56 protein-coding genes and 1 tRNA gene (2 of these 57 cut by a window edge) are annotated in these 57,671 nt (G+C 51.4%); 39 read left to right on the top strand and 18 right to left on the bottom strand.

Annotated elements, in window-relative coordinates:
• From JUF22_RS03325 to JUF22_RS03315, 3 genes are all read left to right on the top strand, one after another.
• Window positions 1-1,249, top strand: partial view of an SbcC/MukB-like Walker B domain-containing protein gene (locus JUF22_RS03325; protein WP_203643268.1) — the 3' end only. It extends 1,901 nt beyond the left edge of the window; only the last 1,249 of its 3,150 coding nucleotides appear in the window; the start codon falls outside the window, past its left edge; its stop codon occupies window positions 1,247-1,249.
• 503 nt (window positions 1,250-1,752) lie between these two features.
• Window positions 1,753-2,736 carry a choloylglycine hydrolase family protein gene (locus JUF22_RS03320; RefSeq protein ID WP_203643267.1) on the top strand — a complete coding sequence of 328 codons (984 nt, stop codon included), beginning with the start codon at window positions 1,753-1,755 and terminating at the stop codon, window positions 2,734-2,736.
• Between the two features lie 11 nt (window positions 2,737-2,747).
• Window positions 2,748-3,194, top strand: a complete 447-nt coding sequence (locus JUF22_RS03315; protein WP_203643264.1) for a GNAT family N-acetyltransferase — start codon at window positions 2,748-2,750, stop codon at window positions 3,192-3,194.
• 85 nt (window positions 3,195-3,279) lie between these two features.
• Here JUF22_RS03315 and JUF22_RS03310 read toward each other — a convergent pair whose 3' ends face one another.
• Complete coding sequence (locus JUF22_RS03310; RefSeq protein ID WP_203643262.1) at window positions 3,280-5,529, bottom strand: glycoside hydrolase family 3 C-terminal domain-containing protein; 2,250 nt, start codon at window positions 5,527-5,529, stop codon at window positions 3,280-3,282.
• A 444-nt stretch (window positions 5,530-5,973) separates the two neighbouring features.
• Here JUF22_RS03310 and JUF22_RS03305 point away from each other — a divergent pair, with 444 nt between their 5' ends.
• From JUF22_RS03305 to JUF22_RS03275, 7 genes are all read left to right on the top strand, one after another.
• Window positions 5,974-7,614: a peptide ABC transporter substrate-binding protein gene (locus tag JUF22_RS03305; RefSeq protein WP_203643260.1), complete on the top strand. Its 1,641-nt coding sequence runs from the start codon at window positions 5,974-5,976 to the stop codon at window positions 7,612-7,614.
• 867 nt (window positions 7,615-8,481) lie between these two features.
• Window positions 8,482-9,030 carry a DNA-3-methyladenine glycosylase I gene (locus JUF22_RS03300; RefSeq protein ID WP_203643257.1) on the top strand — a complete coding sequence of 183 codons (549 nt, stop codon included), beginning with the start codon at window positions 8,482-8,484 and terminating at the stop codon, window positions 9,028-9,030.
• 520 nt (window positions 9,031-9,550) lie between these two features.
• Window positions 9,551-10,360, top strand: coding sequence for a MetQ/NlpA family ABC transporter substrate-binding protein (locus JUF22_RS03295; protein ID WP_203637862.1), 810 nt, complete (start codon window positions 9,551-9,553; stop codon window positions 10,358-10,360).
• Window positions 10,361-10,801: 441 nt separating this feature from the next.
• Window positions 10,802-11,866, top strand: a complete 1,065-nt coding sequence (locus tag JUF22_RS03290; RefSeq protein WP_203643255.1) for a methionine ABC transporter ATP-binding protein — start codon at window positions 10,802-10,804, stop codon at window positions 11,864-11,866.
• On the top strand, window positions 11,867-12,550 hold the full coding sequence (locus tag JUF22_RS03285; protein ID WP_203643254.1) for a methionine ABC transporter permease: 684 nt from the start codon (window positions 11,867-11,869) through the stop codon (window positions 12,548-12,550). It abuts the gene before it with no gap.
• Between the two features lie 920 nt (window positions 12,551-13,470).
• Window positions 13,471-14,382: a DMT family transporter gene (locus JUF22_RS03280; RefSeq protein ID WP_125763868.1), complete on the top strand. Its 912-nt coding sequence runs from the start codon at window positions 13,471-13,473 to the stop codon at window positions 14,380-14,382.
• A gap of 11 nt (window positions 14,383-14,393) precedes the next feature.
• The gene (locus tag JUF22_RS03275; protein WP_203643251.1) at window positions 14,394-15,017 is read left to right on the top strand and encodes a histidine phosphatase family protein; all 624 of its coding nucleotides are present in this window, start codon (window positions 14,394-14,396) and stop codon (window positions 15,015-15,017) included.
• 136 nt (window positions 15,018-15,153) lie between these two features.
• On the opposite strand, the gene JUF22_RS03270 is transcribed toward JUF22_RS03275, so the two are convergent.
• On the bottom strand, window positions 15,154-15,369 hold the full coding sequence (locus JUF22_RS03270; protein WP_125763483.1) for a P8 family protein: 216 nt from the start codon (window positions 15,367-15,369) through the stop codon (window positions 15,154-15,156).
• 168 nt (window positions 15,370-15,537) lie between these two features.
• Here JUF22_RS03270 and JUF22_RS03265 point away from each other — a divergent pair, with 168 nt between their 5' ends.
• Complete coding sequence (locus tag JUF22_RS03265) at window positions 15,538-16,560, top strand: aldo/keto reductase (protein WP_373306103.1); 1,023 nt, start codon at window positions 15,538-15,540, stop codon at window positions 16,558-16,560.
• A gap of 43 nt (window positions 16,561-16,603) precedes the next feature.
• Here JUF22_RS03265 and JUF22_RS03260 read toward each other — a convergent pair whose 3' ends face one another.
• The gene (locus tag JUF22_RS03260) at window positions 16,604-17,134 is read right to left on the bottom strand and encodes a helix-turn-helix domain-containing protein (RefSeq protein WP_203643248.1); all 531 of its coding nucleotides are present in this window, start codon (window positions 17,132-17,134) and stop codon (window positions 16,604-16,606) included.
• Between the two features lie 152 nt (window positions 17,135-17,286).
• The gene (locus JUF22_RS03255) at window positions 17,287-17,670 is read right to left on the bottom strand and encodes a glycine cleavage system H family protein (protein WP_125763477.1); all 384 of its coding nucleotides are present in this window, start codon (window positions 17,668-17,670) and stop codon (window positions 17,287-17,289) included.
• Window positions 17,671-18,435: 765 nt separating this feature from the next.
• On the opposite strand from JUF22_RS03255, the gene JUF22_RS03250 reads away from it, so the two are divergent.
• The 3 genes from JUF22_RS03250 (at window position 18,436) to JUF22_RS03240 (ending at window position 20,794) form a co-directional block, all read left to right on the top strand.
• A complete protein-coding gene (locus JUF22_RS03250) occupies window positions 18,436-19,476 on the top strand; it encodes a lipoate--protein ligase family protein (RefSeq protein ID WP_203643245.1) in 1,041 nt (346 codons plus the stop codon).
• Window positions 19,473-19,787, top strand: coding sequence for a DUF7671 family protein (locus JUF22_RS03245; RefSeq protein ID WP_203643242.1), 315 nt, complete (start codon window positions 19,473-19,475; stop codon window positions 19,785-19,787). The genes JUF22_RS03250 and JUF22_RS03245 overlap by 4 nt, the downstream gene beginning before the upstream one ends.
• A gap of 164 nt (window positions 19,788-19,951) precedes the next feature.
• Window positions 19,952-20,794, top strand: a complete 843-nt coding sequence (locus tag JUF22_RS03240; protein ID WP_203643238.1) for a Fic family protein — start codon at window positions 19,952-19,954, stop codon at window positions 20,792-20,794.
• 104 nt (window positions 20,795-20,898) lie between these two features.
• On the opposite strand, the gene JUF22_RS03235 is transcribed toward JUF22_RS03240, so the two are convergent.
• Window positions 20,899-22,551, bottom strand: a complete 1,653-nt coding sequence (locus JUF22_RS03235) for a peptide ABC transporter substrate-binding protein (RefSeq protein ID WP_236000697.1) — start codon at window positions 22,549-22,551, stop codon at window positions 20,899-20,901.
• A gap of 806 nt (window positions 22,552-23,357) precedes the next feature.
• Here JUF22_RS03235 and mutY point away from each other — a divergent pair.
• The 5 genes from mutY to JUF22_RS03210 all read left to right on the top strand — a co-directional run bounded on the left by mutY (window position 23,358) and on the right by JUF22_RS03210 (window position 26,335).
• A complete protein-coding gene (mutY, locus tag JUF22_RS03230) occupies window positions 23,358-24,497 on the top strand; it encodes an A/G-specific adenine glycosylase (protein ID WP_203643236.1) in 1,140 nt (379 codons plus the stop codon).
• Window positions 24,498-24,585: 88 nt separating this feature from the next.
• A complete protein-coding gene (locus JUF22_RS03225) occupies window positions 24,586-24,906 on the top strand; it encodes a hypothetical protein (RefSeq protein WP_203643233.1) in 321 nt (106 codons plus the stop codon).
• A gap of 11 nt (window positions 24,907-24,917) precedes the next feature.
• Entirely contained in the window at window positions 24,918-25,532 is a 615-nt protein-coding gene (locus JUF22_RS03220) for an alpha/beta hydrolase (RefSeq protein ID WP_203643231.1), read from the top strand.
• Between the two features lie 187 nt (window positions 25,533-25,719).
• Window positions 25,720-25,923 carry a cold-shock protein gene (locus JUF22_RS03215; RefSeq protein WP_024746588.1) on the top strand — a complete coding sequence of 68 codons (204 nt, stop codon included), beginning with the start codon at window positions 25,720-25,722 and terminating at the stop codon, window positions 25,921-25,923.
• 169 nt (window positions 25,924-26,092) lie between these two features.
• Complete coding sequence (locus JUF22_RS03210) at window positions 26,093-26,335, top strand: cytochrome b5 domain-containing protein (protein WP_125763463.1); 243 nt, start codon at window positions 26,093-26,095, stop codon at window positions 26,333-26,335.
• Between the two features lie 80 nt (window positions 26,336-26,415).
• Here JUF22_RS03210 and JUF22_RS03205 read toward each other — a convergent pair.
• Window positions 26,416-26,489: transfer RNA gene (locus JUF22_RS03205), tRNA-Arg, on the bottom strand.
• A gap of 127 nt (window positions 26,490-26,616) precedes the next feature.
• On the opposite strand from JUF22_RS03205, the gene JUF22_RS03200 reads away from it, so the two are divergent.
• Window positions 26,617-26,934, top strand: coding sequence for a hypothetical protein (locus JUF22_RS03200; RefSeq protein ID WP_203637852.1), 318 nt, complete (start codon window positions 26,617-26,619; stop codon window positions 26,932-26,934).
• A gap of 108 nt (window positions 26,935-27,042) precedes the next feature.
• Window positions 27,043-27,192, top strand: a complete 150-nt coding sequence (locus tag JUF22_RS03195; RefSeq protein WP_164511283.1) for a hypothetical protein — start codon at window positions 27,043-27,045, stop codon at window positions 27,190-27,192.
• A 583-nt stretch (window positions 27,193-27,775) separates the two neighbouring features.
• Here the strand turns inward: JUF22_RS03195 and JUF22_RS03190 are convergent.
• On the bottom strand, window positions 27,776-28,537 hold the full coding sequence (locus tag JUF22_RS03190; RefSeq protein WP_203643228.1) for an SDR family NAD(P)-dependent oxidoreductase: 762 nt from the start codon (window positions 28,535-28,537) through the stop codon (window positions 27,776-27,778).
• Between the two features lie 176 nt (window positions 28,538-28,713).
• Here JUF22_RS03190 and JUF22_RS03185 point away from each other — a divergent pair, with 176 nt between their 5' ends.
• Window positions 28,714-29,409 carry an NAD(P)H-dependent oxidoreductase gene (locus JUF22_RS03185; protein ID WP_203643225.1) on the top strand — a complete coding sequence of 232 codons (696 nt, stop codon included), beginning with the start codon at window positions 28,714-28,716 and terminating at the stop codon, window positions 29,407-29,409.
• Window positions 29,402-29,581, top strand: coding sequence for a hypothetical protein (locus JUF22_RS03180; protein ID WP_203643222.1), 180 nt, complete (start codon window positions 29,402-29,404; stop codon window positions 29,579-29,581). The genes JUF22_RS03185 and JUF22_RS03180 overlap by 8 nt, the downstream gene beginning before the upstream one ends.
• An 882-nt stretch (window positions 29,582-30,463) precedes the next feature.
• Here JUF22_RS03180 and thiD read toward each other — a convergent pair.
• Complete coding sequence (thiD, locus tag JUF22_RS03175; protein ID WP_203643219.1) at window positions 30,464-31,279, bottom strand: bifunctional hydroxymethylpyrimidine kinase/phosphomethylpyrimidine kinase; 816 nt, start codon at window positions 31,277-31,279, stop codon at window positions 30,464-30,466.
• 118 nt (window positions 31,280-31,397) lie between these two features.
• On the opposite strand from thiD, the gene JUF22_RS03170 reads away from it, so the two are divergent.
• Both JUF22_RS03170 and codA read left to right on the top strand, forming a co-directional pair.
• A complete protein-coding gene (locus tag JUF22_RS03170) occupies window positions 31,398-31,694 on the top strand; it encodes a hypothetical protein (protein ID WP_203643217.1) in 297 nt (98 codons plus the stop codon).
• A gap of 28 nt (window positions 31,695-31,722) precedes the next feature.
• Complete coding sequence (gene codA, locus JUF22_RS03165; protein WP_203643215.1) at window positions 31,723-32,958, top strand: cytosine deaminase; 1,236 nt, start codon at window positions 31,723-31,725, stop codon at window positions 32,956-32,958.
• Window positions 32,959-33,379: 421 nt separating this feature from the next.
• Here codA and JUF22_RS03160 read toward each other — a convergent pair whose 3' ends face one another.
• Window positions 33,380-33,850 carry a hypothetical protein gene (locus tag JUF22_RS03160; RefSeq protein ID WP_203637844.1) on the bottom strand — a complete coding sequence of 157 codons (471 nt, stop codon included), beginning with the start codon at window positions 33,848-33,850 and terminating at the stop codon, window positions 33,380-33,382.
• A 275-nt stretch (window positions 33,851-34,125) separates the two neighbouring features.
• Between JUF22_RS03160 and JUF22_RS03155 the strand changes: the two genes are divergently transcribed.
• The 7 genes from JUF22_RS03155 to JUF22_RS03125 all read left to right on the top strand — a co-directional run bounded on the left by JUF22_RS03155 (window position 34,126) and on the right by JUF22_RS03125 (window position 41,320).
• Complete coding sequence (locus JUF22_RS03155; RefSeq protein WP_203643213.1) at window positions 34,126-35,046, top strand: ribonuclease H family protein; 921 nt, start codon at window positions 34,126-34,128, stop codon at window positions 35,044-35,046.
• A gap of 117 nt (window positions 35,047-35,163) precedes the next feature.
• Window positions 35,164-35,634 (top strand): VOC family protein, encoded by a 471-nt coding sequence (locus JUF22_RS03150; RefSeq protein ID WP_203643212.1) that lies wholly within the window; start codon window positions 35,164-35,166, stop codon window positions 35,632-35,634.
• Between the two features lie 963 nt (window positions 35,635-36,597).
• Entirely contained in the window at window positions 36,598-37,209 is a 612-nt protein-coding gene (locus tag JUF22_RS03145; RefSeq protein WP_236000709.1) for a sugar O-acetyltransferase, read from the top strand.
• A gap of 309 nt (window positions 37,210-37,518) precedes the next feature.
• Window positions 37,519-39,132: a BCCT family transporter gene (locus tag JUF22_RS03140; protein WP_373300830.1), complete on the top strand. Its 1,614-nt coding sequence runs from the start codon at window positions 37,519-37,521 to the stop codon at window positions 39,130-39,132.
• 524 nt (window positions 39,133-39,656) lie between these two features.
• Entirely contained in the window at window positions 39,657-40,115 is a 459-nt protein-coding gene (locus JUF22_RS03135; RefSeq protein ID WP_203643208.1) for a universal stress protein, read from the top strand.
• A gap of 156 nt (window positions 40,116-40,271) precedes the next feature.
• The gene (locus JUF22_RS03130; protein WP_203643692.1) at window positions 40,272-40,448 is read left to right on the top strand and encodes a hypothetical protein; all 177 of its coding nucleotides are present in this window, start codon (window positions 40,272-40,274) and stop codon (window positions 40,446-40,448) included.
• 200 nt (window positions 40,449-40,648) lie between these two features.
• Window positions 40,649-41,320 (top strand): HAD-IA family hydrolase, encoded by a 672-nt coding sequence (locus JUF22_RS03125; protein ID WP_203643206.1) that lies wholly within the window; start codon window positions 40,649-40,651, stop codon window positions 41,318-41,320.
• Here the strand turns inward: JUF22_RS03125 and JUF22_RS03120 are convergent.
• Window positions 41,274-41,666, bottom strand: coding sequence for a DUF488 domain-containing protein (locus JUF22_RS03120; protein ID WP_203643203.1), 393 nt, complete (start codon window positions 41,664-41,666; stop codon window positions 41,274-41,276). The two genes, JUF22_RS03125 and JUF22_RS03120, sit on opposite strands and share 47 nt — an antisense overlap.
• 56 nt (window positions 41,667-41,722) lie before the next feature.
• Between JUF22_RS03120 and JUF22_RS03115 the strand changes: the two genes are divergently transcribed.
• Window positions 41,723-42,352: a DNA-3-methyladenine glycosylase gene (locus JUF22_RS03115; protein ID WP_203643201.1), complete on the top strand. Its 630-nt coding sequence runs from the start codon at window positions 41,723-41,725 to the stop codon at window positions 42,350-42,352.
• 59 nt (window positions 42,353-42,411) lie between these two features.
• Window positions 42,412-43,260: a helix-turn-helix domain-containing protein gene (locus tag JUF22_RS03110; RefSeq protein WP_203637835.1), complete on the top strand. Its 849-nt coding sequence runs from the start codon at window positions 42,412-42,414 to the stop codon at window positions 43,258-43,260.
• Between the two features lie 92 nt (window positions 43,261-43,352).
• Here the strand turns inward: JUF22_RS03110 and JUF22_RS03105 are convergent, their stop codons facing one another.
• The 3 genes from JUF22_RS03105 to JUF22_RS03095 form a co-directional block, all read right to left on the bottom strand.
• Window positions 43,353-44,072, bottom strand: a complete 720-nt coding sequence (locus JUF22_RS03105) for a demethylmenaquinone methyltransferase (protein ID WP_203643199.1) — start codon at window positions 44,070-44,072, stop codon at window positions 43,353-43,355.
• A 665-nt stretch (window positions 44,073-44,737) separates the two neighbouring features.
• Entirely contained in the window at window positions 44,738-45,532 is a 795-nt protein-coding gene (map, locus tag JUF22_RS03100; RefSeq protein WP_125763427.1) for a type I methionyl aminopeptidase, read from the bottom strand.
• A 1,005-nt stretch (window positions 45,533-46,537) separates the two neighbouring features.
• Window positions 46,538-46,711, bottom strand: a complete 174-nt coding sequence (locus tag JUF22_RS03095) for a hypothetical protein (protein ID WP_164511281.1) — start codon at window positions 46,709-46,711, stop codon at window positions 46,538-46,540.
• Window positions 46,712-46,899: 188 nt separating this feature from the next.
• Between JUF22_RS03095 and JUF22_RS03090 the strand changes: the two genes are divergently transcribed.
• Window positions 46,900-48,318 carry an MFS transporter gene (locus tag JUF22_RS03090; RefSeq protein WP_203643197.1) on the top strand — a complete coding sequence of 473 codons (1,419 nt, stop codon included), beginning with the start codon at window positions 46,900-46,902 and terminating at the stop codon, window positions 48,316-48,318.
• 63 nt (window positions 48,319-48,381) lie between these two features.
• Here the strand turns inward: JUF22_RS03090 and JUF22_RS03085 are convergent, their stop codons facing one another.
• Window positions 48,382-48,825: an ASCH domain-containing protein gene (locus tag JUF22_RS03085; RefSeq protein WP_203643195.1), complete on the bottom strand. Its 444-nt coding sequence runs from the start codon at window positions 48,823-48,825 to the stop codon at window positions 48,382-48,384.
• Window positions 48,826-49,107: 282 nt separating this feature from the next.
• Between JUF22_RS03085 and JUF22_RS03080 the strand changes: the two genes are divergently transcribed.
• A complete protein-coding gene (locus tag JUF22_RS03080) occupies window positions 49,108-49,416 on the top strand; it encodes a DMT family transporter (RefSeq protein WP_020089766.1) in 309 nt (102 codons plus the stop codon).
• A gap of 15 nt (window positions 49,417-49,431) precedes the next feature.
• Window positions 49,432-49,815 carry a DMT family transporter gene (locus JUF22_RS03075; protein ID WP_203643193.1) on the top strand — a complete coding sequence of 128 codons (384 nt, stop codon included), beginning with the start codon at window positions 49,432-49,434 and terminating at the stop codon, window positions 49,813-49,815.
• A 77-nt stretch (window positions 49,816-49,892) separates the two neighbouring features.
• Here the strand turns inward: JUF22_RS03075 and JUF22_RS03070 are convergent, their stop codons facing one another.
• The 3 genes from JUF22_RS03070 to JUF22_RS03060 form a co-directional block, all read right to left on the bottom strand.
• A complete protein-coding gene (locus JUF22_RS03070; protein ID WP_203643191.1) occupies window positions 49,893-50,711 on the bottom strand; it encodes an SDR family NAD(P)-dependent oxidoreductase in 819 nt (272 codons plus the stop codon).
• Between the two features lie 14 nt (window positions 50,712-50,725).
• Entirely contained in the window at window positions 50,726-51,577 is an 852-nt protein-coding gene (locus tag JUF22_RS03065) for a quinate/shikimate dehydrogenase (RefSeq protein ID WP_203643189.1), read from the bottom strand.
• A 706-nt stretch (window positions 51,578-52,283) separates the two neighbouring features.
• On the bottom strand, window positions 52,284-53,516 hold the full coding sequence (locus JUF22_RS03060) for an MFS transporter (protein WP_203637824.1): 1,233 nt from the start codon (window positions 53,514-53,516) through the stop codon (window positions 52,284-52,286).
• Window positions 53,517-53,975: 459 nt separating this feature from the next.
• Here JUF22_RS03060 and JUF22_RS03055 point away from each other — a divergent pair, with 459 nt between their 5' ends.
• Together JUF22_RS03055 and JUF22_RS03050 are read left to right on the top strand one after the other, a co-directional pair.
• Window positions 53,976-54,860, top strand: a complete 885-nt coding sequence (locus JUF22_RS03055; protein WP_203643180.1) for a LysR family transcriptional regulator — start codon at window positions 53,976-53,978, stop codon at window positions 54,858-54,860.
• 703 nt (window positions 54,861-55,563) lie between these two features.
• Window positions 55,564-57,282, top strand: coding sequence for a phosphoenolpyruvate carboxykinase (locus JUF22_RS03050; RefSeq protein ID WP_203643177.1), 1,719 nt, complete (start codon window positions 55,564-55,566; stop codon window positions 57,280-57,282).
• 336 nt (window positions 57,283-57,618) lie between these two features.
• Here the strand turns inward: JUF22_RS03050 and JUF22_RS03045 are convergent, their stop codons facing one another.
• Window positions 57,619-57,671, bottom strand: the end of a protein-coding gene (locus JUF22_RS03045; RefSeq protein ID WP_203643174.1) for an ATP-binding cassette domain-containing protein. 559 nt of this gene lie beyond the right edge of the window; 53 of the gene's 612 nt are visible here — the last part of the coding sequence; its start codon lies off the right edge, out of view — the gene reads right to left on this strand; it ends in the stop codon at window positions 57,619-57,621.

The following is a 57,671-nucleotide window of genomic DNA, read 5'->3' as shown; positions in this document are numbered from 1 at the left end:
TCAACAACAGATGAAGACGTTGACCACAGCGGCAACCACCCTGCAGAGTCAGGTACAGACGGCTGAGCAAGCTGTGCATGACCAACAAACGCAGGCGGCTAAGCTGAGTGCTGAACTGGCAACAGAGAAGAAGCGGTTACCGGATCAAGCAACAACACTAGCCGAATTTATGCAACAGCTCACTGATTTACGGGCCCGATTGAAGGCCGACCAGCAGACCTTAGACGCGGTAAACTCAGCCGTCCAACAGGCAGAAAATCAAGTGGCTGTCGCACAGTCCCGCTTGACGCAGGCTGAAGAAGAAGTCCAGACCAGTCAGGCAAGACTGACCCAGGCCCAGACGGTCGTAACCAAACTTTTGATGGCACATTTCGGCGCAACTGATGCGACCGTGGTCGAACAGGTCCAGACAGCCCTAGCAGAAGTCGGGTCGTTGGCGACTAAGCGGCGGACGCTGGCCGATTTTGACAAGCGTCAGGACAGCCTAGCCGCGACTATTGCCGACCTGGTTGCCCGCACGAAGGACCAGCCAACACCAGACCGGGAGAAGACTCAAGCAACTTTGACTCAGGCCAAGGCCCAGATGACGGACCTTCAGGAACAGCAACGACAACTACAAAATCTCTTTGAATTTAACACCACACACACCCAGCAATTACAGACACAGGTGGATAAGCAGGCAGCTGCCATGCAAACGACGCAGGAGCTGACCGAACTCAGTGGCGTGGTCAATGGGGATGGTCCCAACAGTAAGTTAGGCCTGGAACGGTATGTGCTTCAAACCTATTTACGCCAAATCCTACGAGTCGGTAATCATCGCTTAAAGCAATTAACGAATGGTCGGTATCAATTCGTGATTGATGAATCCCAGGCGAACTCCAAGAAGCGGTCCGGCCTGGAAATCAACGTTTATGACGATCACGTGGGTGAGCAACGGAGCGTGCATACGCTCTCGGGTGGTGAAAGCTTCATTGCCTCGTTAGCGTTAGCTCTGGCCCTGGGTGAAGTTATCCAACAGACCACGGGGAGTGTCGACGTCGATGCCCTGTTCATTGATGAAGGTTTTGGGTCATTGGACGAAGATGCTTTAATGACGGCACTGGAATCGTTGGAAACGATTGAGGGTAAGCACCGGATGATTGGCATCATTAGTCACGTGAGTGAACTCCGTGATCAGGTTGAAAACCAATTACAAGTGATTGCCAACGGCAACGGAGAGAGTACGATTCGGTATCACGCCGCGGAATAACAGTTTTTTCCAGACCAAAAAGGTCTTGGACTGCTTGTATATCCAAGACCTTTTTTCTGTCGAGTCACAGGAGAACAGTTAAAGAGGTGACGCAACGTGCCGCCGAGATGCTGCTAGCGTGCTTAACTTAGCCAGCACCTTACAAGAACGACACACTTCAATACGAGTCCCCAAAGAAAAACTGGATTTCCCCTAGGCTGGGGTTACATGACAACTCTATTCTCTGGGGCAACCCTAACAGTAACTGGATTCAATAGAAAGCTAATAGCTAGTTGACGGGTAAAAACAGGGACGTTAAGCCGTTCAGCTTATTAAGTTGCCCTAACTTTGCGGGTGAATCATCCGTGAACCAGACAGTTGGTGGCGTAAATCGTTAATGAACGCCAAATGAAGTTTTTAAACAAATTAGCATAATTGGTTATAGTTTTAACGATTATCCGTGCAAAACGGATTTTGATGGTTTAGAATAATGGGTAACTATATTAGAAACGGGATGATTTTCAATGTGTACGAGTTTGACCTATGAGAACAGTCGGGGCGACCAATTCTTAGCCCGGACCATGGATTTTGCGTTTGAACTGGGTGGCCAACCCATCTTTATGCCGCGGAACCAACAGATTCAAGGGGATGCGGGGACCTTCACCACGAAGTATGGCTTCGTCGGGGCCGGCCGAAACCTGAGCCATTACATTTTTGTTGATGGCGTGAATGAATACGGTCTTGGGGCAGCTGCTCTGTACTTTTCACAATACGCGAAGTACGAAGCAACCGCTCCAGCCGACAAGTTGGGCTTAGCGCCACATGACGTGACAGCCTGGGCTTTGGGCAACGCCAAGAGTGTGGCTGACCTGCGGGAACTGGTCAAGCACATTCAACTCTTGGACATCCCGGTTGCCTTGCTCGGCATCACGGCACCGCTGCACTTTATCTTTAGTGATCCAACGGGGGAGACTGCCGTACTTGAAGCCACCAGTCATGATATTCATTTGATTGATGATCCGGTCGGCGTCATGGCGAACTCACCACAATTGAGCTGGCATTTACAAAACCTCAGCACGTACGGGACGCTGCAAGCTGCCGACGTACCTTTGCATGATTATGAAGGGTTTGAGTTAGCTACCCAGGGTCCTGGGACCGGGGCGTTGGGCCTGCCCGGGGACTACACGTCACCATCCCGCTTTGTCCGGACGGTTTACAACAAGCACTTCAGCATTAAGACGGACGACACGCCGACGACCCTGAACCTCTTACAACACCTATTAGACAGTGTCACGATTCCGAAGGGGGTCAAGCTAAAGGCTGACGGTCACAGCGACTACACGCAATACCGGGCCTACGCCAACCTGACTGAGCGTTCTTACTTCATGGAACCTTATGACAACTTGGAATTGCAAGGCGTTAAAATGACCGACGAAATGTTAAACGACTGGGATACGCCCGTGGAATATCCATTGGACCACCAGCCACACATTAGTGCGTTGAACTAGGAGCTGAACAAATGTCTTTTATCCAAAAAAGTTTTGCTGAACTAACGACCACGGAACTCTTCCGTATTTACCAGTTACGGGTGGCGGTTTTTGTGGTGGAACAAGACTGTGTTTATCAGGAAGTTGACGACGATGATCTGATTGCACAACATCTTTTTCGAACGGACGATGTGGGTCAGGTGTTAGCCTACGCACGGTTAATTCCGGAACCCAATCAAGTTCGGATTGGCCGGGTCCTCGTTGCCGCTTCGGCGCGCAAGCACGGCGCTGGTCGTGAGTTAGTGACCGAAGCCATTGCTGCCGCTCGGGACACTTATCCGGACGCGCAACAGATTGTGATTCAGGCTCAAGCCTACTTGCAAAAGTTTTACGCATCGTTTGGGTTTACGCCCACTAGCGAGGTTTACTTGGAAACCGGGATTCCCCACCTGGATATGGTTTTGCCATTGAATCGGTAAGCAAACTGCACACGAAAAAGACGAGACCTTGACGTTTTAAACAACGTCGGGACCTCGTCTTTTTTTGGCGAATTTTATCGGTTCACTACCGCTTGTTGGCGGCGTTAATGAAATCGTGAATCAAATCAGCTGGACCGCCGAGCGCAATGACCGCCCGTAGTGGCATGTTCAGGAACATTTGATCTTGGAGTAGGGCTAAATTGCCATGCTCGTCAGTCGTTGCCAAGAAGTTATTGCCGTTAGCGTGTTCTGGTGCCAGGACCGTCTCCTTGAAAATCTGTTGCAGGCGCGGATCTCTGACAATCGTGGATAAGTAAGTCTCGGCCGTCACAGGGGCGGGGGAGTTCTTAAAGTCCATGGTCAATTTGGTCTGTAGCCGGATGTCCCGTGAAGAATCGCCGACCATGAGTTCATAGTCGCCAGAATCGGCTTGCCAGCGGGACTTGCCTTCACACCACCAGCTAAAGTCACGCCGGTTGAGTTTTAGGGTCACGACCTTGGTTTCGCCAGGTGCGACGGCGACCTTGGTGAAGGCGCGCAGTTCCTTGGTTGGCATTGGCACGTGCGAGGCGTGATTGGCCACGTAGAGTTGTGGCACCGCTTGACCAGCGCGGTCGCCCGTGTTGGTCAGGTCAAAGGTGATGATCGCGCCGTGTTCGTTCTCGTCGACGGCCAGATTGGTATATTCAAAGGTCGTGTAACTGAGACCATGACCGAATGGAAAGAGCACGTGCATTTCGTGGGTATCGTAGTAACGGTAGCCCATGAACATGCCTTCCGTGTAATATTCGTGATGGGGGTCCTGTCCAAACGTTGGGGCCATTGGCGTATCGGTCAAACGTTGAGGGAAGGTCTCGGCCAAGTGACCGGACGGGTTGACCGCACCGGTGATGATATCCCAGGTAGCTTCACCGACCGCTTCGCCGGCCAAATAAGTTTCGACAACGGCGTCGACACCGTGAATCCAAGGCATTTCAACCGCGGAACCGTTTTGGAGCACGACCGTGACGTGGTCGTTGATCTTTGACAGACGGCCAATCAACTCGCCTTGGTTTTCAGGGAGCATCAATGACGTCTTGTCAAAGCCTTCCGATTCCGTATTTTCCGGATAGCCGGCGAAAATGATGACGTGATTGGCGTCCTTAGCGGCGGTGAGGGCAGCTTCGACTAAACTGTCGTCCGTTTCACTTTGATCCAACCGGTAACCAGGGTAATAATTGGCTTCAAGGTCGCTGTCTTGCAGAGCAGCCAATGGCGTGGTCAACTTCGTTGGGTTGACGTGGGAGCTGCCGGACCCTTGGTAGCGTGGTTGATCGGCCAATTCACCGATAACGACCACTTTGCCAGCGGTCTTGGGATCTAGTGGCAGTTCAGCGTGCCGGTTCTTTAAGAGCACGATGCCATCATCGGCCAACTTACGGGCAAATTGGTGATGGGCCGCGTGGTCATAGGTCCCCGCATGGTCGGCAGGCAGCCAGTTCTCAATGATGTGCAGTAAGTGCCGGACCGCCTTGTTCAGCGTTCCTTCGTCCAGTTCGCCGGTTTCGACGGCCCGGATAATGTTGTTCACGGAAGCTTGGCCCTGACCTGGCATTTCCAAATCAAGCCCAGCGCGTAAGGCCTGGACGTTGTCAGCGACGGCGCCCCAGTCAGACATGACTGCACCGTGGAAGCCCCATTCGTCACGCAAGATGCTGCGGAGCAACCGGCGATTTTGAGAATTTAACGTCCCATTAATCTTGTTATAAGAGGTCATGATGGTGGCAGGGTAAGCGGCCTTGACGATGATTTCAAAAGTGCGTAAATAAAGTTCGCGCAGTGTCCGTTGATCCATATCGCTGGAGGCCGTGAACCGTTGATTTTCCCGGTTGTTGGCGGCAAAATGTTTAACGGCCACACCGACGTGTTTGGATTGGACGCCTTGAACGTAGGCACCGCCTAGTTCGCCGGCCACTAAGGGATCTTCTGAAAGGTATTCGAAGTTACGCCCACCCAAGGGAGAACGCTTCAAGTTGACGCCGGGTCCCAGCAACAGACTGACTTGCTCTGCGCGAGCCTCGTCACCCAGGTGTTCACCTAGTTGGTGCATAAGATCACGATTCCAGGAGCTCGCACTCAGCGCGGCAGCCGGATAAGTAATGGCTTGAACCGAGTCGTTAATGTTCGTGGTGCCTGAATCCGCGGTCTGCTTCCGTAAGCCGGAAGGGCCGTCCGTCATCATAAGGGCGGGGATGTCCAGCCGGTCAATAGCGGCCGTGTACCAACTATTTTTTCCTGAAACCAGAGCGGCCTTCTCTGGTAACGTTAGTTCAGCAAGCATGCGTTCGATGTCCATACGTTCAAATCCTTTCTACTAGTTAAACTTGTTTCAAGTATACCTTTTTCCACCACGGAATGTTACCCGCCACTTTTGAAATCTGTCGGTGGCCGATTTTAACCTTTGACAAACACCGAGGAAGAGGGTATCTTAGGTCTTGTACAATCCAATTAATTACAAAAAATAAGTTAAGGAGGAAAATCACGATGTTGAAGAACGCCACTCAAGTTAAATCACTGCTTGCCGCATGTTGCGAATGTAACGTGTCTTTTTGCGCTACCTCAATTCGTGATTTTCCGGCTAAACCGTAGTAGTACATAGCGCCGACCTAGGTTGGCAGTGTCGAACGGGCTACCGCTTTCACGAGTTAAGTGAAGGCGGTAGCCCGTTTTTTCTGTATTTAAATCATAATTTTGCGGATTGTACACCACAAAAATTTGAGGAAAAGGGAGCAAACTTCTTATGAAAAAATGGACTGGGATTGGGTTAATCGCAGCAGTATTGGCAATTGGTATGGGGTTAGCTGCCTGTGGCCAAACTGCGGCAACGTCCAAGCCGCAACAAGTTTTGCGGTTACCAGCGACGGCCGCACTCGACACCATCGACCTCGCCAAGGCCACCGGTTATGGCCAGACGGGGAACGTTTTTGAAAGTTTTTATCGGTTAGGCAAAGACGGTCAGGTTGCACCAGGGTTGGCAGATTCAGCAAAAATGTCGAAGGATAAAAAGACGTGGACGTTTCATATTCGCGACAACGCAAAGTGGAGCAATGGCGACAAGATTACGGCTCAGGACTTCGTTTATTCCTGGCGGCGGACGTTAACGCCATCCACCAAGTCGTCCTACATGACGATGTTTTCTGGCATTAAAAATGGGGATAAGATTATCGCCGGTAAGGCTAAGCCCAGTACCATTGGGATTCACGCCAAGAACCAACAGACGGTGGTCATCAAGCTGGATAAGCCCATCGCTTACTTTAAAATTTTAATGGCTTACCCGTTATTCGCCCCACAAAATAAACAGGTTATCGACAAATACGGCAAGAAGTATGCCACCAAGTCCGAGTACATGGTCTACAGTGGGCCCTTCAAGATTCAGGGCTGGAACGGGACGGGCAACACCTGGTCCTTTGTGAAGAACAACCAGTATTGGGATAAAAAGGTCGTTAAGCTTCAAAAGATTAATTATCAGGTTGTGACGAATCCCCAAACGGGTCTGAGTTTGTACCAGAACAAGAAACTCGATTTTGCGCAGTTATCCAATGAGCAAGTTAAAAACTACAAGAATGACAAAGAATTCCAGCAATATCCGTATTCCATCGTGATTCATTTGAAATACAACTTCCAAGATGCTGACAAGGCCAAGCGACGGATCATGAACAATCAAAATATCCGCCAGGCCATTGCCTTATCCATCAACCGTAGTCAATTGACCAAGAAGGTGCTGGGGGATGGATCCGTGACGCCAACCGGTTTCGTTGCCAGTGGCTTAGCGCGTGATCCTAAGAGTGGCAAGGACTTTGCTAGCCAGCAGAAGGTCAAGAACACCACGACGTACAACCCAACTTTAGCCAAGAAAAAGTGGGCGGCTGGGCTGAAGCAACTCGGCATCAAGAAGGTTGGCCTGAGCATCATGGCCGGCAACGATGACGTTGCGGCCAGCACCGTGACCCAATACTTAAAGGGTGCGCTGGAAAAGAATCTGAAGGGCTTTGACCTGAAGATTCAAAACGTGCCGGCTTCCGTAGCCCAATCTCGTTCGACCAACGGCGACTTTGACCTCTACCTGTCTCACTGGGGGGCCGACTTCAACGATCCGATTTCCTTCCTGCAGATTCCGGTCAGCTCGAACTCGCTGAACTACGGCAAGTGGTCCAACAAGCAATACGATGCGCTGATCGACAAGGCACAGAACCAAGATGCCGGCAACGATGAGGCCCGTTGGCAAGACATGGTTCAGGCAGCCAAGTTGGTGAACAAGACGCAGAGCTTCACGCCCTTGTACCAAGCGAACTATGCTTACCTGACACGGTCTGACGTTAAGGGGATTATTCACAACACGGCGGGCACCCAGTGGAGCTACAAATACGCTTATATCAAATAATCGCTGGCTACTAGGTTAAATGGTGTGGTAACCGCGCCTCCAGGCCGGTGAAAATGGACCGGAACGCTGTGGGCGAACGCCCAGAGCCAAAGGACGGTCTCTGAGCTTACTTTGAGCCTCTAAGAAACGAGTCTCAAAGATATCAATTCCCTAAGCAACCAAGACCGTTGCTAAGGGAATTCCCACGGCTGAGTCCATTTTCACCAACCTTGCGGCTCACACTGATTTAGACCGGCGCAAGTGATCTTTTGATGATAGTTTTGGTTGAATTGGTTGATTAGGCCATTTGCAGAAATTTTGACTCAGACTTGCTTTGAGCCCCTAAGAAGCGAGTCTCAAAGTCACCATTTTGACTGACCTCACGGCTGAGATTGGTTCAAATCGTTAGTTGATGGTTTCTTCCGTGTTATGTATTTGTGCGTATTCGATCGGTTGATATCAAAAGTCAGCGTGGTTAATGATTGTTGACGTCAGATGTTGTGTAACTAAATTTGGGATACAACTGCTATTTCCAATCATCTGGAAAGAACCAGGTCGCTGGCGCTTCTCGATACTGACTTAGGTGGGCTAACGTCAGTGAGTGGGGACGGGGGACTGGTTACAGCAGGTTTTATCGAATCCGGTTTTGCTAGACCAAACGCTAGTGGAACCGGATTTTTTCGGGGCATAAGTGGACCAATGACCATGATTAGCTTTCAAATTGTGCCCGTTCATGGTATGATGGTTCTCGTAGACATGTACCCATGGTCGGGTACTTTCGAAAATCCTGGCAATTCGCGTTGTTGGGTAATGGCTCTCGGGTTGTAAAATCCGAGAGCTTTTTTGTGTTTTGGGCGTGGTATCATAAAGCGAGAAGGGGATGGCGACATGGCAATTGGACCGGATGATGGGCACGTTTGGGATAGCGATGGGACCCAGGAATATCAAGCGTATTTCGGCACGCCCACTCATGATGACCACGTGCTGTACGAACTTTTAACGGTCGGCGTGTTTCAAGTCGGCCTGAGTTGGCAGGCGGCCGCCAGCAAGCTACCGGTTTATCGGCGGCTGTTTGCGGGGATGGACCCGCAGCGGGTGGCTGGGTTCGAAGACGAACTCGACGGCGAACGGATTGCCAACGATCCAGACATGATCAGCAACGGTCGGAAAATTCGGGCAACCATTCACAACGCCCGAGCCATGGTGCAGGTACAACGAGAGTTTGGCAGTTTCAGTGCCTACCTCTGGGAATTTGTGAACGGCACCCCCTTGTTATTGCCGGCGGTTACCCGAGACATGCTGACCAATCAATCAGGCATCGGCAGCGCGGTCGCCAAGGATTTAAAACGCCGCGGATTTAGTTTTGTCGGCCCGGTTGTGACGCACATGTTTTTACTAGCTGCGGGCCTCTTACGCGAGCAAATCATTGATGATTAAGTGAAATTTAGGTGAGAAATTTATTTAGGACGCAACCGGTTTCTAAGGGACACTTATTAGGGAATGCCGGTATCATGCGGTTCGTTATGAATGAATTTATATCAACTTTGTCTTGACACCCAATTAAAGTTGCATTAGACTTACAGATAAATTAAGCGATTGAAAAAACAATGTGATCAGGAGAGTAACCACCGTTAATGGTTTCAAGAGAGCTCGCGATTTGCTGAAAGCGGGTAACCCACGGCGGGGTGAAGATGGCCTGAAATGAATTGGTATCACTGAGTCCTTGCGATGAGGTGGTAATGTCCGGCACTCATTATCGTGCACGCACTTCAAGGCGCAAGCTGGCGAGTGTTAATGAGGAGCCGGGTGTCTTTAACCTGACTTGAATTAGAATGGTACCACGACAAAGTTCGTTTCTATTAATTTAGGAGCGGACTTTTTCTTTTGGTCGCATTTTTCAATCGTGGCGTTTATCTTATGAGGATAATAGTTTAAAAAACAAAGGGGATTACTGAGTATGAAGAAATCATTTAAGCATTTTAGTTGGCTCTTATTATTGTTGATTCCACTTTTAATTGTTTCCGGCTGTGGCAAGTCTAGCAGCAGCAACAAGACGGTTAAGGTTGGGATCATGGGTTCCGATGAAAAAATCTGGAAACCTATCCAAACGAAGTTAAAGAAGGACGGCATCAACATCAAGTTGGTGACCTTCACCGATTACAACCAGCCTAACGCTGCGTTGACGAACCACGAAATTGATTTGAACTCGTTCCAACACACATTCTTCATGGATCAATGGAACAAGGCGCACAAGACGGACATCGTTTCCATTGGGAAGACCGTCCGCGCACCACTACGTTTGTACTCCAAGAAGGTCAAGAGCGTTTCAGCTATCAAGAAGGGTGACCAAATCACCATTCCTAACGACTCCACGAACGAAGGCCGGGCCTTACATTTACTGCAATCCGCTGGCTTGATCAAGGTGGATTCCAAGGTTAAGTTACCAACGCCTAAGAACATCACGCAAAACAAGTTGAACCTGAAGATCACCGCCGTTGATGCTGCCCAAACGCCACGGTCATTGACCGACGCCACTGGTGCCGTTATCAACAACGAATTCGCTGCCGAAGCTAAGTTGCCAAATAACGAAACCATCTTCAAGGAAAAGATCAACAAGGCTTCTATTCCATACATCAACATCATCGCAACCAACAAGTCTGACAAGAACAACAAGACCTACAAGAAGATCGTGAAGGCTTACCAGACCGAAGCAACGAAGAAGTTGTTGAAGAAGTACTACCACGGCCTGACCATCCCAGCTTGGTAAGATTGGATTAACTTATACCGCCGTCTCACGTTTATTGGGAGGCGGCGGTTAAGTTATTGAAAGGATATAGTGATGGTGAGGACACCGAAGTTACTAATTGGTTAACTGACTATCATCCTGGAAGACAGTTTAAAATGGTGGTCAATGTGAGTGACCAGAGGCGGCCCAAGGTGGTCAGCTGTGTCGGTGGTCTTAACTGAGTGATTTTCTCAGTTTAGAGCACGGGACGACCTGGGAGACTGGGATTTTTCCAGGCTTTCAGGCGAGGTGAAAGACCGGTTCTCAGTCTGGAACCGTTCCCCACAGCAGGACACCTTGAGCCCGCCGCCGGGAACGGCAAATCAGCCACCATTTTAAACCGTCCGGAAGGCGAATTGAAAATTAGTTTAAACATATTAATGAAGAAACTGCCGGCATTGGCGAGTAAGGAGAATGAAGTCTGTGACTAACGAAGCGATTATTCAGTTAAAAGATATCGACGTGACCTTCCATAATAAGGGTCAAACCGTGACCGCCGTCAAAAATGTTTCACTGACGGTCAACCGCGGGGACATCTATGGGGTCGTCGGGTATTCCGGCGCCGGGAAGAGTACGTTGGTGCGGGTCATTAACCGCCTTCAACGGCCAACAGCCGGTTCTGTCGAGGTTAATGGTCAAGATATTTTGGAACTCAAGCCTAAGGAACTCCGGGTTGCCCGGACGAAAATTGGGATGATCTTCCAACACTTTAATTTGATGGCATCCCGGACGATTGCCGACAACGTGGGCTACCCCTTAAAGGGTGGCGAGTTGTCCCATGAGGAACGCCAACAAAAAGTGGCTCATCTCTTGGACCTAGTTGGGTTGACAGAAAAGGCTGAGGATTACCCAGCGCAACTTTCCGGGGGGCAAAAGCAACGGGTCGCCATTGCGCGGGCCCTGGCCAATGACCCCGAGATTCTAATCAGTGACGAAGCGACGAGTGCCTTGGACCCCAAGACCACTTCATCCATTTTGGAATTGTTGAAGCGGTTGAACCAGCAATTAGGCCTGACCGTGGTCCTCATCACCCACGAAATGGAAGCCGTGAAGGAAATCTGTAATAAGGTGGCCGTCATGGATGATGGTGAAATCATCGAACGCGGTGACCTGGTCAGCATCTTTAGCCGTCCCGAAAAGCCATTGACGCAGGACTTCATTAATACCGCAACGCAGATCAATCAAGCACTTGAAAAGATTTACAAACAGGCGCGGACCCTGGGCCTGGACGACCATCAACAGTTGGTTCAACTCCAGTACGTGGGGGCCAGCACCGACGCACCGCTGATTACCGACCTGTACAAGCGTTACGGGGTGGTTTCCAATATCCTTTACGGGAACGTGGAAATTCTCCAAGACACGCCGTTAGGGAACCTGATTGTCGTCATGACCGGGGATCCCGACAAGCTACAGGCTGCTTGGCAATACTGTCAGGACGCCGGCATCACCATTACGCACTTAAAACCAACAGATCCGGAGGTGGCCTAAATGACTTGGTTTGCCAAATATTTTCCTAATGCTGTGACCATGAAGAGTGATTTTCTCCAGGCCACCGGCGAAACACTGTACATGACATTCTTTACCGCCGTTGTGGCGGGGATTCTGGGGATGGCCATTGGGGTTGGCTTGATTGTGACTCAACCCGGCGGTATCCTGGAAAATCGGATTGTTTATAACATTCTCGATAAGATCGTTAACCTGTGTCGGTCAATTCCATTCGTTATTTTACTGGCCGTCATCGCACCACTGACCCGGTTGATTGTGGGGACCGCTATCGGGACCACCGCAGCCATCGTGCCACTGGTGATTGGGTCTGCGCCATTCTACGCGCGGCAGATTCAAAACGCCCTGTCCGAAGTTGACCGTGGCGTGATTGAAGCCGCTGAATCAGTTGGTTCCGGTCCCATCGCAATTATTTTCCGCGTCTACCTCAGAGAAGGGCTGCCGGATATTGTCCGCTCGTCCGTTCTTACGTTGATCAGTCTGATCGACCTGACTGCCATGGCCGGTGCCATCGGTGGTGGGGGCTTAGGGAACTTGGCCATCAACGTCGGGTACAGCCGCTTTGAAAGTGACGTCACGATTCTGGCGATGTTGATCATTCTGGTGATTGTGTTTGCTATCCAGCTTCTCGGTGACCTCTGGGCCCGTAAAGTTGACCACACCGCTTAGAAATGGTGGATAACCGCGCCTTACCGGTCGGCGAAAATTGGCCGGAACGCGGTGGGGAGGACGCCCGAAGCCTGAGAAGCGGTCTTCGAGCTCGCTTTGAACCTCAAAGAACGAGTTTCAAAGTCGCCATTCTGCGAGAAAATTTCTCGCAGAATCCCACGGCTGAGCCAATTTTCGCCAACCTCACGGCTCATACTAGTGTTTAGCTGTGTGCCAACTTTACTGGCGAGTCCTTGCTGGTGAGACTGATATTAAATTTTAAATTGAAAGGCAAAATTACTTCGTCAGTTTGGACGCTGTGATTTTGCCTTTTTTGTTGGAATTTGTGATATGATTTTTAATTTTCTGGGGTGTCTCATGTAATTGGTCAGACCTGGTTAGTGACCAATTGGGTTGGAAGTGGTAAGCTAATTTAGTTCGTTTGCTGTTCACGGGGATGGCGGGAGACACTCACGTGAGTAGCGAACAATTGGGTAACCGGAAAGTTGGGCTGATTGACTGGTGTGCGGGCGGTTGACCCGCTTCGTAATATAACAAAATAAATTTTTGGAGACGGTGATATTTGCCTGTTTTTGCCGCCAAATTCTAATGGTTTTCCGGTAAAATGTAAAAATTATGGCACGACTCGTGTTAATCGTGTCAGTTAAAAACTAATTGAAAATGATAAGTGACTGGGAGAACTAGTGGGGCCAGCATGTGACCGGATAAATGGCTGTGTGACAGTAAGCTCGGTATTGATAGTGAAGATAAGTAACCTGTGTCAGTGACCAGAGGTGGGGCACCTTGACCCCACCGTCGGGAACGGAAGATACAGACTATGTTCAACATCCCAGTAACGAAATGATGATGCATACTTGAGGTATGAGAGAGAAAGGATTTATCGTGTTTTGAAAAATGTAGGTACGCCAACGGAAAATGTTATGAAGGGGATTTTCTGGGCCACGGTGGCTTCGGCCATGTTCGGGGTTTCCGGAACGGTCCTTCAGTTTATTTCACAGGGCCAGTCGATTCCGACCAGTTGGTTTCTGTCCGCCCGGACGATGGGCGCCGGCGTTATTTTGTTACTGATCAGTCTGGTTTTATATGGCAAAGAAACGTTTACGATTTTTAAGAGCTGGCGCGAAGTGTCCTGGCTCTTGGCCTATGCCTTGATTGGGTTGGGCGCGAACCTCCTGACCTTTTACATTGCCGTTCAGTCGGGAAATGCGGCCGCAGCCACGATCTTGCAGTACCTAAGTCCCTTATTCATTGTGTTGGGGAGTCTATTGTTCAAACACGAACGACCACTGCGCAGTGATCTGATTGCCTTTGCGGTCGCGTTAGTCGGGGTGTTCCTGGCGATTACCCGGGGGGACATCACGCAATTGGCCATTCCCGTTAACTCCCTGTTATGGGGGATTGGTTCCGGGATCACGGCGGCTTGTTACGTGGTTTTACCGCGGCCATTGGTACGAGACTATGGTCATGCGCCGATTACTGTGTTAGGCTGGGGAACGTTTATTGCCGGAATTTTCTTCAATCTGTACCATCCGGTATTCCTGAACATGCCACCAATCACTGGGACTCTGATTGGGTCAATGGCCACGGTGATTATCGTGGGAACGATTTTGCCATTCTCCTTGATTCTGTACAGTACCCACTTTGCGCCGTCCGATGTGATTAGTATCGTTGACGCAACGCAGCCAGTGGTGACGTTTATTTTATCCATTATTTTCCTGAGTTTAAAAATTACGATTGCGGAAGTCATTGGTTCCGTCCTAGTGATTGTGGCGATTTACCTGCTACAACAGGGCCGACGAAAGATCGAGACGCAATTTGAGAGAGAAAATTAGGAAGTGAGAAAATGACGACCTTTGATTGGGTGCGTCATGGTCAAACGCAAGCCAACGTTGACCAGATCATGCAAGGACAATTGGATACGGCGGTCACGCATTTAACCGTGAACGGCTTACAGCAGGCCGAACGCCTCGCTCAGTGGCTTCAGGGGAGTCACTACGACCAGTTAGTCAGCAGTCCCTTACATCGGACCCGGCAAACGACAGCGGCCTTAACGGCGAAGCTAGACGTCTTACCGCAGTTCGATGATCGGCTGATGGAGGCCGATTATGGTCAGTGGACGGGGGAAAACTTCCGGGTCTTACAGGAACGGCAACCGGCCGACTTTGACCCACTGACGGGCGAAGCCTTGCCGGATGTGCTGGTCGCAGCTGGTGGGGAGACCTACCGTGACATTCAACGACGCGTGGGCCAGTGGCTGGCCGAAGAAGTGGTTGACCATCCGGATGACCACATTTTGGTGGTGAGCCACGGGCTGACTATCAAGGCGACGGCGCTGTTGATGCTGAACGCGCCAGCGACGACGGCGTTGCCAGAACCGGCCAATACCAGCGTGACCCGAATGGAAATTGATCCGGCGACTGGTCGACGTTATCTCCGAACTTATGGGGTAACGGCACAGTTTAACTAATTTTAAAATTCAAACGAGGCCCCTTAGATGCGTTACGGTATCTGAGGGGCCTTTTTGCATTCGGACAGATTAATTTTAGCCAAAGAAAAATAACCTCACCACAAGGGCGAGGTTATTTTTAGGTTGAGACAGCCGGTTACTTCTTAAGGTTATCTTCCACGTAAGAACGAACTTCATCGTCGGACTTAGCGTCGATTTCCTTCATCGAAGCTTCAGTTTCATCGGTGTTGTGACCATTGGATTCCATGAAGTGATCCCAGAGAGCGTCACGAACAGGTAACTTCTTGTCGGACCAGTCGAACACTTCACTCATTTCTTTATCCAATAATGCAGTCTTTTCTACAACAGCCATAACCATTACCTCCAAAAAAAATTTGGGGTCAGCGGATCTGTTACTGGCATGGGTACCACCGGCTTCAATTTTCATGGTAGTCCTTTTTAGCGGAAATGGTAAATATTTTGTTCATGTGGCGGGGGTTAGTTATTGACGCTCCTTAAATAAAACGGCAGAATAAAGGGGATGGCGCCGGCAAGACTGGCGCAGAAAGCAGGGATTACGGTGAAGTATCGTCAATTTGGTAAAACTAACTTTAACGTTAGTGAAGTTTCCTTGGGCACTTGGCAACTGGGGTCAAAATGGGGCGACCCCTTCGATGAGGCAGACGCGCAAAATACGTTGGCCGCGGCCTATGATGCGGGCGTGAACTTCTTTGACACCGCTGATATTTATCAGGATGGACAGAGCGAACGGGCACTCGCCAAGTTTATCAAGGGCAAGCAGGACAAGGTGTTCGTCTCGACGAAGGTCGGTCGGAAGCTTGATCCCCACGTGGCCAGCGGGTACACCGCAGCCAATATCACTAAATTTGTGGAAGAGAGCCTGACCAATTTAGACGTCGATGCGCTGGACAACGTGCTGTTGCACTGCCCACCAACCCCCGTTTACTATGAACCAGAAGTCTTCTTCACACTCGACCAACTGAAAAAGGATGGTAAGATCAAGAACTATGGGGTTTCCGTTGAACGGGTCGAAGAAGCCATGAAGGCCTTGGACTACGACATTTCCGCCGTAGAAATTATCTACAACATGTTCCGCTTGCGGCCAGCCGATAATTTCTTCAAGATGGCCCAAGCCAAGAATGTCGGCATCATCGCCCGGGTGCCACTGGCTAGTGGCCTGTTGAGCGGGAAATACACGCTGGACACCACCTTTGGCAAAGCGGACCACCGGAACTTTAACCGGCACGGCGAGGCCTTCGATCAAGGCGAAACCTTCTCCGGGGTAGAGTACGCCACGGGGGTCAAGGCCGCAAACGAATTGCACGAACGGTTAGGCTTAGACCAAGCGTTGGCGCCATTAGCTTTACGCTATATTTTGATGGCTGATGCCGTTAGCACGGTAATTCCGGGTGCTTCCAAGCCAGAACAAATTACCCGCAACGTTGCCGCCGCTGATTTACCAGCCTTTACCGCTGACCAAATGGCCATTGTGCGTGACGTTTACAACAAATATATTAAGAACCCAGTTCAATATAAGTGGTAAACAAAAACTCCTGTGGAAAATTTCACGGGAGTTTTTCTTCCGTCTAAACTGTATGTAACGGGTGTAGTAGTCCTGAATAAAATCCTAAAAAGAATGAATCAACTTGAGGAACTAGTAGCAAGGCAAGAGTGATTGTAGCAATGCCAACCATTAACCAAGTATGATGTGATTTATTTTGTCGTTGCTGGGAATAGACTAAAAACAAGAGGACGATAACGCCAATCAAAATGAAGGATTGGGTACTATCTATAAAAGTTGATTCGTCAATTCCGATACTGAGCGAAATGAGTGAAGTAATGACAGCACAGCCAAAGCTCAATAATAAAACTAATGAAAATGGGCGATCGGTCGGATGGGCTAACTTATTCATCATGTGGGTATCTTGTCGGACAAACTCATCAATGGATAATCCGAATAGATCACTCAAAAGAACAACATTTGAAAAGCTGGGGAGAGCAGTACCTTGCTCCCATTTTGAAATGGACTGGTGTGAAATATTTAAGCGATTAGCAAGGTCTTGTTGCGACCAATGTTTTAGTTCACGCTGGGTTTTAATTTGTTGACCAATTTGCATATGATTCTCCTCCTGTGGAAACAAGAATTATCATAGCAAAAATTAGAATTAGTGGCACGCACTATTTGGTTGCAAACGGGTAGTGGCGCTGTTTGTGGCCTATAGAAAAAACTAGCCAGGCTATGAAAAGCACTGACTAGTTTTGATGAAATTCAGGCAACTTGTAAATCCAATACCCAGTTGTCGGCTTGCTTGTTCTTATTCATAGTGGCGGGGTCGCCAACTAAGTCTTCGTTGACCTTAACGACCGTCCCGGCGAATGGCGTTTTGAAGTTTTCGACGGCCTTGTCGCTCTCGACTTCCAAGATGTCATCGCCAGCGGCTAACACGTCATCGGCCAGAATGGGTAGGTCAGCGAAACTAATGTCACCGATTTGTTCGAGGGCGTCGCTAGAAAGGCCCATTCGGTAGTGACCTTGGTCACGTTGTTCCAGCCAAACGCCATCCTTGACGGTAATTTCTGGTGCGGCCGGGGTTTTATTTCCGCGGAACCAGTTCATTAGTCGTTGCCAAAAAGATTGTGGGTGTTCAGTCATCGTAAATTCCTCCCTAATGTCGTTGTTAATTTCTAGTATACCCTTTGCTTGTAACCGCTGACAATAACTTGCTCACGCTGAGGGTGCATGCTACACTAAAAATAATTTCAATCAGTGCTCGCTTGGGCTGAACTACGTGGACCGCGCCTCCGGGCTGGTGAAAACTGGGCCTGGTCGCGTCCGTTCCCGCCGGTGAGCTCAAGGAGCCCTGCTGTGGGGTCGGTTTCAGCCAAAGGGCGGGCTTCCACCTCAACTTTGAGCCAAAGTTCGGTCTCAAAGGTTGTCCCATGCTCTAAATAGAGAAAATCGCTCTATTAAGACCATCGACACAGCCGGGCACCTTGGCTCGCCTCTGGTCACTCCCACGACCGGCCCAGTTTTCCCAGCCTTGCGGCTCACACTGGTTTAGCCCGGAAGCGAGCGACTTATTGATTATTGTTAGTGAGGCGTTGTTTAAGGAATTGACGTGTCTCGATAGCAATTAACGTCGCTAGAAATGGTAAACAAAAATAAACAGAACGGTGTGTTGTTGCCGTTGGTGTCGGAGGAGGACAGGATGGAGCCGGCTGTGTCGGTGGTGTTAGACCGAGTGTTTTTCTCGGCCTTACAGCACGGGACGAACTTTGAGGCGGGTGGGCTTCGCGGCTCAAAGTCGAGCCGGAAGCCCGTTCTTTGGCTGAAGGCGGTCCCCACAGCAGGCGGAATCCTGGCAGCCGCAGACACCAACTCACACAAACCACCTACCTGAAAGGAGTGTTACCTGAAATGTTTTTAATTGATACCAATCGCAACGGCCAAGTCGTGACCGATGCCATCGTCAATCAATCCATCGACAACTACTTAGTCAACGATTTAAAATTACCCGGCCACGGTCTGATGATGTACGTCAACCAACCAGCCGTCATCGTCGGCATTAACCAGACGGTGGGGGCCGAGGTTGATTTCCACTACTTAGAACAAAATCACGTGCAACTCGTGCGGCGGACGTCCGGTGGCGGCGCCGTTTACCATGATGAGCGCAACCTGATTTTTGAGCACATCATTAACGGTGATCCGCAAGATGGGTCGAAATTTGGGGACTACACGGTCTTTGCCGAACCCGTTTTGCGGGCACTCAAGGCGATGGGGGTGGCCGACCTGGGCATCAGCAACAAGAGTGCCTTGACGGTCGACGGCAAAAAGTTCTCCGGCATGACCATGTTTAAAAATGGAGAAGGCTACGCGGCCGGCGGGACCATTATGTACGACTTGAACGTGGATGCGGCCCACGCCTCACTTTTGCCAGCCAGCGACCGGCCTCATCGCGGTGTCGATTCCAACCGGGTGGCGATTACCAATCTGCGGCAGTACCTGGCGCCAGAATACCGGGACTTGGACATTCAAGCTTTCAAGGAAGCCTTACTCTGCCACATTTTTGAAGTGGACAGCCTAGATCAAATTGAAACGTATCACTTGAGTGACAAGGACTGGGCCGTGATTGATCAACGGCTCGCCGAAAAATACGATACGGATGCCTGGAACTACGGCGCCAATCCCGGCTTCCGGGAATATCATAAGCTGACGGTCGCTAACGGTGAGTTGCACGTCAACTTTACCCGCCACGCCGGCAAATTGCGGACAGCCATGTTATTTGGTGCGATCGGCACCCCGGCTCAGTTGCACGCCATTTCGGAACAGCTAACCGGCATCGACGCCACACCCGCTGCGGTAGAGACCGTGTTGACGCAGCCGGATGTGACGGCCGTGTTGGGGGCGGATGCCGTTGCGCCACTTGTTCAGGTATTCACTGAGGAGGCGGCGCAATGAAGGCCAAGTACGACGTGAACCAGTACGTCGGGGTGCCCGTGCAAGCGAATGCCTCCGGCGAGTACGAAATCAAACGTGAACCGGATGGCGATTTCAAGCTCCATTCCTGGCGTACTGGCCGCCACAGCAAGGGCAAGTACAAGGGGACTGGCCAAATTTTCCTGACCGAAAACCATTTGAAGGTGGCGGTGGTCGCTGCCTATCCAGTCGCCTACAAGGAACGGCACGAATACACGCCAATGCAGCGACTGACCAGTGAATTTGTCAGTGAAGACCTGGTACAAGTTGCCACGGCTAAACTGCCGGATTAAGCGTAGCGAATTCAGTTGGGGACAACTCGCAGTTTACCTGACCGTTTAATAAGTCAGTTGTTCCGACTTATTTGAGTAGATTTTAAGGCGACCGATAACGTCTCGGTCGTCTTTTTTGCTACAATAGTGGCAATATAACTTGCCAAAAAGGAGCTGAAACTCTAATGCCAATCGAAGAAAAACTAGCTGAAATTAGCGAACTTAAAGCGAAGATGGCTGCTCTTCGGCCCTTATCAGTTGAACAGGGCAAAGAACTAAAGCAGCGTGTCCGCATCGAACATGTTTGGTCGTCTAACGCCATTGAAGGGAACACATTGACCCTTCATGAGGTCGTCTCAATCTTAAATACAGGGATGATCGTTCATGGCGTTCCCGTTAAAGATGTCCTCGAAACGTTAGATTTGAACGAAGCTTACGAATACATGATGGAACTAGCTAGTCAACAGACGCCGTTAAGTTCTACCTTGATTCGAACCCTAAATCGCATCGTGACCCTGCAAACGACTAACGACAAAGCGAACGCCGGCGTCTATCGAATTTTAGCGGCGTGGCCGTTTGGCAGTGAAGACAAACCCTATGTCGCGCCATTTGATATTGCACCGCAAATGGACCAGTTACTTGATTGGGCGCACACGGAGCAGAAGACCCTACATCCTGTCCAGTTCGCTGCTGATTTGCATCAAAAGTTCGTTTCAATTCACCCCTTTGCTGATGGTAACGGGCGAACGGCACGTTTGTTGATGAATATGGCGTTGACCCAAGCTGGTTACCCGGTCATCAACGTCCAGCCAGATAAGGAAGCGCGGACCATCTACATGGAAGATTTGGCCGTTTCTCGTGAAAGTGCCAATCTACAACCATTTGAAAGTTTAATCAGCGATTACGTGCGCAAAACGTTGGCACAGCGAATCAGTATTCTTGAACTTAATGAAAAAAATCAGGAAGACGCTAAAAATGATGTTGATCCGCGGTTCGAGAAATTTCTGCAGGATAAAGATAACGACTAACAGACGACAAGCCGATATTAGCGAAAAAAAAGATATGATGCACCTGGGGAAGTAACGCAAACCCAGGTGCATCATATCTTTTTTGACAACTAGTATTGAGTCAATTATTTCACAAAGTAAGCACCCTTAAAGTTGGATTGCGTACCAACCGTATTGTACTGCACCCCGTTGAGTTTGGGGTTGACGAGGTAGGTGCTGGCCGGTTGAAAGAGGGGCGTGACCCCTTGAGACTTCATCAAGACGCCGTCCGCCTTGAGTAAGGTTTTCCAGCGCGTGCTGTTAAAGGCGGGCGCCGTGCTGGCCTGGGCAATCAATTGGTCGTAGGTAGTGTTCGACCATTTTCCCGTATTGGCCATGCTGGTGCTGGTAAAGAGCGCCAACATCGACAGGGGGTCGGCGTACTGCGCGTGCTGGGTCGTCAGCGTTAAATCGCTACTGGTTGGCTTCGGTAGTTCGTCGACGGACCACTCGCGGGGCACCAGCCGAATCGTGAGGCCCGGCAAGGCTGTGGTCAGTTGGTGTTGCAGGGTGTGGGCAATCTTGTAGCTGTAGGTGGCGTCCAGGTAACTCAGGGTCAGCGTGATGTGTTTGACGCCAGCGCGTTTCTTGGCCGTCTGCCAGAGCCTTTTCGCCAACGGTAAATTCAATTTCAGCGTTTGTTGTTGCGGTTGAGCGGCTGCGAAATCTGACGTGCCCCGTTGCCCGCGACTCAGCCCCGCTGGCACGATACCCTGGGCGGGAAGCGAGGTGCTGCCATACGACGCGGTGCCTAGCTTCTGCCGGTCAATGGCGTGGGAAATAGCTAAACGGGCGATTCGTTGGCGAAGTAACTGATTGACCGTGGATTTAGGACCGGCCTGACGATAGTTTAACAACACCATTTTTGAGTACGGTCGCGCAGTGTAGGCGGCCTGTTTTTCAAACGATTTAATGTTGGCCTTGCCCAGCAAGCGGACCTCATCGAGCGTGCCCTTGCGGTAATCCGTCCACATCTTGGCGTTGCTATGATAAACGTCCACGTTGATCCGTTGCAGGTAGACGTGCTCGCGGTCCCAGTAGTGCGGGTTGGGAATCATGTGCCAGTGTTTGGCGGTGTTGCCCTTGCTGGCGACCATGAACGGCCCGGCATAGACTTGGTACAGCGGTTTGGTTGCATACTTTTTGCCATATTTTAGGGCGATGCGCTCATTTTGTGGGCCAAACAGGGGAAACGTCAGTCGTTGTGGGAGTTCGGCCATGGGGTGATCCAGGTGGACGACTAATTTGAAACGACTCGGTGCGCTCACGCCCAACTTGCTGGCGGGCAGCTTGCCATCGAGAATCTGGCGCGCGTTTTGCATCCCGACAAACAGGTCGGCGTTCGGTGCCTTAGTCGTTGGGGACAGCGCCCGTTGCCAGGAATAAACGAAGTCGTGGGCCGTGATGAGGTCGCCGTTGCTCCAGTGGGAGTCACGCCAGAGGGTAAAGGTATAGGTCTTCTTATTGTTGGTCACCTTGACCTTTTTGGCCAGGGCCAGTTCACTTTGGCCCTCACCGGTCGTTGAATAGAGGCCCTCAATGGTGTTGTTGAGCCGCCCAAATTGGGTGAGCTTGTCGGTATCCAGCGTCGTCAAGGGCTGTGAGGTGGCCAGGGTAACGACCTGTTTGCGGGTCATGACGCCCTTGCTGTCACTGGTCGTGTGCGTTTCCTTGGCCATCTGGCAGCCGGCTAAGCTGGTACACAGGATTAATATTAGAAAGAATCGCCAACGTTTCACGTTTACCACTCCGTTATGTATAGTCTTGGGTTAAACTTCGCCTCCGGGCTGGTGAAAACTGGGCCGGAACGCGGTGCTGGTCGTTCCCGGCGGCGCGCTCAAGGTGCCCTGCTGTGGGGCCGGTTCCAGCCTGAGAAGCGGGCTTCCACCTCAACTTTGAGCCTGAGGGGCGGTCTCAAAGGTTGTCCCATGGGCTAAGCTGAGTGAGAAACCTCAGCTAAGACCATCGACACAGCCGGGCACCTTGGCGCGCCTCTGGTCACTGACACTGACCACGTGGCCCATTTTCACCAGCCCTGCGGCTGACACGGGTTCAATCCGTTCAGCTTTGTGTGTTTGTTTTCTGTGGGGGGTACTGGTTCAATTTGTTTTAGATAGTTACTGCTGAGTCAGAGCCGGTGGACTGTCACAGCCGGGCACCTTGGCGCGCCTCTGGTCACTGACACTGAGCTCATGGACCCAGTTTTCACCACCCCTGTGGCTGACACGGGTTTAATCCATTCAGTTTTTTGTGTTTGATGCCTTAATGTTTACGGATTGTTTAATTGGATTAGCTGTAGGCAATTGAAATTGGTTTGACTCTCGATGTAACTAAGCAGTCAAGTCTTAGACGATTACCTATCGAGAGTCAACGATCATTGGTCCACTCGGCAGTAAACCTTGTCGGTGTTTCTACCTATGTTGTCATTCCTCACTGATGATAGGGGAGTCGTGGGGGGACGTCAAGCTTTACTTGTTCTGGGTGGGCGAATTCGCTAAAATAGGAAAAAGGTTTCGTAAATTAGAACGGAAGAAGGGGTCAGCTGATGGAAAAATGGTCGGCAGCCACCATCCGGGAATTTCGCCGGACGTTGTTGGCTTGGTATGATCAAGAGGGGCGGAATCTGCCATGGCGGCGGGATCACGAGCCCTATCACGTTTGGGTCAGCGAGATTATGCTGCAACAGACGCAGGTCAATACGGTGATTCCGTATTACGAGAATTTTATGGCGACCTTTCCCACGGTTACGGCGTTGGCTAATGCCGAGCAGGCGGACCTCTTGAAGGCCTGGCAGGGACTTGGCTACTATTCGCGAGCGCGGAATCTACAACGCGCGGCACAACAGTTGGTGACTGACTATCACGGGGAATGGCCACGAACGGCGGCTGGTTTGGCTGATTTAGTCGGCATCGGCCCCTACACGGCCGGCGCCATTGCCAGCATTGCGTTTGGCGAGGCGGTTCCAGCGGTCGATGGTAATGCCTTTCGCGTTTTTTCGCGGCTGTTACTGATTGACGATGATATTGCCAAGCCCCAGACACGGAAAATTTTTGAGCAGGTGATTCAGCCCATCGTCGACCCAGAGCGGCCGGGCGCCTTTAACCAAGCCATCATGGACCTGGGTTCCAGCTACATGACGGCGAAAAATTCTGATCCGGCTCATTCACCGGTCCGCGAGTTTGACGCCTCCTACCGGGAAGACCGGGTAGACGAGTTTCCAGTGAAGACCAAGGCGCCGCGGCCAAAATTGATGCCCTATTATGGCCTGATCGTCCATTCACCCGCGGGATACCTGATGGTTCAGCGGGATGCCAACCAAATGTTGACGGGGTACTGGACGTTTCCGTTGGTGATTCAGGCAGGGCTTCGCGAGGCCGTGCCGGTGGATACCCCCACGTTAGAGACGGACATCGCGGCACTGGAACAACAATTTTCCACTGACTATCAGCTCCCCATCAGCCTCACAACAGTTAGTGGGCAGCCCGTCAGTCACACCTACACCCACCAACGCTGGCAGGTTAAGCTACTGGTCGCAGAACTGGCGACGACCCCCGCACTGACCTTTTACCCTGGTAAATGGGTGCCAGCAGCCGAGATTCGGGCGTTGCCATTGCCCAAGGTGCAGGAAAAAATCATGACGCGCTACCAAAACCAGGGCCATCCGCAGGCATTTCCCAAGAATTAGTTTCCGTTCAGGCAAAATTGCAGTATCATCGAGTTAATTAGAAAAAGACTGTCGTTTTGGGGAATAACCTACGAAGGAGTGACTGGGCATGCAAACGATTTTTGATATATTGAAGCATATTTCGGTAAATCACCAGGAAGTAGAAAGCAACCAGGTTGTCATCACCGATAAAGTTGGCAAGCCAAATGGCTTATTGACCGATTTGTTGCATGACTTGATCAATAACGCCTTACTGTTTGTCACGTTGGCGGACTTAGAATCAGCCGATGAGTTAATTGAACACTTACGAACACACACGCCGTTACCCGTGGACGTGCTAAGTGAATACGGTAAAATCTTAACGGAAACGTGTGAAGGATTGAATTTTGCGCCCCAGAAGGGCCAGATTGAAATCATCGTCCAACGTTAGGAGGCTGACCGATGGCGGAAACGGATTTAATTGAAACGATGCCCGGTGCCAATACGGCGGCCCCACTTTTGCTCTTGCAGGGGACTGGCGGGACGAACCAGGAAATGTTGACGTTTGGCCGGCGACTGGCCCCACAGAGCCCACTGATCACGATTGCGGGTCGGCAGGGGATTGGCGCCCAACGGCAATATTATTCGCAAACGGCGGCGGGACCCGTGAACCCGGCACAAATCGATGAAGAGGCCAACTGGCTGGGCGAGCAGGTCCTGCAGGTCTGCCAGGAGCACCGCTGGGACGCAGAACGGCTGGTGGTGGTCGGTTATTCAAATGGTGCGGCCATGGCTGCCTACGGGGTCCTAACGGGGCAAATTCCGGGGCAGGCGGCATTGCTCTTCCATCCGTTGCAGTTACCAGTGGCGTTGCCAGTCCAGCGACCTGGTTATCGGGCTTGGTTGTCGGCGGGGGAACATGATCCGCTGGTAACGGTCGCCACAGTAAAAAAAGTTTTAAAAAGTTTTGACGAGATTCAGGCGGAAACGACGATGGAAATAACGGGCGGAACTCACCAGCTGACGCCGCATGAGGTGCTTGCGGCACAAACATGGTTAACAGTGAATGCTTTATAGGGGTCGCTAAAAAGTTTGCCGATTTCGACACTTTGCATTTGCTATTATCGGGAATACCTGTTATTCTATGACTAATGTATTTATGGTTCGGAAGTAAAGGCTCGACGTTCTTATAAGAATGGCTCCTTTTTACCCCAGCTTTCAAATGCAAATATTATTGCGCTATGCGCATGGAGGTTTCATTCTTATGGAACAAGGTACTGTTAAATGGTTCAACGCTGATAAAGGTTACGGCTTCATCACTTTGGAAAACGGCTCAGACGTTTTCGTTCACTTCTCCGCTATCAACAGCGAAGGCTTCAAGACTCTTGAAGAAGGCCAACACGTATCCCTTGATGTAGAACAAGGCGACCGTGGCCCACAAGCTGCTAACGTTACGGTAGTTGACTAATTTACATTAGCCTAAATCGTGCTTAGTAAAAAACCACTGACTTCGGTTAGTGGTTTTTTTGCGTCCAATTTTAAAATTTACGCAATGGTTATCACCTGACAAGCGAATTACTTGTATTGTTTGCCAACTCAGTTTACGATAAGGGTAAATCTATTAGGCGGTGAGTTGTGTGAGTGAAGAAAAAGTTTTCAACCAAGCAGAATTAGCGAAGTTTAATGGTCAAGATGGCCAACCAGCTTACGTGGCAATTGCGGGCGTTGTGTATGACGTCAGCGGCGTCGAAGCCTGGGCTGGTGGCAAGCACCACGGTAACTTAGCCGGCCAAGAACTGACCAGTGTGATCGATGGCAAGTCGCCCCACGGCCGGAAGGTTCTGAAGAACTTACCCGTTGTTGGCAAGTACGAAGACTAAATCATTTAAACGAAACATTTATGGATACGAAAAAGGTTGGGACCTGGTCCCAACCTTTTTGATAACCCATTTAATTGTGATGTCGCAAGAGAGATTCGAACCCTCGACCTACGGTTTAGAAGACCGTTGCTCTATCCAGCTGAGCTATTGCGACAAAATCCCAATAACTCCTTAATTATAGAGAAGCAACGTAGCCGTGTCAATCACTGTTCTGCGCCGTTAGTTGACAGAGACCGGTCGTTCCAGTAAAGTTAGGCTAAATCACAGAAGGAGGGTTTCCCTTGGGTGTCGTTCATATCGTTGCCGAGGCTATTGTCTTTTTCGCTGCTATTTTACTTATCTATTATTTCTTCCAAATTACACAAGCGCTCGGCGACCGCAAGAAAAATATTCGTTACTTAATTATCTCTGCCGTGGTCCTGTTCATTGCTTACCCAGTGTCTAATTTATCCGGGAAAAAGACGGTCAATCCGTCAACCCAGATTTCAGATCAGGTTCGCAAGGTTCAGAAGAAACACAAAGAGAAAAAGGAATCAGAGAAAAAAGAGTCCGAACAGAAATCGTCAAGCAGCGCAAAGAGTCAGTCAGAAAGTAAGTAAATTGCTAAAATTATCAAGAAATTGTAACGACTGGTCCCCACGACTTGCAATCTTCCTGTAACATTAGGATAATATATTTGTAACCTAATGTTGACGGGGGGAATTGTGATGCATGCAGTAGCTATTATTATCATGATCATTTTGATTGCCGGGGTTAGCCAGTTGTATCTGAATAACCGGAATGCTTTCCGTAAGAAGAGCAAACATCTGGCAACTCGTGACAAATTCCATGACGATTCAAATCGTCGGTTAAGTTAATTTTTGGGTAACGTCTAGTGTTTCAGCTAGGCGTTTTTCTTTTGGTCGAAAATGAGTGCGGTCGATTTTCGTTCCCGGCGGTGAGCTCAAGGCAGCCTGCTGTGGGGAACGGTTGGCGGTCTTTCGCCTCGCCTTGAAACCTCGCTGAGGTGCGCGAGTTTCCAAGGTCGTCCCGTGGTCTAGGTCGGGAAGTAACCCCGACCAACACCACCGACACAGCTGGCTGCCTTGGCTCACCTCTGGTCACTGACAGTCATCACACATTTTCGACGTTCTTTTTTGGGGATGACGAGTTTTCGTTCCCGGCGGCGGATTCAAGTTGTCCTGCTGTGGGGAACGCCTCCAGCCTGAGGGACGGTCTTTCGCCTCGCTTTGGAAACTTGATCCGCCTCTGGTCACTGATACTAGCCACGCATTTTCGACGTTCCTGGGGGTATTCGGCGGGTAATTGTGGTATTCCTGTCATGCATTGGATCAGCTTTTGACTTCTGCTTACCCTGGATATAGAAATACGCATCAGAAAAAGCCGCCACGCAGAAAACACTCAGCGTGACGGCTTCATATTAAGTTAAACCGCAATCTTTTAGTACATTTGAATGTCGCCACCGTCGACCATCAGCGTTTGGCCGGTCATGTAGGCGCTGGCGCTGCTGGCGAGGAAGAGGGCGACAGAGCCGATATCTTGTTCAGGGTCACCCAAGCGGTGCAGCGGAATGCTGTTGACCAAGTGGTCGTATTGTTCTGGCGCAGCCTGATGCCACTGCTTGACGCCTTCAGTTTCGGCGATGGGGGAAATGATATTCAGGCGAATGCCGTCGGGGGCCCATTCATGGGCGACGACACGCGTCAATCCCCGGATGGCTTCCTTAGCCGCAGCGTAGGCCGCCTGCGTTTGTTGACCGCGGATGCCGGCACCGGAGGCAAAATTGATGACGCAACCCTGCGTGGCCTTCAATGACTCATGAGCCAATTGCATCAAATGCCGGGTTGGGTTGAAGCTGGTATTGAAGGACAACGCAAAGTCATCATCGGTCAGCTGGTCAAACGGCTTTTGCCGAGAAGCATGGGCGTTGTTGATCAAGACGTCCAACTTGCCAAATTTTGCGATGGCCGTTTCAATGATCTTCTGGTCGTTCTCGTATGTAGAAATATCCACGTTAAGCGTCTCAATCGTGCCGAATGCGGCTAATTTTTCCGCAGCGGCTTGAAGATGTTCGTCGTTCACGTCGACGATTAAAACCTGAGCGCCCGCCTTAACAAAAGCCGTTGCCATGCCGAGGCCGATACCGCCCGCACCACCGGTGATGATGACGCTCTTACCTTGTACGTCCCACTGAATTGCCATATGTGTGTTCCTCCTTGAATTAAGTTAATCATTAGATCAGCGAGCAATTATACAGGAGTTTATTATTTTTGTAAACGGTTTCATAAAAATGGCCAAACAAACCGGGCGTTGGTTTCAGTCGTTTCACTATTTTGTGATACAGTAGTTCTAGAGAAAATAGAAAAGGAGCTGAGGCCATGACGACCCTTGTGTTAGTCTCCCATCCTCACCTAGCGGATTCGACCAGCCAACAATTTTTGAAGGCGAGTCTGCCGGCGAATGAAGACATTATTTGGGAGCATATTGAAAGCCAACCAACCTTAGACGTGGCAAAGGAACAGGACCAATTGCGCCACGCCGACCGCATCATTTTACAATTTCCCTTGTATTGGTACGCGGCCCCCGCGGGACTCAAGCAGTGGGAGGATACCGTGTTGACCCGGACGTTCGTGTATGGTGACCACCGCTATCCCTTGGCCGACAAGGAATTGGGCATCGTGGTGACCACGGGGATGCCGGGCAAGGCCTTTCAACGGGGCGGCGCCGAGCAAATCACGTTGGACGCGGCCTTGGCCCCCTTAGCGGCTGTTGCCGAACGGGCGAAAATGACCTGGCTACCCATCTTCGCCATTCACCAGTTTGCCTACCTTGAGGAACCCGAAAAACTCCAATTGGTCGTGGACTACCAGCGCTATCTGACGCAGGAGCAGCCTGATAGTTTGGGCGACCGTCAGGCTTGGTTTGCCCAACGCCTACCTGAAATGATCAAGCAATTGCCACCGGAACAACAGGCGACGGGGCGGTTGATTGAAGCCGAATTTTCCCAACAAAAAGATGATATCGATGCCTTGGCGGATACCTTGTCGCTGATTAAGGAGCAGGAAGATGACTGAACATGCACAATGGCTCCAACTTCAAATTGATAAATTAGCGGAACAGCAGGGGAAGTTCACCGACCGGGCGTTTTGGTTGGCGTTAGCCGAATTGGTGCGCGAGCAGGAACGGCGAAGTGACCAGTTGTGTGGCGAGGTAGACGGCCGCACCTGGCGCCCAGACCGGTGGTAGGTGGTGTTTCTTGCTGCGCCTGCGGTGGTTCAGACACTTCAGGCTGTGGGGACCGCTTCCAGCCAAAGGGCGGTCTTCCAGCTTGCCTTTAAGCCTTGAAGGGCGCAAGTCTCAAAGGTCATCCCGTGCTGTAGGCTGAGAAAGAACCCCAGCCAACACCACCGACACAGCCTTCGCATCTGACCACCTCCGGATCCGCGGTAACAGCCACCTAGCACCGGTGTGGCTTGGATTAGCAGAGGTGTTGGGACGATTGTTGCGCTTGCGGCTGGTGGGGTGGCAGCGCCTGAGGGGACCGATACAAGCCTGAGAAGCGGTCTTGTATCTTGCCTTTGAGCCTTGAAGGGCGCAAGTCTCAAAGCTCATCCCGTGCTGTAGGCTGAGAAAGAACCTCAGCTAACACCACCGACACAGGCCTCGCCACCCCACCAGCCTCCAGCTCCACTGACATTGGCTAAACCAATACCGGTGTTTGGGTTTTGAACTTAACATTGTCGTATTGTATAGGTTTATATAAGAAAAATACCAAGCAAAGCGGATACATTTGTGACAGCCGCACATTTGGCCGGCGACTAATGTTTAGCTCCACGACTGTGAAAATGTTATGGTCGTTGTGAGTGACCAGAGGCGGATCAAGACGGGCAGCTGTGTCGGTGGTCTTAACTGAGTGCTTTTCTCAGTTTAGAGCACGGGACGACCTTGGAAATTCGCGGTCTTTGCGAGGTTTCAAGGCGAGGCACCAGACCGCTCCTCAGGCTGGCGCCGGTCCCCACAGCAGAGCGTCTTGAATCCGCCGCCGGGAACGGACTGGACCACGAGTCATTTTCACTGTTGCCGGAGTAAACAAAAAGCCCAGCCGAAATGGGCTGGGCTTGGAACCAATTAGTATTCGCGTTGCTGGGCAGCCCAGTGGTTGATGGGGCCGAACTTGTGGCCCACCTCAATCGGACTCCCAATGGCGGTGTTCACGAACTGCTTGGCAATGGCAATGGCGGTCTTCATCGGCGTGCCCTTGGCCAATTCGGCCGTGATGCAGGCGGACAGTGAATCACCGGTGCCGTTGACCCGGTCCGTTTCGTGGTAAGGTTCGCTGAGCCAGAAGCTTTCGCCGGACTCGAGGAGCACGTAGTCCCGAACGGCTTGCTGGTTGGTGTCGGCGTGACTACCCTTGGCGACTACGTTTTTGGCACCCATGGCCTGCATCTTCTGGGCGGCAGCAATCATGTCGGCGTCGCTGTTAATGGTCATCTCAGCAATTTTTTGAACTTCGTAAAAGTTTGGTGTCAGGACGGTTGCCAGCGGAATTAATTTTGTCCGCAGGGTGTTAAAGGCACTTTCCTCTAACAACTGGTTACCGTGCTTCGTCATGATGACGGGATCGACCACTAAGGGGCCAAAGTCGGCGGCCTGATAATTCTTGACCACATCTTCGATCAGTTCGGAATCGGCGAGCATCCCTGTCTTGGCGGCACGAATGTGGTAGTCGTCAGCTAGGTCAGCGAACTCTTGATCAATAAAATCTGTTGGCATCGGCACGCTCGCGTGGATACCGTAAGAATTCCCCGCCACACAGGCGGTGATGACGGACGCACCATAAACGTTGCGGGCGAAGAAGGTGTGCAGATCAGCCTGCATGCCGGCGCTACCGTCGCTGTCGGAGCCGGCGATAGTTAGAGCTTGGGGATAAGAATTTAGCATAATGTAATCAGACCTCCGTTTTCATAAATTGATTAGATTTAGGATAGCATAGAATGCAGAAAAATTGCTACTAAACACCACAGATAGTTTAGCAACAAGCAAAAGGGGGATGGGGCACATGACTTTCGGGGCGCGACTGGTTTTAGAATGGAGTTTCATCGGAGCGGTAGCGAGTTGGGTGGCCATTGCCGGGGCCTTTGACCAGCTTTATTTGCTAATTCCCAACGAACCACTGACTTTAACGCTCGGATTGGGACTAACTGTGATAAGCTTGTATGGGTTGGTTCACTCGGCACGACGGGGGCCACGATGGGCACTGATACCGGCGACGGTGGCAATTATTGCCGTTATTGCGGGCATCGTCACGGACGGTTCCTTGTTAGCGTTGGGCTTGACCATTCCGGGATTTTATTAAGTGAAATTTAGGAGGCAGGTTAACGCGCATGTTAATTCAACAAGGGCACATCGAAAACGCAAAGCAGCCACAAGATATTCGCATCGAGGACGGGAAGTTTATCGCCATCGCTGACCATTTAGAACCAAAAGATAATGAACAGGTGATTGATGCCAAGGGTAAATTGGTATTGCCACCATTCGTTGATCCACACGTCCATTTGGACAGTACGATGACGGCGGGGGACCCCGAATGGAACCAATCCGGGACTCTCTTCGATGGGATTCGGATCTGGTCAGAACGCAAGAAGACGTTGAGCATTGAAGACGTCAAGACCCGTTCTCGCCAGGCTTTGGAACGGCAAGCTGCCAACGGGATTCAGTTCGTACGTTCCCACGTGGACGTCACCGACCCTAGCCTGACCGCTTTGAAGGCCCTGATTGAAGTGCGCGACGAGGTCAAAGACTTCATCGAACTCCAATTGGTTGCCTTCCCCCAAGAAGGGATTCTCTCGTTCCCTCATGGTAAGGAATTGATGGAACAGTCCGCCAAATTGGGTGTCGACGTGATTGGGGCCATTCCTCATTTCGAATTCACCCGTGAATACAGTGTCGAATCCCTACATTTTGCCGTTGAATTAGCGCAAAAATACGGCAAGTTAGTCGACGCCCACTGTGACGAAATCGACGACCCCGCTTCCCGTGGGTTGGAAACGTTGGCGACCTTAGCCCTCGAAACCGGCTTGGGTGACCAAGTAACGGCCAGCCACACCACGGCCATGGGGTCTTACAACAACGCTTATGCTTACAAATTAATGCGGCTCTTACAAATGTCACACATCAACATGATTTCTAACCCATTGATCAACACCCACTTGGGCGGTCGGTTTGACACGTATCCGAAGCGTCGGGGCTTAACCCGGGTTAAGGAATTGAACGAAGCCGGCGTCAACGTGGCCTTCGGTGAAGATGACATCAAGGATCCTTGGTATCCAATGGGCGATGGTAACATGCTGGATTCCCTGCACATGGGGATTCACGTCACCCAAATGATGGGTTACGACGACATCATGAATTCTTACCAATTCGTGACGACCCATGGGGCTAAGGCCATGCACGTGACCGACCACTATGGCATTGAAGTTGGCAAGCCAGCTAACTTGGTTGTGATGAACAATGATAACTTCTATAACGCTTTGAACCAGCGGTCGGAAGTGCTTTACTCGATCCACCACGGCAAGATCATCGTCAAGACCGACCCTAAGCAAGTTCACTTAGATCTCTAAACACAGTGCCTCCGGGCTGGTGAAAATGGGCCGTGACGCTGTGGGCGCACGTCTGGAGCCGAAAGGCGGTCTCCAGACTTACTTTGAGCCTCACAGACCGAGTCTCAAAGATATCAGTTGCCTAAGCGGGGAACCCGCTAAGGCAACTCCCACGGCTGAGCCCATTTTCACCAGCCCTGCGGCTCATACTGGTTTAGTTCGTGGACTTGCGGGGGCTGGTCCTCGCGGTGTGCTTGTCTGTCATTGGCAAGTTGGACTACCTGCAGGACCGTCAACGTCGCAGTTTAATTAACCTAACAAATACAACAAGACCCGTTCACCTTAGCCATCGTGGTTGGGTGAACGGGTCTTTTAATTTTGGGCAAACAAAAACGCCATCACTAGCAATTGCTGGGGATGACGGTTTGATTGCCATGCGCGCTTATTTTTTGACGTGCTTGGTCTTTTTGACGGTTACGGTCGCTGGTTTCGGCGCCGCAACGGGCTTTTTCTTTTCGTGGTGTTGGGTTCTGAGTTGTTCCTTCAGAACCTCAATTTCAGCAGTGTGTTCGGTCTTCCATTCCTGATAGGAACTGGTCGAGTCGGTGTCGCCAGGCTTTAAGCCGGTGTTTAACCAGAAGCAGGCTTCAGACAGGCTGGGGAAGTTGTGAATCCACAGGGTCTGACCGTTGTCGGAGTCGAACGCCACGTAGGAGCGGAAATGCTTCTTCAAAAATGTGTGGCGCCGAATCTTAAAGGCTTCCCGCTTACGGGTTAACCGATAGTCTGGTAAGATGTATTGACCGGAGACTGCTAGTTGCGGAAAACGTTCATCGCGCTGTTCACGCTGGTCCTTCAGCATGGCACGAGCTTGGTCGACGGTTATGATGGTCGCACGGATCGGATTCTTCATGAAAAACCCCCTCAAAATAGTAAAAACATCGTAAAAATGGTCGTTCTCCGGTCATTGTTTCACACCTTCTAGATTAGCATAATCTAAAAGTTATGAAAACAATTTACGCTCTAAATTCACGAGTTTTTCCGGATTATTAAGATTTACGCAAAAAAGTTTTAGGTGAGGGGTGGCTGATGGTGACGTGTCCATAAATTTGGTAATAGCAGATTTCAATAGCCATGGGGAAAAGTATGGTAAACTAGCTAAGAATTAGTTCGAAAGTGGGGATACATTTGGCACAAAAATACTATGCGGTCAGACGCGGCAAACAGCCGGGCATCTACCGCACGTGGCCGGAAACGCAGAAGCAAGTTAACGGGTTTTCTGGCGCACAGTACAAAAGTTTTACCACCGAGGCTGAGGCCAAGGCCTTTATGCAGGGCAGTGCAGTGAAAACGCCCGCCCATCGCTCAGCCAAAACGCGTCGAACAGCCACGCCTAAATCGGCTTCAGCGCCCGTGTCAGCCACAATCACGGTCTATACCGATGGTGGCTCGCGAAACACCGGGAACGTCGCTGGCGGGCACGTGAAGGACGCTGACAAGGCGGCCTGGGCCTACCGCATCGAATTACCCGATGCCATCGAGACCGGTTCCGCCGGTGAATTTGGCGCGACCAACAACCGAATGGAAATCATGGCCTTTCGTAACGCTCTGCAGAAGCTAGTCGACTTGGGTCAGACGACCGAAAGCATCCTATTTGTGCTGGATTCCCAGTACGTTTTGAATGCCGTCAACAAGGGCTGGCTCGCCGGGTGGAAACGCCGCGGCTGGAAGCGCAGTGCTGGACCACTGGTCAATGCAGAACTCTGGCAAGACGTGGATCGCCTGTTGCCGCAATTTAGCAATCTCAACTATCGTTGGACCAAGGGCCATGCGACTAACCAGGGTAACGTGTTCGTCGATCATTTATTAAACGAAACGATGGATGGCATGCGCCGTGATGCCGAGCAACAACCGGTCACGCACCGGCATGAAGTCGTGACCAAGACACAACCCGTGACGAAGACCCAATCGGTAGTGGCCAAGCCAACACCGGCAGCCAAGCCAACGTCAGCGAAGTCCAGTGCAACCACACAGTCTCATCAGACAACGGCGCAATCAGTGGCGGACATTGCCGAAAGTTTGCGGAACCTACCGTTTGGAGATAATTAAGGGTATAATGAGACCTAGAAAGTTTGTGCGGGTTATCTAATTGGGGGAACTAGGACCCGAGAATTCAGGGACTAGCCTGGATTTACCAAAAATTTAGTATTGAATGGGGTACCGATGATGCAAGCAAAATTAATTCCATACTTGGAGTTTGAAAATGCCAAAGACGCCATTGCGTATTATCAGAGTGTATTCGGCGCAACCAATGCCTACCGGGTCAGTCCAACGGTGGCAGAAGCAGAACGGTTCGGCCTAGATCCAGCGGTCGACCTGGAAAAAATGACGATGCGCGGTGGCTTTCAAATCATGGGGTTAGATATTCAATGTGCCGATGCGTTAATGGGGCAACCAACATCGTCCACATTGATTTCACTAATGTTAGCGGTCAACGAGGATGATAGCGCCAGCGTGAAGGCGTTGGATGCGCTGTATCAGCGATTGGTGAAGTCTGATGTTAAGGTCATCAGTCCGTTTGCCAAGCAATCGTTGGGCGGTAAGATGGGGCAGATTGTGGATGCTTACGGGATTACTTGGATTCTCAGCGAACAAGACATGCCCGTCTCTTCCGCGCCTACTGACACTGCGGAATAACGCGTACTGGGCTGATTAAACGTGTCGTTGTCAGCGCCTTCGGGCTGGTGAAAATGGGCTGTGGCGCTGTGGGCGCACGTCTGGAGCCTGAGAAGCGGTCTCCAGACTTACTTTGAGCCGAAAGTCACGTCTCAAAGATAGCAGTTACCTAAGCGGGGAACCCGCTAAGGTAACTCCCACGGTTGAGCCCATTTTCACCAGCCCTGCGGCTGACACTGGTTTAGCCCGCTACGCGTTAGTTCCTAGGTGTGGCCTGCCGTGTGACGACAGTCTTTACTTGAAATTTTATATGTATTTTTAGTCGTCTGTCAGTTAACACTGGCGGGCGACTTTTTGTAAGTCTTGGCTCGCCTCTGGTCACTTCCACGATCGGCCCAGTTTTCCCACCCCTGCGGCTGACACTGGTTTAGCCCGTTACGCGTTAGTTCCTAGGTGTGGGTTGCCGTGTGACGACAGTCTTTACTTGAAATTTTATATGTATTTTTGGTCGTCTGTCAGTTAACGCTGGTGGGCGACTTTTTGGTTACAGCAAATTTGTTGAGGATAGATGACTTGACGTTACGGGATGAAATAAGTCAGAAAAATTTTCTACTACTTGTAGAGAATTGAGGCGCCAATAATAGCCGAACCCACCACACGCTGCTTCGACGGTCTCACGCCAAGTCAACATCAGCGCACAATCTGTGGAGTCGGAGGCTGGCAGGGACCATCTCCTGTGTCGGTGGCATTGGCTGAGGGTTCTTCTCAGCCTAGGGCACGGGACGTCTGGGGGACTCGGGGGTTGCGAGGCTCCCAGTGAGGGGCAAGACCGCTCTTTGGCTTGCCCCGTGCCCCAGAGGAGTACTGGTCCCTGCCAGCCGCAGGCGGAACGCTTCTGCACTGCTTTTGACCTTGACCCTCATGCCTCGAACCCAAACACCAAAAGAAGCAGAGTGTTATCATGGAAATAGAGGAGTGATTTGAATTATGGCAACTGAACGCGAAAAAATGACGGCGGGACAACCCTATGACCAATTTGATAAGGAACTGATCGACCGGCGGGTGCTGGCCCGCAAGACCTTGCAGGCGGCGAACCAACTACCAGACAATCAGCAGCGCAATGCCGCTTACAAGCAACTGATCAGCGACACCGGGGATGACTTCTTTGTCGAAGCCAGCTTTACGTTTGACTACGGCTGGAACATTCACATCGGTGACCACTTCTACGGCAACTACGACATGACCTTCCTGGACACTTGTCCAATCACGATTGGTCGCAACTGTTATTTTGGCCCCAACATTGGTCTCTACACGCCGGTTCACCCGTTGAACGCGATGGCGCGGACCCACGATGTTGAAATGGGTGCGCCGATTACCATTGGTGATAACGCCTGGCTCGGTGGCCGGGTCACGATTCTGCCCGGCGTGACGTTGGGCAACAACGTGGTCGTGGGGGCTGGTTCCGTGGTCACCAAATCCTTCGGGGATAACGTGGTGATTGCCGGCAATCCTGCCCGCGTCATCAAGGAAATCGACAACAGTGAAACTGGTAACGCCAAGGCTTTGCAAGAATGGCCCGATAAGTTGCAAAAGTAGTCGCATTTTCAGGAATCTAGAAATTCTAATCAAATTCTTAGATTCCTAACATGACGTGGCATGTAACCGGTTTATTTGCCGCAGGAAAAACTTATCGTCCAGCAAGATTTTACTAATTAATTCGACCGCGTATAATAGACTTTGGATATCGCTTTAAGAAGATTTTCGAAAGCAATTTGTATTCAACGGTAGCGCGCTGTACAGGTAGCTCGGATAACGACCCTGGAACCGCGCTTTTTTCGTACAATCTAATTGAGGCACCATCCGCTGGGAGCTTGGCTCGCAGGAAACAAATGAGGAGGATTATTTATTTTAGCGCGTAAAAATATTGATAAGTTAGTATTCGTACCAACCATCGTTTTATTTATTCTCGCGTCATTGCTATTTATTTTAGGTGGTGGCCAGTTACAGGCTACCCTTAGCTCAATCTTGAATTGGATTGATACTCGCATGTCATGGGCTTATATGATGGTGTACGTGGTCAACTTTTTATTTTTTATGTATTTGGCATTTGGTAAGTTTGGTAAGGTGAAATTAGGTGACCCTGAAGACAAGCCCCACTACAGCAACTTCCAGTGGGGGAGCATGGTCTTCGCAACGGCGATTGATGCCAGTATCTTGATGTTGTCCATCGTTGATCCCCTGCGCTACCTGCAGCACCCGGCGTTTGGCTTCAAGCCATTCTCGAGCAACGCCTACAGCGCAGCGCACATGATGGGGCAATTCAACTGGGGGCCAATGGCGTGGATGATGTTCGCGCCGGCCACGATTGCGATTGCTTACGTGCTGTACGTGAAGCACGGTAAGGTCCAACGGGTCAGTGCCGCTATCACCAGTTTGCAAGGAGACAGTAAGGGCAAGATTGTGGCTCGCCACATCGTTGACTTCCTGGTCGTCTTTGGAATCATGGGTGGGATTGGGTCATCCGTCGGGATGGAAATTCCGATTATTTCCAAAGTTCTGAGCCGGCTTACAGGTGTTCAAGACAACTTGATGCTAAAAATTGAGCTCTTCATTATCCTGTTTATTTTATTTGCCGTCACGGTATTCCACGGGTTAAATGGTGGGATCAACCGGTTAAGTTCCGCCCACATCTGGACGGCACTGGGTCTCTTAGCCATTATTTTAATTATCGGACCAACGGTTTACATTTTAAATTCTGAAACCAACAGTATTGGGTTGATGGCGCAAAAGTTTATCGCGATGTCGACCAACACGTTACCTAATGGTGGGGACGCCACTGCTCAGCAGGAAACTATTTTCTACTGGGGCTGGTGGTTGTCTTACATGCCCGTCATGGGGCTGTTCATTGCCCGGATCTCTAAGGGCCGGACGATTCGTCAGGTCTTAGTCGGCATGTTAACGTACGGGGCCTTGGGGTGCATGAGTTTCTACGCCATCTTTGGTGGGTACTCCCTGTGGCTTCAACAGACCGGGGCCGTTAACTTGGTCCACATCTTAAACACGCAGGGTCAAGCCGCCGTGGTTGCCACGGTGATTGCGACGTTGCCATTTAAGATGATCATTCTGGCATTGTACTGTATTTCCTGTTTTATCTTCCTGGCCACGACGATTTCGTCGTCCGCCTTCATCGTGTCATCCTTCACGAGTTTACACTTGGATGACGGGCAGGAACCTAGTCGCTGGAACCGGATGATTTGGGTGGTTGTCTTCATCATCTTCTCCTTCGGAATTGTGATGGTCGGGGGCTTCAAGACCGTGCAAACCGTGTCAACGATTGCCGGTTTCCCACTGATGTTCGTCTGCATCCTGCTGCTGCATTCCATTTGGCATATGCTGGCAGCTAAGCCTAAGGTCGCTCCTGTGGTGGTGCCACAACCCGTTGTTGTTCGGCGGATTACGGTTGAATTACCACGCGCCGTCCGCGGCCCAATGATCTTATCACCAGACCACGCTAACTAGCTTTTTCATTGCCTCCGGGCTGGTGTAAATGGGCCTGGTCGCGTCCGTTCCCGGCGGCGCGCTCAAGGTGCCCTGCTGTGGGGCCGGTTCCAGCCGAAGGGCGGGCTTTCACCTCAACTTTGAGCCAAAGAGCGGTCTCAAAGGTTGTCCCATGCTCTAAATAGAGAAAATCGCTCTATTAAGACCATCGACACAGCTGGTCACCTTGGCGCGCCTCTGGTCACTTCCACGACCGGTCCAGTTTTCCCAGCCCTGCGGCTGACACTAGTTTGGGTCGCTGGTCGGTGAGTGATTATTGGTCGGGTGGACTGAGTTAAAATTAATTGAATTTGTATCATGAGGCTGGGACTTAGTGTCCTGGCCTTTTATGGTCTTTAGACGGTCCAACGATAGAACCTGTGAGGACCAGTTTCAGTAACATCACCACACTAATCTGATATTAAATGAAAAGATTAAGTCCCAGTTTCATTGTCAGATATGATACAATGGGGGCCGAATCATTCATTGGAGGGAATTAACTGATTATGGCAGATGAAAGTAATGATCCGCTGTTTTTCCGACGCATTTTGATTACAATCGATGAGGATGATCGTCCATCGACTAGTCGGGCGTTTCGGTTTGCGATGACCATGGCGAAGGACTACGGTGCTCACCTGGGAATTGCTTCCGTTCTGGAAAGTAATGACATTAGTATTTATGAATCTTTGATGCCGGATAAGCTGAACGAAAAGCGTGAACACTTGCGCCGGGTTGTTCAGGATTACGCCAAGAAGGCCACAGCGTTTGGTGTCGAAGAAGTTCGCGCCATCATCGCTGAAGGCGGCGATGTGGACGACGTAATCTTGCAAAAAATCGTGCCGGACTTCCAGCCAGACCTAATCGTCTCCGGTGCCGACGTGGACTTTGCTAGTCACGGTAAGCCCGGTGCCATTGGGTTGCGGTTGACGAAGAAGGCCGACGTGTCGGTGATTGTCATTCGTTAATTGTGTTGAATATGAGATTATTTTGAGGTTAAGTGGCTGATTAGCACTTAGCCTCTTTTTTGTTAATAGTGTCGCTGAATACGTCAGTGATGTTTAAAATCTTTCGTTGGTCGTTTCCGAACCCTATGATAAGGCGCATTTAGAAAGGATACGAATATGAAAAGTTTAGATGAACAAGCCGAAATGGCTGAAAAGATCATGGCGAAGTATCAGCATAATACCGCCGAACTGCATGAAAAGGCGACTTCTAAGGAGCTGCGTACAGTGATGATGTACATTGCCAATGAGGCCAACCATAAACAACGAGTGGTTGCGGGATTAGATAGACCTTAGGCTAGATTGGCTCAGGTTTAAGCGTATTAATATAGAGGCACAGGCCGTGTCATAACAGATGACGGTCTATGCCTCTATTTGTTTTTTTATCAGAAAAGTTTTCCTGGTTTGGACAATCGAAAGCCGTGATTGGTCGCTAAGATTTTAGACACGAAGGTGTATAATTGACCTATCTTATTGGCTAATTAGGGGGAACTAGCATGGCGAAAATTCAAGGATTTCTTTTCGACCTCCACGGCGTGATTGCCGATTCTTGGCAGTATCATTTGGCGTCCTGGCAGGCCATTGCGGCCGAACTGGACATTCCGTGGACGACCAACTTGGCCGAGGTGTTGCCCGGCATGAGTCGCCTGGGTTCCCTGCAAACGATTCTGGCTTCGGCCAACCGGCAAGGCGCGTTCACACCGGCGGAAATGCAGACGATTACGGATCACGAAAACGACCTGTACCGACAGTACGTGGCGGCCATGACGCCGGCCAATCGGTTACCCGGGGTCACGGCGTTTCTCAACGAACTCGTCGCGGCCGGGTACCCACTGGCCTTGGCCTCAGCCTCGACCAACGCGCCAGCCGAAATCGAACGGCTCCAGTTGACACATATCTTTAAACACATCGTCCCGGCAGGCAGTCTCAAGGCCAGCAAGCCGGCCCCCGATGTGTATTTGGCAGCGGCCCGGTTGCTAGATTTACCGGCCACAGCCTGCGTCGCGTTCGAAGACACCGTGACTGGGGTGCAGTCGGCCAAGCGGGCGGGATGTTTGACGGTGGCAATCAACGCCGATCCGTTACCCGGAGCCGATGCCCAGTTGCCCAGTACGGCGGCGCTTAGTCTGCCAGCCGTGCTGCAGGCACTCGGTCAGCCAGACGCTTAAGCACGAAGGCCTTGAGAATGACGGCCTGGTTGTGCGTTTCGTCCTTGGCGCCGTATAGGAAAATGACGTCCTGCGTGGCCAGTTGGGTGGCAACGAGGTCTAAAAAGTCAGGCAACGCGGCGTTGGCTGTTAGTTCTGCGAGGTATTTTTCCTGAAAAGCCGGGAACTTTTCTGGTTCGTGGTTGAACCATTTGCGTAGCTCGGTCGATGGCCCCATGTCCTTTTCCCAGGATGCGAGTTGGGCGTTGACCTTTGAAATGCCGCGGGGCCAGAGTCGATCGACCAGCATCCGATAGCCGGCTAAGTCAGCGGGTTTGGTGTAAATTCGTTCCAATTTAATTGCCATATTTGACCATCTCCATGCGTCAATTCTACCATAGCGAAAGGGAAGCGAGAAAAGTCATGACAGATTCGTTAGGCGACTTCTATACGGGGCGGCCCACGGCCCAGATTGCCCAAGAGTTACTGGGCCATGAATTAATTTATCAAACGCCGGCGGGCACCATGAGCGGCTGGATCGTTGAAGCCGAGGCCTATCTCGGGGAACAGGACACGGCTGCACACGCGTTTAATGGCCGCTACACGGCGGCTAACGCGGCGTTGTATGATGCGCCGGGGACTATTTATATTTACATTCTGCGGGGCTACTACATGCTGGACGTGGCGACTCAGGCGGCCGGCACGCCGCAAGGAATCCTGATTCGGGGCATTGAACCTCACCGGGGCCTGGACCTGATGCAACAACACCGCGACAAGCCAATCCCGGATGTGACCAATGGTCCGGGCAAGCTGACGGCGGCATTGGGCCTGCAGTCCAAGGACCTGAACCGTACGATGTTGGGTGCCAACAATTTAACCATTACCCCGACGATAACCCGCCAGCCGCGCAACGTGACCGCTACGTCACGGGTCGGCGTCAGCGATGGAAGCTGGCACGACCGGCCCCTGCGCTACATTGTGGCGGGCAATCCCTTTGTTTCCGGCAGTCGCAAACGGGATTGGGACCGCGAAAATCATGGCTGGCAGAGCTAGGCGTTAGGGCCATTTGTTGTTATAATAGGTCCATAACGTTTTAAGGGATGGCACAAGTAATGAATATTGATATATTTATCGAAACGCGTAAACGGCTCCACCTTTCCCAGGACCAGCTGGCGCAGGGTATCTGTACCCAGGCCACGCTCAGTAAGTTCGAACGCAACGGCAAGGTGCCGTCACTCAAGATTTTGCTCCAACTCTGTGACCGGCTCGAGCTGACGTTAAATGACCTCTTCCCGCTCAACCACGATGAAGACTCTGTCCGTTCCCAAGCGTTGGAACAGGCGGAATTCCAGTTGTTGGTCGGGGAATACGATGCTGCCCAGGAGAGCCTGGCCAAGTTGGGCGATCCGGCCAGCGGCACCCTGAACTTTCAAATGCGCTTTTACTTTATCCGCGGTTACGTGACGGCCCTCAACGGCGGGAGTATCGCGGACGCACTGTATGATTTCTCACAAATTTTAAACCGCTTTGACGAGGGCCACCACTCGATGTACTCGCTGTTGGCGTACACCGGAATGGGCGTGGCCTACGATCAGGATGGCGACACGACACGCGCCGAATTCTACTTTAACAAGGTGGCCAGTGAGATTCACAACCTGACCTTTAAAAACAATCACAACATTTGGCGGTCCCTGAATATCATTTACTACACGGGCCAGTTTTACGGCCAAACGGGGGACCTTAAGGCCAGCGATGAGTTGTTAAATTACGGCGTTCAGGTCTGCGCCCGGTATCACGTGACCTACTACCTGGCTCGCATCCTGTACCAACGCGCCATCAATGCGCGGGCCCAGGACGGGGATGTGGCGGCCATCAAGCAGGACTTGCAAGATGCCGCGGCCTTTGCCCGGTTGAACAGCAACGAGAAACTGTTGAAGCTGATTGCGAAATTTGATATCTAGGTGATTTTTACCGCAAACGCTTAGGCAGTAAAACAAATAAGGTATTCCCATTATTTCAACGCTAATGGGAATACCTTATTTTTGTGATCATTTTAGCGGTAGGGCTTCGTGCCCAAATGGACCGCCGCCGCGCCTAGATTGAACTGGTGGTAGTGGACCCGTTGGAGGCCAGCTGTACGAAACATGGTGGCCAATTCCGTCACCGTGACGAATTTGTGTGTCGAGCGCTGCAGGTAGTTGTAGGCCTGATAATGATGGGCAAAACGGCCCATCAAGGGAACCACGTGGCCAAAGTACAGCTGCCAGCCGGCATGAATCACCGGATTAGTGGGTTGCGACGTTTCCAGGCAAACGACTTGGCCGCCGGGCTTGACGACGCGCGCCATTTCCCGGAGAACCTGGTTGGCGTCCGGCACATTGCGCAGGCCAAAGCCAATCGTGACCACGTTGAAGCTATTGTCCGGGTAGGGCAGGTGCATGGCATCGCCCTGACGCAGCGTGATGCGGTCGCTCAGGTGGGCCGCGCGGACCTTGCGGCTGGCTTCTTGCAGCATGACGTCGCTAAAGTCTAAGCCCACAACCTGGCCGGCGGGACCCACGGCTTGCGCCAAGGACAGGGTCCAGTCGCCCGTGCCACAACAGAGGTCGAGCGCAAAGTCGCCGGGCCGCAGCGTCATGGCGTTCATCACCTGTTGTCGCCAAATGCGGTGGGTTCCCAGGCTGATCACGCTGTTCATTTGGTCGTACTGTGGGGCGATGCGGTTGAAAATGTCTTGCACCTGGTCTTCGGGTGTCTGATTGGTTAAAGCCATACAAGCCAACCTCCTAATTAATATTTGGGTTAAACGATTGTCTTTGTCAGCGCCTCCGGGCTGGTGAAAATGGGCCGTGACGCTGTGGGCGCACGTCTGGAGCCAAAGGGCGGTCTCCAGACTTACTTTGAGCCTCTGAGAATCGAGTCTCAAAGATAGCAGTTGCCTAAGCGGGGAACCCGCTAAGGCAACTCCCACGGCTGAGCCCATTTTCACCAGCCCTGCGGCTGACACTGGTTTGACCCGTGACGTGGATGATTATTTATACGGTTGGCCTTGATTTTCGCTTGGCTTGTGGCGGCTTATACGGCTACGTAAGCTAAGTAAAACATGCAAGGCCATCGACACAGCCGGGTACTTTGGCTCGCCTCTGGTCACTTCCACGACCGGCCCAGTTTTCCCAGCCCTGCGGCTGACACTGGTTTAGCCCGTGACGTGGATGATTATTTATACGGTTGGCCTTGATTTTCGCTTGGCTTGTAGCAGCTTATTTGGTCACGTGAGCTAAGCAAGTAGGCAAAATACCTTCCCAGTAATGTCAATCATTCTGTTCTTAATGAGCTTATCTTTGTTCTACACATAGCAATGACCTTAGTGTAAAACAAAAGAGTGAGGAAACCAATCCTCACTCTCATTTTTTAGCTTAATCGATCAAGCCTAGCTGATTAGAGCCGGTACTTTTCGTCGATGGCGTCGTCTTGTGACGTTAAAATCTTAGGACCGTCGTCAGTGATGACCAGGGTGTGTTCGTATTGTGCGGACAGGGAGCCGTCAGCCGTGACGTAGTAGTCCCATGACTTGTCAGCCGTTTGGCGCGTGGCAATTTCCCAAGTCCCCAAGTTGATCATGGGTTCGATGGTGATGGTCATGCCGGCACGTAACCGCAGGCCCTTGCCAGCTTCCCCGTAGTTAGGGACGTTTGGTTGTTCGTGCATGGTTGGTTGAATCCCATGGCCGATCAATTCACGGACGTCGCCCATGTGTTCTTGGCCTTCCGTGTAGGCTTGGATGGCGTGACCAATGTCACCGATCCGGTTGCCGACAACGGCTTGGTCGATACCCAAGTAGAGGGACTTCTTGGTGACGTCCATCAGGTGTTGGGCTTCAGGACTGATCTTGCCGACAGCGTAAGTCCAGCAAGAATCACTTTCAAAGCCGTCCAGGTTGACGGTCATGTCAACGGCCACAATGTCGCCTTCCTTAAGCAACAATTCCTTGCGGGGGATGGCGTGGGCGACTTCATCGTTCACACTGACACAGGTGGCGTACTTGTAGCCCTCAAAGCCCTTTTCGGAAGGCTTGGCCCCATGTTCTTCAATGTACTTGTTGGCAAAACGTTCAATTTCCCAGCTAGAAATACCTGGCTTAATGATGTCCCGTAAGCCCTTGTGGACACCAGCTAAAACGGCACCGGATTCGGCCATTTTCTCAATTTCACGGTCTGATTTAATGGTTATCAACGTGTTACCTCCTAAAATTTGTATCTACTTCTAATGTACACCAATTTCGCCTTTTCAGCGAATTATGCGGTTAAAATCTTTTTGAAATTGGTTTGGTACGGGTTCACTTGTCGTTGTCAGCGCCTCCGGGCTGGTGAAAATGGGCCGTGACGCTGTGGGCGCACGTCTGGAGCCGAAAGACGGTCTCCAGACTTACTTTGAGCCTCATAGATCGAGTCTCAAAGATAGCAGTTGCCTAAGCGGGGAACCCGCTAAGGCAACTCCCACGGCTGAGCCCATTTTCACCAGCCCTGCGGCTGACATGACAGGTAATCTGTAGCATAGAGGTGTCAATCAGATTTTTACCGTGGTCGGTTGTGGTTGCCGATGTGATAACCGTGTGATGGACGCGTAGGGTGATGAGCTGGTGTAAAGGTTGTCCCATGGAACTAGGCTGGGAAAGAACCCCAGCCATGACAGCCGGGCACCTTGGCTCGTCTCTGGTCACTCCCACGACCGGCCCAGTTTTCACCAGCCCTGCGGCTAACATGACGGATAATCTGTAGCATAGAGTTGGCAATCAGATTTTTTTTACCGCGGTCGGTTGTGATTGTCAATGTGATAACTGTGTGATGGCTATAGATTGGGACCGGGAGTTTTGAGTTGCCGACGTTAACGGGTAGACAATGCTGCCTCACCACCAATCGAAGTGACAACGACCAAATCTTTTAGCGCATGCTAGGTCAGCGGACAATCTGTTGGAACCGGAGGCGGGCAGTCCCGGAGGCTGGTGTCGGTGGTGTTAGCTGAGTTCTTTTCAGCTTACAGCACGGGACGACCTTTGAGACACGGGGCTTTCGTGGCTTAAAGTCGAGCTGGAGGACCGTCCCTCAGGCCGGAAGCGGTCCCCACCAGACCGAACGGGGCTGACCCGCCGCAGGTGGAAACCGGGTTTCCGCAACCTTGCTTCGTACCTAAAAGAAACCAAAAGAAAAACTGGACGCGGGGCGTGTCCGGTTACGGCAACTAGGCCTTCAAGCTGGTGATCTTACCAGTGTTGACCTGTTCCAAAATGCGTTTGGCTTCGGTGATTCGGGCATCGCACAAGAAGTTCATGGCGTTGTCCTTTTCATCCTTAGCCCGGTTCATTTGTTCCGTTAGAAAATCAATTTCATCGGTTAAATATGCTACTAAGTCCATTATTTGCCCTCAATTCTTTGCGTAGTCCGCAACGGGTCATCCCGTTTAATAATCCCATTGTACCAAAAATTACCCAATAAGTAACTTCGTTCAACAAGGGTCGCGGGTTTGGTTTACAGCGCGCGGGAAAAGGACTAGGATAGAAGTCAGTTAATAATGTTTCTAAAGTAGCAAGAGGAGTGAGAGAAGTGCAGGAAAAGGCAATCGATTTACAGGGAAGAGCGTACAGCCATTTAGCATTTATCTGGACGCTGCTGGCGGGGACCTTCACCATGTCCATCAGCCAGTCGTCGCTGTCCACGGCGTATCCCACGTTGATGAAATACTTCAACGTGCCAGCGTCAACGGTCCAATGGCTCACGACCGGCTTCATGCTGGTGATGGTGGTCATGATGCCCGTTAGCCCGTGGCTGTTAAATAACATCCGCTTTCCGGTCTTATTTGTCAGCGTGCTGGCGTTATTTGACGTCGGAACGTTCATCATTTATTTGGCAACCAGCTTTCCATTGATGATGCTGGGTCGGGTGATGGAGGCCATGGCGGTCGGCATTATGTTCCCGTCGTACCAGACGGTCATGTTGCGGATCACGCCGGAAGCCCAGCGGGGTGGTGTCATGGGCTTCGCCGGATTGGTCATGGGGTCAGCGTTAGCGGTCGGCCCAATCATTTCCGGTATCGTGTTGCGCTACACCACCTGGCAGGGGCTGTTCGTCGTCTTCATGGTCATCATCACGATTGTGTTCCTGGTCGCGTTGAAAACCATCAAGGACGTCATGCCGCAACACAAGGCCAAGCTGGACTACTGGTCCGTGCTGAGCAGTGTCGGCTTCATTGGTATCCTGTACGTCGTTAACCAAATTGGGAAGACGGCGGTCAACTGGACGGCTATGGGTGCGCTACTGTTCATCAGCTTACTGGCGGTGGCTTACTTCGTCTACCGGCAATTTCACGTTGACGCACCGCTCCTGGATTTACGCGTGCTGAAGACGGTCAATTTTGACCTGGCCGTGCTCTTGACCGGGGCATCTTACATCGCCTTGATCGTGGTCACGATTGTCTTTCCGCTGTACTACCAAGAAGTGCTGGGCATCTCGCCGTTTGCTTCGGGGATGGCGCTGGTCCCAGGGGCCGTGGTGCTGAGCCTGCTAAACCCAGTTACGGGGAAATTGGCGGATAAGATTGGGTTCAAGGCCACAATGCTGACCGGGATGAGCATGATTGTACTGGGCTGGCTGTGGTTGACACTGGTCGGTGGTCAACAGTCGCTACTGGCGATGATCTTAACGGCGACCTTGATTGAAGGGGGCAATGCCTTCGTCATGATGCCCGCGGTTACGCTGGGGGCGAACTCCCTGCCTGACCAGTTGATCTCTCACGGGACGGCGGTCATTACCACCGTGCGGCAGATTCTGGGGTCGACCGGGGTTGCCGTGGCCACCTTGATTCTCGCCACCGTCACGGCCAGTCATTTGAAGACGGCGGGTCACGTGGCGGCGAACCTTGCCGGCTATCACGCGGTCTTTGCCACCTTCCTGGCGGTCGCCGTGGTCGGTTGGATTTTCGCGGCTATGTTGCGTGACGGTCGTAAGTCTAAGGCCGCTGCTTAATTCTTGACATAAAAGAGGAGTCGTCCCACACATTTCATGCGAGGCGACTCCTTTTCTCATGTCCTAATCGACGCGTTCAAAGACTTCGCAGAAGCAGGGAATCTGCTCGTTAAAGGTGCGGCCCATCTCGTGGTAGGCAGCGGTGAAGAAGGCGCGGTGTTCCCGGCGCCACGTGGTCAGTGTGCGGTCGTCTTCGCCTTCGTGGTAGGCGTGCTCCCGAGTGACTTGGTCAAAGGGCACGACCTCGGTGACCTTGGTCTGCGTGATGCAAACGGGCTGGTCGTGGGCGTCTAAAATGACGTTGTACTCGCCCACAAAGGGGAGCGGTTCATCGTCTTCATAGAGGTCGAGCGCCGAGGTCGTCGCGGTCTTCTGGCCAATTTTAATCAGGTGCGCCAGCAGGTCAGCGGATTCGTCGGTTGCGCCAAAGGCATAGGTATCGTGGTGAGTCGTGGTAATTTCGGGGTGGGCAGCTTTGAAGTGCTGCCAAAAAGTTTCAACGTCCATGGGAAGCCTCCTAAATAGGTATTGGGATTACTGTACGCCATCTGGGGAGGTTAGTCTAGGAGACTTTGGTTAGCGATGACGGCAAAATGGTGGATGGCCTAGTCCAATCTTAAGGTGGTCAGCTTTGAAGTTAAGCTGACGGTGCGGTGCTTCGCTAAATGGCTAAAGACCGCTATCCCTTTGTCACAAAACTGTAATCAGCCAGGCGTATCTTTTCATTGCCTTTTGCTTAAAGTTTCTTTAGAATAGGACCACAGCGAAAATTTTAGCGAGGTGATAGATATGGCATACGTATTATTGTTCGGTGGTATTTTTATGGAAGTTGTTGGCAGCTTTTTCTTGAAGCAAGCAAACGGGTTTCGGAATTTAATACCCTCGATCATGGTGTTAGTGGGGTACTTTAGTTCATTGATTTTGGTGACACTCGCCATGCAAAAGCTTCCATTAGGGGTGACGTATGCCATGTGGGCAGGTCTCGGCACAGTGGCGACGGTTATTTTGGCCGTTGTGGTGTACCGGGAACGGCTCAGTCTCAGCCGAATCAGTGGCTTATTGGCCATTGTTGTTGGCGTGATTCTATTAAATAGCTAAAAGGGGGTCTGCACGATGCGGGCATGGTTACAGTTGGTATTCGCCATCGGTGTCGAAATTGTTGGGACAAGCTTGTTGAAATTCTCAGATGGGTTCACTCATCGGTGGATTGGGATTGCGGGGATGTTCCTCTACGGACTAGCAATCTTTAGTTTCTCATTAGCCTTACGGCAGCTCCCCCTCAGCGTGGGCTATGCGGTCTGGGCCGGCGTCGGCACGGCCATTACCGGCCTGATCGGCGTCTGGGCGTTTGGTGAAGTCTTGACGGGATTTAAAGTCGTGGGGTTTATTGCCATTATTATTGGTGTGGTTCTATTAAATCAACCCGTCAAGGCGAGCAGTCCGCGGCCAGTTAGTCCGTGGGTCCAGCGCTTACGTTCACGGACCTCGAGTCATTAATTGAATTAAAACAGAGAAAGCACCGTTTCGTCTCCCGATAGTGGGAAATGAAACGGTGCTTTTAGTCTGGTTAAATATTAGTGAGTCTCCGCAAAGCCACGGCGGCCACCGGGCTTGGGAATCTGATTCTGCATCATGACGCTGAAACCACCGTCGATGGCGAGACCGGCTGCGTTGATGTAACTGGAACGGTCGCTGGCCAGGAAGAGGATGGCGTTAGCGATGTCGTCGGTCGTCCCAATCCGCTTGCTGGCGGTCAACGTCTTCCGGCCCTTTTCAACCTCGGGGTCCGCGTAGAAGGCCGCCGACATTGGCGTCTTGACCAGGCAGGGTTCGAGGACGTTACTGCGGATACCGAACATCCCCCATTCAGCGGCGACCTGCTTTGACAGCATGTTGACGCCGGCCTTACTGGTACTGTAAGCGCCACTATAAGTTTCGGGGATGTCGCTGGCAACCGTGGAAATGTGGACGAAGGTCCCGTGTTTCTGTTCAATCATTAATTTACCAAATTCGTGGGTGACTAAGTAGTAGCCGTTGAGGTTAACGTCTAACACTTGTTTCCAGGTGGCGTAATCCAGGTCTTCCAACGGATCGAATTTTAAAATTCCCGCGGTGTTGATAACGACGTCAACGTGGCCAAAGGTGTCCTTGACTTGGTCAACGGCGCGCTGGACGCTGGCTTCCTTAGTGACGTCACAGGTGACCGCCAGTCCAGCGATGTGGTATGTGTTGATCAGATTGGTAATCAGGTCAGCCGTTTTGTCTTGATCCATATCCAAGGCGACGACCGTGGCGTGTTGCCCGGCCAACGCCTCACAAATTTTAGCGCCCATGCCACCGACGGCACCGGTGACGACGCAAACTTTTTCTTCTAAGCCTAACCATTCTGCCATGTGAATTTCCTCCTCTAAAGTGACATGTCTTTCAGCGGCATCTCTTGCCCGGTCCACAGCTTAAAGGCTGCGGCACCTTGGTTGAGCAACATGCCCTGACCATTGATGACGTGCGCCACGTGGGCCTGGTTGGCCACGCCCATGAGCTTCGTTACGCTAGGTGCGTAGACGGTATCGAAGACCGTCATGTCTTGATGGAACCAACTCGGGTCGTCCACCAACGTTTTGTCGATGAGCTTGCCCATTCCCAAGCCAGTGGCATCGGTGTAAACGTCGCTCTCACTGATGCTTTGTTTAAACTGGTCGCGGTCCTCTAGGGGATAGAAGGTGGCGTGACAGTCGGTCTGCTCGTTGATGATTTTGACGATGTGTTGGGCGTTTTTGACCGAGGGGTCGTTGATGTTAAAGACGTTCAGCGTTTTCAGTCCAGAAAGTGCGGCCTGAATCGCAATGGGCGTCCCGGCACCACCAACGCCGGCCAGTGTCATGGTTTGTCCGGCGAGGCTGACCCCGTCGTCCTTTAAGGCTTCCACAAAACCAATACCATCGGTCGTGTAACCGGTAAGCTCGCCATCGTGATTGACGACGGTGTTCACGGCTCCAACCAGTTCGGCTGTCTTGTCGAGGTGGTCTAGCAGGGGAATCACGGCCTGCTTGAACGGCATGGAGACGCTGGCCCCCAGCATTTTAAAGGCACGTAACGCGTTGACCGCAGCGGAAAGCTGGTCGGGTTCAACGTCAAAGGCGAGGAAGCGCGCGTTGATTTCATCTTGGTCAAAGGCTTCGTTGTGCATGGCGGGGGACTTGGAGTGTCCGGCGGGATGCGCGATCAAGCCAACTAATTTTGTATGTCCATCAATTTCCATAAATGAGACCTCCAAATAAGTTTAAATCGGATTAGTTCTAATTAGTTTTTTAGCAGCGCCTCCGGGATGGTGAAAACTGAGCCGTGACGCTGTGGGCGAACGCCTGGAGCCAAAGAGCGGTCTCCAGGCTTACTTTGAACCGCTGGGGAGCGCGTTTCAAAGATATCAGTTGTCTAAGCGGTAAACCGCTAAGACAACTCCCACGGCTGAGCTCATTTTCACCATCCCTGCGGCTAACCTTGTTTTGACTGGAACAAGTTAGTTTCAATCAATTCTGGATAGTGTTTATGCGATTGGTTCCGTGCGCACAATTTACACAGCTTGAGCGGCTTACATGAGTTTAAGCGCATCAATCTATTCAATTATTGTGGTAAGTGTTAAGCCAATTTCATGCTGAACAAATGAATCGTAAATTAAGTCTAGTCGTCAATCTGTACTATTACTAGCCGATTGTCAATGTGAAGAGACTAACCGTTGTCGTTGGTATCGCCTAGTCCGAGCCAACTCCGGGCAGGTGCGGAACCCTGTGTCGCTGGTGTTAGACCGGTGATTTTCCGGCCTTACAGCAGGGGATAGGCTTAAGACTCACGGTTCTTGTGAGGCTTAAACCTAAGTTCGAAGACCGCTTCACAGGCTTCGGACGTGCCTCAGAGGGTGGGAGTACCTGCCCGGGGTTGACAGCCAGGTGACAGCCAATGACCAGCAGTTAGGTCGTTTCGGCGTTGACGTGCTTGCCGATGCCCTGGTGGATCAGGTACAGGTCAATCAGAATCCCCACGACAGCCACGCCGATAGCCACCAGGTAAGAACCATAGTAGGCCTTGGTGCCGGCGGAAGCGTTCATGGACAGCGTCGCAATTTGTGGGCCAATCAGCGCGCCAATAGCGTAGCCGAAGAACATGATGCCGTAGTTGGTGCCGGAGAACTTTTGGCCGAACGTCTTACCGGTTAAGGTTGGGAAGACGACCAGTACACCGCCAAATGAGGCGCCGAGGATGATCAAGAATAGGGTAAAGACGGCAACGTTTTCGGCGTAGCGTAAGCCGGCCAAGCCAATAATGGTGAGACACAGAATAATCAGTAACGTGTGGGTTTCTCCTAATTTATCAACCGCGCGACCCGTGATCATCCGGCCAAAGAAGTTGGCTAAGGTGTTGACCACGACGAAGTTAGCGGCAACGATTGGTGTCAGTTGTAATTGAATTTGCGCAATAGAGGACAGGGACCCAATCAACATGATGCCGGCCGTACAAGCAATCGCGAAGAGTAAGAGTAACAGCCAGAAATTTAAGGAACCCATCATTTCTTTAGGCGACTTTCCAGTGGTTGCGGGAGCGGGTTGGTTGTCGTCGGACTTCGGCGTTTCGGGTGATGCCATTAACCAGCCGACTAACCAAATCAGGGCTAAGTAGGCAATCCCAATCGGCATCAAGCCGTTGGCGCCCATAGTGTCACAGAGCCAAGCCCCAGCCTTCGCTAAGACCAGCGGCCCGAGAGAAGCGGCCCCCAGCAGCAAGCCGGAGATGGTCCCACGCTTTTCGGGGAACCATTTCAGCGTGGTCAGCAGGGAAGGATTGTAGAGCAGTCCGTTCCCACTACCGGCGAGAATCCCAATGGAGAAGTACAGGAACCAGATGTTGTGGGCGAAGGCCCCTAAGAACCAGCCGAGGCCGAAGATGAAGCCCCCCACGTACATGAGTTTTTTCGGTGAGGAGTGGTCGATGATCCGACCGGAGAGAATCCCAAAGGCTGCCATGAAAAATTGATAGATGGTCAGCGTCAGGGCAACCTGGGAAGCCGTGGCACTGGTTGCCTTAACCAGCGTGTCGGCGAAAACGGAAAACGCTGCGGATGCGGAACAGCAGAAGATGATGATGAAGGCCGCGGTGAAGATGAGCCGCCGGTGGCCGGATACTTGCGTCGTATGTGTTGCTTCCATAATAAAACACCGCCTTAAATAGAATGTCGCCACATTTAGTTGTCTTTGTCAGTGCCTCCGGACTGGTGAAAATGGACCGGAACGCTGTGGGGAGGACGCCCCGAGCCTGAGAAGCGGTCTCGGGACTTGCTTTGAGCCGCCATGACCTGAGGGAGAACCCTCAGGTCATCCCACGGCTGAGTCCATTTTCACCAGCCCTGCGGCTGACACTGTCGCAGCCCATAGTTGTGGTCGTCCGTTTAAGGCGGCGTTTTGTTATTGGTTGCGGGTGTCTTTGGGTTGAAGACTGAGTGAGCCTGACGGGAGATAAATGTGGGGATGAATGGGAATAAGTTCGAATTAGAAAACGTTTTCTACGCCCTTTATGTTAAGGTGGAGAAGGAGAAAATACCAATACCGATTGGTCGGGAATTGATAGTCAGCGACTATAGATTGTGAATCATAGAACAGGAGGCGCCTATGAATTTAAATCAATTACGTTACTTCGAATGCGTTGGCCGGTTGGAGAACTATACGCAGGCTGCCCGGGAGTTACACGTTAGTCAGCCGAGCTTGACCAACGCCATTCATAAGCTGGAAGATGAATTGGACCTGACGCTCTTTGCGAAGCAGGGGCGCCACATTGTGTTGACCCGCACAGGTAGTCAGCTCTTACAGGTGGTTCAAAAGAGCCTGCAAATTTTGGACGATGGGGTGGCGACCATCCAGGCAGATACTGCCACGCGGCCCGTCACGATTCGGGTCGGCTGTATTCCCACGGTGATTGGCACCTACTTGCCGAAGGTCTTGCATCAATTTGAACAGGCGCACACCAAGCAAATCAGCTTTGAACTTCACAGCGTGCCCACCGAGAAAATTCAGACAGGGTTGGCGGCGAAACAATATGATCTGGGTATTGCCGCCACGGACAGTCGCGAGGCGGGGGTCCTGTACCAGCCGCTACTGAAGCAGGCGTTCATTGTTGTGGTGAGTCCAGACCATCCGCTGGCTGGGCGCGAGCAGTTGGAACTGAGTGACCTCGCTGGCTACGACGTGTTGACCTATACGCCAGAGCTATTGATTGGCCAAAAGGTTCGGCGAACGCTTAAGCGGCAGGGTGTAATCGACCGGCTCACGGTCAAGGCGGATTACCCCGATGAAATTTCCATTGCGGGGATGGTGCAATCGTCGCTAGCGGTCGGCCTGGTGGCGGACACGCTGTACTTAGAGGCCTTTAATTTGGTAAAAATTCCCGTCAACGTGCCCGAGGACTTACGGGTGATCTACGCCATGTATCGCGCGGATAATCCCCAGCACGACACGTTGCGTCAGTTGTTTCAATTATTTAAATCGGCCGCGGACTGAGAAGTCACTTCCCACGGGCTCCAATTTAGGCTAGAATTACCTATTAAGATACCTTTCTGGGACTCGCAAACTGGACCGCTTCGGCGGGGAGACTCTCCGTTTCTATGGGGACCGGTGAAAGCCTGAGAAACGGTCTTTCACCTCGCTTTGAACTCGGGGAAGTCACCCGATTTCAAAGTCGTCCCGGGCTGTAAGGCTGGAAGACCGCCGACCAACAGCCCCGACATAGAACTCCGAGTCTCCCCGCCTTCAGCTAAGGTTGGCGAATCCCAATGGTATCTGTCTGGCCATTGGAAATTTCAGAAATTAGTCGTATATAAGTCGTGAAGTGATTATTTGTGTTAATGGATTGCCTTGGGTTGATTAGATTGGTCATGAAATAACCAAGTGTCCAAACAGCTAGTTATCAAATTAACCAAGTAAGCTTAAATAGGCAACAACAAGCCAGACAAATGGGTTAAACCAGTGTGAGCCGTGAGGTTGGAAAAAATGGACTCAGCCGTGGAATTTCCTGAGGGAACCTCAGGAAATGGTGATTTGGGGAATTGCATTCCCCCGTGTTTCACACTGCAAGCTCGAAGACTGTACCTCAGGCTTCGGGCGTCCTCCCCACCGCGTTCCGGTCCATTTTCGTCGCCCGGTAAGGCGCAGGCTGGTTCAGCCCATAAAGATTAGGTTACATATATTTGAAAGGGGTTTTTGCATGCTAACACCAGAACCGATTGATTTGGCAGCCTTTTATGCCAATCCAGACCGGAGCGTGGCGGTTCTTAACTATAACGCCCGCTTTATTACCAGTATTTTTGATTTAGTGAACAGCCAGGAACTGGCCAGTTTTGTTCGGCTATTCTTGGATGAACAACGGGACAAGGTGCCGTTGGATGCTGACCCAACCGCCACTTTCAACTTGGTCTCACCCGAGGAATACTTGAACACGGTCAAGGCCATTCTGACCGATCATCCGGACGCCTACAGTCAATTCAAGCCAGCCGAAATCTTGGCCAGCATTGAAGACCTGTACTCTTACTACCGGACGTACTTGCGGGTCGCCACGATGACCGTGCGTCAAAACGACGTGGTCACCAGTGAATTTATGACAATCGACCAACATTTTAACGACTTAGTTATTCGCCTCTACCGGACGATTGAAGAAAAACTTCAGGGCCACACTAACCACGTTTATCGGCAAATTAGCGCCGGGTCAAGTGCCTGCGTCCTGCTGGAACAGGTCCAGTGGCCCGAACCCGCTGGCTACGAAAAGTTAGCCGACATTCGGTTCATTAGTCGCTTGATGTTGCGGCCACCAATGATGCTCCACACCAAGAGCAACAAGCGTAAGGGCCTATTTACCGCGACCAAGGTCAACCCGCTGGAAAACTTCAAGGGGACCGAGGATGACTGGTTCTGCTATCCCGCTAAAATTGGGGAGAGCTTGGCCTACATCTATTTCCACCGCGACTATTTAGCCTCCGGAATTGCCTTAGCCAACCTGTTCCAACTGGCTGACAGCAAGGAAATTGCCGGCAAGAAGCCCGACTTAGTCCTGTTATTTGGGACCCCCGGCGTTGCCAGTGATGAACAGCCTGAGAACGGTCATTACTTCTATGACGAAGCCAACGGCATCTACGTGGGGCAGGTGCCTTACAACGACCAGACCACGTACTTTGGCTACATGAAGAAGATGTGCCTGACGCTGCACAACCTCCACATGATTGCGGAAAAAAAGCTGCCAATCCACGGTTCGATGGTCAAGATTACCTTTGCCAACGGGAAAACCAAGACGGTGGTCTTCTTTGGAGACTCCGGTGCCGGCAAGTCCGAATCTATTGAAGCGCTGCAAAACGTGGCCGACGAGGAAATTGTGAACATCGAAACGATTTTCGACGACATGGGAAGCTTCACCTTGGCTGACGGAAAATTGTACGCCCAAGGGACTGAGACGGGGGCCTTTGTCCGCCTCGATGATTTGAGCAGTGAAGTTGCCTTCAACAACATGGACCGTGGGGTTTACATGAATCCCGAACAAAAGAATGCGCGGGTCATCATTCCAGCTAACACCTGGCCACGCGTCGTTGCCCACCATGAAATTGACATGTGGGTCTACGCCAACAACTATGATGATGCCATCGGGATTCACCGGTTTGAAGACCAGGAATCTGCCAAAGCAACCTTTGTTGCAGGGAAGCGTAAGGCGCTCGGCACCACCGATGAAGTGGGGATGAGCACGACATTCTTCGCCAACCCATTTGGCCCCGTTCAGGAACAAGCCGCCACTAAGCCAGTGATCGACGCTGTCTTTGACCGGTTGTTCACGGACGACGTTTACGTCGGTGAAATCTTCACCCACCTGGGTAACGACAAGTCCCAAGACAAGCTGAACGAGTCCGCTCGCGAATTGTTGCAGGTCTTGCTGAAGATGTAACCAGCTTGGCGATAAGAACCGCTCCCGCCGGCGGTTTCAAAGCGCCGTGTTACGGGGGCGATTCCAGCCAAGGTCACCGACACAGCCGGTCACTTTGATCCGCCTCTGGTCACTGACATCGACCTAGTGGGTTCATTTCACTAGGTTTGTGGTTGGAGGTAGCTCTTTATCGCAAGTAAATCTGTCATTAACGTTAACTAAAAGAACTGTAATTAAAAATCGTGTCACACCGCTAAATGGTGTGACACGATTTTTAAGTTGCGAAGAGTTAAGCGTGACTCACCAGTTGTGGTGGGTCACGCTCTTTCCTGTCTCAGGGATAGGGTTTCTACTGGGTTAGATAGCGTCTAAATGAATGATTTCATCCGCACAGTCCAGGACTGTTTGTG

This window comes from Levilactobacillus lanxiensis (assembly GCF_016861655.1).
In the GTDB taxonomy this organism is placed as follows: Bacteria; Bacillota; Bacilli; order Lactobacillales; family Lactobacillaceae; genus Levilactobacillus; species Levilactobacillus lanxiensis.
Note: the sequence above shows the minus strand (reverse complement) of the source record. Positions and strands in the feature narration are given on the sequence as shown.

Coding starts and splice junctions, on each gene's coding strand:
- JUF22_RS03215 (WP_024746588.1), top strand. CDS start 25,720: ATGGAACAAGGTACTGTTAAATGGTTCAACGCTGATAAAGGTTACGGC.
- JUF22_RS03265 (WP_373306103.1), top strand. CDS start 15,538: ATGGCGCCGGCAAGACTGGCGCAGAAAGCAGGGATTACGGTGAAGTAT.
- JUF22_RS03050 (WP_203643177.1), top strand. CDS start 55,564: ATGCTAACACCAGAACCGATTGATTTGGCAGCCTTTTATGCCAATCCA.
- JUF22_RS03170 (WP_203643217.1), top strand. CDS start 31,398: ATGACTTTCGGGGCGCGACTGGTTTTAGAATGGAGTTTCATCGGAGCG.
- JUF22_RS03150 (WP_203643212.1), top strand. CDS start 35,164: ATGCAAGCAAAATTAATTCCATACTTGGAGTTTGAAAATGCCAAAGAC.
- JUF22_RS03320 (WP_203643267.1), top strand. CDS start 1,753: ATGTGTACGAGTTTGACCTATGAGAACAGTCGGGGCGACCAATTCTTA.
- JUF22_RS03070 (WP_203643191.1), bottom strand. CDS start 50,711: ATGGCAGAATGGTTAGGCTTAGAAGAAAAAGTTTGCGTCGTCACCGGT.
- JUF22_RS03095 (WP_164511281.1), bottom strand. CDS start 46,711: ATGGACTTAGTAGCATATTTAACCGATGAAATTGATTTTCTAACGGAA.
- JUF22_RS03055 (WP_203643180.1), top strand. CDS start 53,976: ATGAATTTAAATCAATTACGTTACTTCGAATGCGTTGGCCGGTTGGAG.
- JUF22_RS03110 (WP_203637835.1), top strand. CDS start 42,412: ATGAATATTGATATATTTATCGAAACGCGTAAACGGCTCCACCTTTCC.
- JUF22_RS03285 (WP_203643254.1), top strand. CDS start 11,867: ATGACTTGGTTTGCCAAATATTTTCCTAATGCTGTGACCATGAAGAGT.
- JUF22_RS03185 (WP_203643225.1), top strand. CDS start 28,714: ATGACGACCCTTGTGTTAGTCTCCCATCCTCACCTAGCGGATTCGACC.
- JUF22_RS03075 (WP_203643193.1), top strand. CDS start 49,432: ATGCGGGCATGGTTACAGTTGGTATTCGCCATCGGTGTCGAAATTGTT.
- JUF22_RS03300 (WP_203643257.1), top strand. CDS start 8,482: ATGGCAATTGGACCGGATGATGGGCACGTTTGGGATAGCGATGGGACC.
- JUF22_RS03180 (WP_203643222.1), top strand. CDS start 29,402: ATGACTGAACATGCACAATGGCTCCAACTTCAAATTGATAAATTAGCG.
- JUF22_RS03130 (WP_203643692.1), top strand. CDS start 40,272: ATGAAAAGTTTAGATGAACAAGCCGAAATGGCTGAAAAGATCATGGCG.
- JUF22_RS03060 (WP_203637824.1), bottom strand. CDS start 53,516: ATGGAAGCAACACATACGACGCAAGTATCCGGCCACCGGCGGCTCATC.
- JUF22_RS03295 (WP_203637862.1), top strand. CDS start 9,551: ATGAAGAAATCATTTAAGCATTTTAGTTGGCTCTTATTATTGTTGATT.
- JUF22_RS03120 (WP_203643203.1), bottom strand. CDS start 41,666: ATGGCAATTAAATTGGAACGAATTTACACCAAACCCGCTGACTTAGCC.
- JUF22_RS03255 (WP_125763477.1), bottom strand. CDS start 17,670: ATGACTGAACACCCACAATCTTTTTGGCAACGACTAATGAACTGGTTC.
- JUF22_RS03250 (WP_203643245.1), top strand. CDS start 18,436: ATGTTTTTAATTGATACCAATCGCAACGGCCAAGTCGTGACCGATGCC.
- JUF22_RS03310 (WP_203643262.1), bottom strand. CDS start 5,529: ATGGACATCGAACGCATGCTTGCTGAACTAACGTTACCAGAGAAGGCC.
- JUF22_RS03275 (WP_203643251.1), top strand. CDS start 14,394: ATGACGACCTTTGATTGGGTGCGTCATGGTCAAACGCAAGCCAACGTT.
- JUF22_RS03135 (WP_203643208.1), top strand. CDS start 39,657: ATGGCAGATGAAAGTAATGATCCGCTGTTTTTCCGACGCATTTTGATT.
- JUF22_RS03280 (WP_125763868.1), top strand. CDS start 13,471: ATGAAGGGGATTTTCTGGGCCACGGTGGCTTCGGCCATGTTCGGGGTT.
- JUF22_RS03195 (WP_164511283.1), top strand. CDS start 27,043: ATGCATGCAGTAGCTATTATTATCATGATCATTTTGATTGCCGGGGTT.
- JUF22_RS03190 (WP_203643228.1), bottom strand. CDS start 28,537: ATGGCAATTCAGTGGGACGTACAAGGTAAGAGCGTCATCATCACCGGT.
- JUF22_RS03220 (WP_203643231.1), top strand. CDS start 24,918: ATGGCGGAAACGGATTTAATTGAAACGATGCCCGGTGCCAATACGGCG.
- JUF22_RS03245 (WP_203643242.1), top strand. CDS start 19,473: ATGAAGGCCAAGTACGACGTGAACCAGTACGTCGGGGTGCCCGTGCAA.
- JUF22_RS03305 (WP_203643260.1), top strand. CDS start 5,974: ATGAAAAAATGGACTGGGATTGGGTTAATCGCAGCAGTATTGGCAATT.
- JUF22_RS03105 (WP_203643199.1), bottom strand. CDS start 44,072: ATGGCTTTAACCAATCAGACACCCGAAGACCAGGTGCAAGACATTTTC.
- mutY (WP_203643236.1), top strand. CDS start 23,358: ATGGAAAAATGGTCGGCAGCCACCATCCGGGAATTTCGCCGGACGTTG.
- JUF22_RS03115 (WP_203643201.1), top strand. CDS start 41,723: ATGACAGATTCGTTAGGCGACTTCTATACGGGGCGGCCCACGGCCCAG.
- JUF22_RS03225 (WP_203643233.1), top strand. CDS start 24,586: ATGCAAACGATTTTTGATATATTGAAGCATATTTCGGTAAATCACCAG.
- JUF22_RS03080 (WP_020089766.1), top strand. CDS start 49,108: ATGGCATACGTATTATTGTTCGGTGGTATTTTTATGGAAGTTGTTGGC.
- JUF22_RS03085 (WP_203643195.1), bottom strand. CDS start 48,825: ATGGACGTTGAAACTTTTTGGCAGCACTTCAAAGCTGCCCACCCCGAA.
- JUF22_RS03260 (WP_203643248.1), bottom strand. CDS start 17,134: ATGCAAATTGGTCAACAAATTAAAACCCAGCGTGAACTAAAACATTGG.
- JUF22_RS03270 (WP_125763483.1), bottom strand. CDS start 15,369: ATGGCTGTTGTAGAAAAGACTGCATTATTGGATAAAGAAATGAGTGAA.
- JUF22_RS03160 (WP_203637844.1), bottom strand. CDS start 33,850: ATGAAGAATCCGATCCGTGCGACCATCATAACCGTCGACCAAGCTCGT.
- JUF22_RS03065 (WP_203643189.1), bottom strand. CDS start 51,577: ATGGAAATTGATGGACATACAAAATTAGTTGGCTTGATCGCGCATCCC.
- JUF22_RS03315 (WP_203643264.1), top strand. CDS start 2,748: ATGTCTTTTATCCAAAAAAGTTTTGCTGAACTAACGACCACGGAACTC.
- thiD (WP_203643219.1), bottom strand. CDS start 31,279: ATGCTAAATTCTTATCCCCAAGCTCTAACTATCGCCGGCTCCGACAGC.
- JUF22_RS03125 (WP_203643206.1), top strand. CDS start 40,649: ATGGCGAAAATTCAAGGATTTCTTTTCGACCTCCACGGCGTGATTGCC.
- codA (WP_203643215.1), top strand. CDS start 31,723: ATGTTAATTCAACAAGGGCACATCGAAAACGCAAAGCAGCCACAAGAT.
- JUF22_RS03240 (WP_203643238.1), top strand. CDS start 19,952: ATGCCAATCGAAGAAAAACTAGCTGAAATTAGCGAACTTAAAGCGAAG.